Below are 54201 nucleotides of genomic sequence, written 5' to 3'. Positions count from 1 at the left end.
GCCGGGTCGCCAGGGCCTGCCCGCTCCCGGTGAGATGCAGCAGACGGCGGCGACCATCCTCGACGGAGGGCGAAGAGGCGATGAAGCCGGCCTTCTCCATGGACCGACTGGCTTCGCTGACCGAGGCGTGGGTGATGCGCAGGATGGCGGCGATCTCGCCCACCGCCATGGGGCGGCCATGTTCGACCAGCTGACGAAGGATGCCGTACCAGCGCTGCTCGAACCGGATGTCCTGGGCCGCATAGACGCGGGTCCCGTCGCGATCCAGCCGCTCGGACGCCCGGCGCAGGCGGGCGCCCAGGGCCGCGCCGCCGAAGCTGCGGCTGTAGTCATGAGGATCGGACATGGCGAAATCCGGCAAGCGAGAGGGCGACCGCTCCTTCTGAGCCCATTCGTCCGGACTTCAAAACCGGGCGGCGACGATCGGCGGGGCGGACCGACGGACAGGCTTCACAGTCGCGTTAGACCCGCTAGGGTCCCCCGCACATTTCGTGGAGTCTGCCGATGCGTCGCCGCACCTTCCTGTCCTCCCTGCCCGCCGGGGCGTTGTTGGCGGGGAGCGGGATCGCCCACGCGCAGACGCCGCAAGCCCAGGCCGCCCCGGCCGCCGGCGCCCCGCCCCGGCCCGCGCCGCGCCCCGATCCCTACGCCGGCATCGGCATCGGCGACCGCATCACCGGACCCAAATTCGTCGGCCGCTCGACGGTCTGGGGGGCCAACGGCGCCGCCGCCACGGCCCATCCGCGCGCCACCCTGATCGGCATCGACACCCTGCGGCGCGGCGGCTCGGCCATCGACGCGGCCATCGCCATCAACGCGGCGCTCGGCTTCCTGGAACCCGTGGCCAACGGCATCGGCGGCGACGCCTTCTGCATGCTGTGGGACCCGGCCCAGCGCAAGGTCGTCGGCTTCAACAGCTCGGGGAACAGCCCCCGCGGCCTGTCGCTGGAGACCGCCCGCTCCAAGGCCAAGGCCGACGGCCACCTCCCCTCCTACGGCGCGGTGACGGTCAACGTCCCCGGCACGGTCGACGCCTGGTGGAGCGCCCACCAGCGCTACGGCAAGCTGCCGTGGAAGGACGTCCTGCTGCCCGTCGCCGAGCTGTGCGAGGAGGGCGTGCCGATGCCGCAGGTCATCGCCTACTACCTCGAGCGCAACATGGCCGGTTTCGACCGCTCGGCCTCGATCATCGAGGAGAACGACAACCGTAAGAAGGTCTACGCGCCCGGCGGCGCGACCCCCAAGGTCGGCCAGATGTTCGCCAATCCCGACCTCGGCCGCACCCTGCGCCTGATCGCCGAGCACGGCCGCGACGCCTTCTATGACGGCCCCATCGCCGATGCGATCGCCGCCTATTTCCGCCGCATCGGCGGCTGGATGACCCGCGCCGACCTGGCCGCCCACCGCACTGAATGGGTCGAACCGATCCGCACCGACTATCGCGGCGTCCAGGTCTACGGCCTGGGCCCCAACACCCAGGGCCTGTCGACCAACCAGATCCTCAATGTCTGCGAACAGTTCGACCTGCGGAGCATGGGCTTCCAGTCCGCCGCCTCGATCCACCACCAGGCGGAGGCCAAGCGCCTGGCCTTCGAGGACCGGGCCAAGTGGTTCGCCGACGACCGCTTCAGCCGCACGCCCGTCGAGTGGCTGAACTCCAAGGAGTACGCCCGCCAGCGCGCCGCCCTGATCCGGCCCGACCGGGTCATGGACCGCGTCTTCCCCGGCGATGCGCCGACCCAGGGCGACACCACCTATTTCAGCGTCGCCGACAAGGACGGCATGATGGTCAGCTGGATCCAGTCCAACTACCGCGGCATGGGCTCGGGCCTGGTGTCCGACGACGGCGCCGGAAACACCCTGGGCTTCATGTTCCAGGATCGGGGCGAACTGTTCGCCCTGACCGACGGCCATCCGAACGTCTACGCCCCGGGCAAGCGGCCCTTCCACACCATCATCCCCGGCTTCGCGGTCAAGGACGGCCAGCCGTGGATGGCCATGGGGGTCATGGGCGGCGGCATGCAGCCTCAGGGCCAGGCCCAGATCATCATCAACATGGTCGACTACGACCTCGACCCGCAGGAGGCAGGGGATGCTCCGCGGTGGCAACACGAGGGCTCGTCCGAACCCACCGGCGAACCGGCCGAGGGCGTGGGCCTGCTGTATCTGGAGACCGGCGTCCCGGCGGCGTCCAAGGCCCAACTGGAGGCCATGGGCTGGGTCCTGCGCGGCCCCAACGGCGGCTTCGGCGGTTATCAGAACGTGGTCATGCAGCAGAACCCCGGCGGTCGCTGGACCTATGGCGCGGCCACGGAGATGCGCAAGGACGGCATCGCCCTGGCCTACTGATGGCCGGGGTCGTCGACCTGACGGGCCGGTGGACGGGGGTCTATTTCTACCCCCACGACCCGGCCTGGAACGCCAATGACAACATGCCCGCGACGCCCTTCACGGCCGAGCTGACGGACGCGGCCGGGACGGTGATCGGCAAGACGGTCGAGCCTGATCTGCTGTTCGCCGACGGCCCGGACGTCCGGGCCGTGCTCGAGGGCCGCCATGACGGCCTGCGCCTGACCTTCACCAAGACGCCGGACGGCCGCGACCGCGACCATGTGATCCTCTACGACGGCGAGATCTCGGCGGACGGGAACGCGGTTTCGGGCCGCTGGACCATCCCCGGCAGCTGGTCCGGCGACTTCCGCATGCAGCGCCGCACCGTCTCCGAAGCCGTGTCCGAGGAAATGGGCGCGCAGGCCCGGTCCTGACCGGCGGCTGATCGCGATTTCACCTCCCCGCCTGCATCCATGGCGCGGCTTCGCAGCCTCCTGTCGGGAACAGGGACGGAGGGCGAGATGCCGGATGCGATCATGGCGTTGGCGGGATGGATCGGCGCGACGGCGGCCCTGGGGCTGGTCGCGGCCCTGTTCCTGCGCGGCAAGGTGAAGTGGGGCTGGTTCGCCGCCGCCCTGCTGCTGATGGCCGCCTATGACGCCCTGCTGACACGCGGCTACGGCCATATTCCCCTGCACTTCTGGCCATCCGACTGGAACTGGGAGGGCAAGGCGATGGCGCTGGCCCTGTCGCTAGCGGTCGCCCTGGCCCTCGGGCGTCTCCGGGTCGGCCTGACGCTGAAGCAGGACCGCAAGGGCCTGCCCGGCGCCCTCGCCCTCTCGGCGGCGCTGGTCGCCGTCTTCCTCGGCCTGGCCCTGTATTTCCCCGGGCAGGGGACCAACGCCGACACCCTCGCCTTCCAACTGACCATGCCCGGCCTGGACGAGGAGCTCTTCTATCGGGGCGTCCTGCTGCTGATGCTGAACGAGGCCTTCCGTGGTCCGATCCGCATCCTCGGCGCCCCCATGGGCTGGGGCGCGCTGATCTCCTCCGTCGCCTTCGGCCTGGCCCACGCCCTGGGTTACAGCGACGGCGGCTTCACCTTCGACGCCATGACCATGCTCCTGACCGGCGGCCCGGCCCTGTTGCTGGTCTGGCTACGCGAGAAGACGGGCAGCCTCCTGCTCCCCGTCGTCCTGCACAACTTCGCCAACAGCATTTCCCTGCTGGTCTGAGCCCTCGGGCCACAGCGTCGCCATATTGACTGACGAGCGTCGGGACACGCACCGGTCGGGGGTGCGTGTCACCGGGGGCTTCCATGATCTCGCTATTCGCCGCCGCCCTGCTGTCGGCCCAGCCCGCTTGCGCCGCGCCCGCCAATACGGCGGCCCTGCTGGCCCGCCCCGAACGCATCCTCGTCGTCGGCGACTGGCACGGCACGGTGGAGATACCGGCGGCCTTCCTCGGCATCGTCTGCGAGGCCGCGAAACAGGGCCCCGTGACCATCGCGCTGGAGATGCCCGAGACCGAGCGATCCCTGTTCAGGAACGCGCTTGCCGCGCCGACCGAGGAGGCCGCGCGCGAGACCTTCCTGTACGGCGACTTCGGCAATCCCCGCAGCACCGACGGCCGCAACAGCGTGGCGATGCTGGACATGATGGTGGGCTTCTGGCGGCTGAAGGCGGCCGGGTACGACGTGGCGATCCACCCCTTCATGGCGGTGGAGTCGAGGATCCCGGGCCGCGACCAGGCGTGGTGGGAACTTGAGATGGCCTACGGCATGAGCCGCGCCCTCGTGGCCCGTCCTGACGCCCGGGTCGTGGTCTTCGTCGGGGACCTTCACGCCCGCAAGAAGGGTTATTCCTTCGCGCCCGACATCGGCGTCCCCGCCGCCGGTCATCTGCACGCCTCGGACACCTTCACCTTGCACGTCGCCCAACAGGGCGGCGAGAGCTGGAGCTGTCAGCCGACCTGCGGCGTCCAGACCCGCAGTGGCCGCCACGACGCCGCCGCCGACGCGCGCGGGATCATCCTCGGCCCGGTCGAGGACGGGGCCTATGACGGCGTGCTGGCGGTGGGCCCGACCACCGCCTCGCCGCCGGCGGCTCAGTCGGCCGCCGCGATCTCTTCCGGCGCCAGTTCGTAGACCGTCGCGCAGTATTCGCACGTCACGCGGATCTTGCCGTCGTCCTCGACCATGTCGGCCCGCTCCTGCGGGCTGAACGAGGCCAGCACGGCGCCGATCCGGTCCTTCGAGCAGCGGCACTGCGCCGACAGCGCGCGGGCGTCCTCCAGCCGCACGCCGTCCTCGTGGAACAGGCGGAACAGCAGCACTTCCGGCGTGATGGTCGGATCGATCAGCTCGTCGTCGGCCAGGGTCTGGAACAGGGCCCGCGAACGGTCCCACGCCTCCTCGGTCGACCCGCGCGCGTCGTCCGCCGCGATCAGCTGGATCAGCGCCCCGCCGGCGCGCCATTGCGAGCCTTGGGCGGTTTCGACCGAGCCGACGGCCAGCCGGACCTTGGTCGGGATCTGCTCCGACTGCTGGAAATAGTGTTCGGCGGCCAGCGACAGGCTCTCCCCCTCGATCGGAGTGATGCCCTGCGTGCGCTCGAAATCGGGGCCACGGTCCAGCGTCATGACGAAGACGCCTTCGCCCAGCAGCGTCCGGGCGCCGGGACGGGCGAAGCCCTGCGACGCGGCCGCCACCTCGTCGGCGTCAAACCGGCAGTAGCCGCGCAGGTGGCCGTCGGTGCCATAGTCGGCCACGACGTAGCGCACCGGACCGTTGCCCTGCGCCTGCACGATCAGGCGGCCCTCGAACTTCAGGCTGGAGCCGATCAGGGCCGCCAGCGCGCACGCCTCGCCCAGCAGAGCCGCGACGGGCTCCGGATAGGCATGGGCCGACAGGATGGCGTCGATGGTCTCGCCAAGGCGCACCAGACGGCCGCGCACGGGCCAGCCCTCGATCTGGAAGGCGGCGGCCAGGTCGTCGGAAGGCGCGGTATGGGTGTGCGCGTGATCGGTCACGGGCGGTCCTCGGTCAGGAATGCGAAGGCGGCTAGATAGGGGGCCTGAAGGGCGATGATAAGGCCCCCTCCCCTCCCCGGCGTCAGGCGGTATAGTCCATGCTCAACCTCAGCCGGCGGTTTCATGACCAAAGCGCACCTCAAGCCCTTGAACAAGCAGGCGATCGTCATCACCGGCGCCACCTCGGGAATCGGGCTGGCGGTGGCGCGGCGGGCGGCGAAGGCGGGGGCCAACGTCTTCCTGATCGCGCGCGGTGAGAAGGATCTGCGCGCCCTGTGCGAAGAGCTTCAGGCCACCGGCGCCCGCGCCGCCTGGGCCATCGCCGACGTGGCCGATTTCGACGCCCTGTCCGAGGCCGCGGACAAGTGCCAGCGCCTGTTCGGCGGCTTCGACACCTGGGTGAACAATGCGGGCGTCTCCATCTTCGGCCCGATCCGCGAGACCACGCTGGAGGATCAGCGGCGGCTGTTCGAGACCAACTACTGGGGCGTGGTCAACGGATCGCTGGTGGCCGCTGAACGGCTGCGCACGCGGCCCTGGGGCGGGGCCATCATCAATGTCGGCTCCATCCTGTCCGACGCCCCCATGCCGGTGCAGGGCGTCTATTCGGCCTCCAAACATGCGGTGAAGGGCTTCACCAACGCCCTGCGCATGGAGATCATGCGCGACCAGTCCCCGATCAGCCTGTCGCTGGTCAAGCCGGCCGCGCTGGACACGCCCTACAGCCGGCATGCGCGGAACCTCACCGGCTACGCCGTCCACAATCCCCAGCCGGTCTATGCGACCCACGTCGCCGCCGACACGGTGCTGTACTGCGCCGTCCACCCGATCCGCGAGATCACCGTGGGCGGAGGCGGGCGTCTGATCGCCAGTCTTTACAACGCCTTGCCCGGCGTCGCGGAACCTCTTCTCGCCCGGTTCGCTCCTTCCTTCATGCGGGACAGGGGTTCCGCCTATGCGCCGGACGACGACGGGCTCTACGACCCGACCGAAGACGGCCTCGATGAAGAGGTTCACTATCCGATGGTTCGCCAGTTCTCCGCCCTCGCCGAAGTTCGCAAACATCCCGGCATCGCCGCCGGCGTCGTGGCGGTGCTGGCCGGCGTCGGCCTCGCCACCCTTTTGCTGAACCAGCGCACCGGCCCGACGCGGTACGAAAGCCTGCGCGGTCGTCTCAATCCACGCGGCTGGGTCGACGCTGACGGCCTGCGCGGCCGGTTCGAGGACCTGGCCGAAAGCGTGCGCCGCGGCGTGACCGAAGCCGGAGACCGCGCCCACGATCTCACCGACGACGCCCGCGACCGGGGCGGCCGTTGGCTCAAGCAGACGCAGAAGTCCTCGCGCAAGGCGCTCAAGAAGCACGGCCGCGCCGCCCGTCGCTACGCCGAGGATGCGGGCGACTACGCCAAGACCCACGCCAAGGAAGGCGGCGCCCTAATCGCCCTGGCCACCATCGCCGCCGCCATCGGCGCCGCCGCCCTGGACGCCCGCCGTCCCGACAGCCGCCTGCGCAACATCGGCAGGTTCTGACGGCGCCATCCATCTTCGGTTGTCGTTTCGGCTTGGCGCTCGCAATGCGTTCGGCCTAGGCTTTGCTCATGACCGACCAAGCCGAACGGATTGAAGCGTTGAAGGCCGAGCGCCGGACCCTCACCGAACAGTTTCAGGCCCTCATCCTGCGAGGCGCCTCGATCGGCGAGACGCACCCCCTGTCCGAGCGGGTGCGCCTGATCGACATGGAGCTGGATCATCTGGGGGCGCCCCGGTCCATGTTCGGCGGCTTCCTGCCCTGAGGGCTCGGCGGGCGGCGCGGCGGCGTCAAAACGGGCGGCCAGCCTGACAGAAGGCCCGTTGCTGCAACTGCGAAGGTGCGCCAAGGTCTCGGCATGGCTGACGCGACCTATGTTTTCGACTTCGATTCGACCCTCGTGCGCGTGGAGACGCTCGAGGTCCTGGCCGACATCGCGCTTGAAGGCGCGCCCGACGCCGCCGCCGTCCGCGCCGAGATCGCCCGCCTGACCGATCAGGCCATGGCGGGAGAGCTGCCCTTCGGCGAGGCCCTGCGCCGTCGCTTGGCCCTGCTGCCCCTGACCCGCGCCCATGTGCAGGCTCTGGCCGACCGGATTCTCGACGAGGGCACGCCCTCGGTGCGCAAGAACCTGGCCTTCTTCCGGGGCGCCGCCGAGCGCATCTTCATCCTGTCGGGCGGCTTCCGCGAGATCATCGCCCCCATCGCCGAACGGCTGGGCGTCGCACCGGAGCGGGTGCTGTGCAACGACCTGACCTATGACGCCGAAGGCCGCGTCATTGGCGTCGACGACGCCAATCCCCTGTCGCACGCGGGTGGAAAGCCCTTGGTGATCAACGCGCTGAACCTGCCCGCCCCCGTGGTCATGGTCGGCGACGGCTGGACCGACGCCGAGGTCAAACAGGCCGGCGCCGCCGACCGCTTCTACGCCTATACCGAGATCGTCCGCCGCCCGACCGTCGTGGCCGCCGCCGACGCCGAGGTCGCCTCGATGGATGAGCTGCTGCACGCCGAAGGCCTGACCGGCCGCTGGTCCTATCCGCGCAGCCGCATGCGCATCCTGCTGCTGGAGACCATCCACCCCGCCGCCGTCGCGCGGCTGGAGGACGCCGGCTACACCGTCGAGACGGTCAAGGGCGCTCTGGGCGAGGATGAGCTGATCGCGCGCATCAAGGGCGTCCATGTGCTCGGCATCCGCTCCAAGACCCAGGTCACGGAGCGGGTCCTGGCCGCCGCCGACCGGCTGATGGCCGTCGCCGCCTTCTGCATCGGCACCAACCAGATCGACCTGGCCGCCGCCTCGGATCACGGGGTGGCGGTGTTCAACGCTCCCTACTCCAACACCCGCTCGGTCGTGGAACTGGCCGTCGGCGTCATGATCACCCTGATGCGCGACGTGCCGGATAAGTCCGCCGCCATGCACCGGGGCGAATGGAACAAGTCCGCCACCGGCTCGCGCGAGTTGCGCGGCAAGACCCTGGGCATCGTCGGCTACGGCGCCATCGGCAGCCAGCTGTCGGTGCTGGCCGAAGGGCTGGGTATGCGGGTCATCTTCCACGACCTGACCGAACGGCTGGCGCTGGGCAACGCCCGGCGGATACCCTCGCTGGACGCCCTGCTGGCCGACAGCGACGTGGTCAGTCTTCACGTCGATGGGCGCGCCGACAACGCCGATGTCATGGGCCCGGCCCAGTTCGCGAAGATGAAGCCCGGCGCCCTGCTGCTGAACCTGTCGCGCGGCCACATCGTCGATGTCGGCGCCCTGGCCCAGGCGCTCGGCTCGGGCCGTGTCGGCGGCGCGGCCGTGGATGTCTTTCCGGAAGAACCCGCCACCAACGCGGATCCGTTCGACAGTCCCCTGCGCGGCCTGAAGAACGTCATCCTGACGCCCCACATCGGCGGCTCCACCGAAGAGGCCCAGGAGGCCATCGGCGAGTTCGCCGCCGAACGCCTGCTGGCCTATCTGAACCGGGGCGACACCACCTTCTGCGTCAACCTGCCGAACGTGCAGCTGGCCGAGGTCTCGGGCGCCCACCGCATCCTGCACATCCACCGCAACCAGCCCGGCGTCCTGGCCGAGCTTAACCGCGCCGTCGCCGAGGCCGGGCTGAACATCCTCGGACAACACCTGAAGACGGACGAACGCACCGGCTACGTCATCACCGATGTCGACCGCGACTACGATCCGGACGCGGTGCAAACCCTGCGGGGTGTGGCCGGGACGCTGCGCTTCAGAATGCTCTACTGAAAAGCTTCCCCAACGGCATCTTGCTTACCCGGAAAACGGGCGCAGAGTGCCGCATAACGACCGCGTACTGACGGTCGAGGGAGGAAAACCAATGTCTCGTTTCCTGCGTAGCGCGGCCGTGGCCGCGTTGGCGGTCGCCGCCATGGGTGCGGCCTCGGCGGCCAACGCCCAGACCTACAACCGCCTCGTCGTCTTCGGCGACAGCCTGAGCGACAACGGCAACCTGTACGCCGTAACCGGCGGGACTAACCCCCTGTCGCCGCCCTACTATCAGGGCCGGTTCTCGAACGGGCCGGTGTTCACCGAACTGCTGGGCTTCAACGCGGGGCGTTTCACCGCCGGAGCCCCTGTGACCGGCAGCGTCAACTACGCCTTCGGCGGCGCCCGCACCGATTCCGCCGCCTCGCCCCCGGGCATGCGCAACCAGCTGTTGGCCTACACCGGCGCCGGCGGCACCTTCGGGCGCAATGATCTGGTCAGCGTCCTGGGCGGCGCCAACAATATCTTCGACGCCTTCCCCGGCGCCGCCGTCTCGGCCAATCCGACCGGCGCCATGCAGGCCGTCGCCAACGCCGCCGCCACCGACATCAACTTCATCGTCAACAGCATCGCCACGGCGGGCGCCGGGACCATCCTGGTCACCAACCTGCCGCGCCTCGGCATCACGCCGCAGTTCTCAGCCTCCAACCCGCTGGTCGGGCCGGCCGGATCGGCGCTGGCCGACTATTCCGGGACCACGTTCAACAGCGCCCTGCTAAGCCGCCTGATGGCGACAGCCGCCGCGCAGCCGAACACCAACATCATCCTGATGGACCTCTACAAGATCAGCGATCCGCTGGCCGCCAACCCGGGCCTTTTCGGCCTGACGAACGTGACCGCCCGTTGCCTCAACGGCGTGACGGTGTGCGCCAATCCGAACGAGTACCTGTACTGGGACGGCGTCCACCCCACCGCCGCCGGCCACCGCCTGATCGCCCGGCTGGCGAACGACTACCTCTACTACGGCGACATCGGCGCCCAGGCCGCCGTGCAAGCCGAGACCGCCTTCCGTCAGCGGGAGGACCTGCTGGACCTGTCCACCGAGGCCTTCGCCGGCCGCGGCGCATGGGAGCCAGGCACACACATGTCCTTCGGCGTCGTCGCAGACAGCGTCGAGGCGGACGCCCGCGGCTCCGTGGCCTCGTCGAAAGCCACCGGCTGGGGCGGCCGCGTCGCCCTGGATCACGTGGCGTCCGACAGTCTGCGCTTCGGCCTCGCCGGAACCTTCCGGACCGCCGACGTCAAGGCCGGCGCGATGGCCTTCGATGTCGAGACCTACGCCTTCGACGTCTGGGCCGGCTGGCGATCGGGCAACATGTTCCTCGGCGCGGCCGCGGGCGGATCGATCGACAACTACGACGACATCACCCGCCAGACCTCGCTGGCGCCGATCGTCCATACGGGCGAGACCAACGGCGGCAGCGTGGGCGCCCGCCTGCAGGGCGGCCTGTGGTTCGACATGGGCGGCATCGCCCTGTCGCCCCGCGCGGCCGTCAGCTGGGGTTCGACCGATGTGAACGCCTATAACGAACAGGGCGTCGCGGCCCAGTACGCCTATCAGGACCGCACCGTTCAGGCCGCCGCGGCCGAGATCTCGCTGCGCGCCGAAGGCGGCGGCGAGGGCCTGGGCTTCTACATCGAGGGCGGCTACCGCGACTCGTTCGGCGACAACAGCGACGGCGTGCGCGTCGGCATCTTGGGCAACCCCGCCCAGATCCTGGAGCGTGAGGTCGAGGATCCCTTCGGCGGCTCGATGCTGGCTTCGGCCGGCGTCGAGGCCAACGTGGGTCCGGGCAAGCTGACCTTCGGCTACCGCGGCCGCTTCGGCGACCACGCTGACAGCCATGTGGGCGCGCTGACCTACCGCATCTCGCTGCAGTAGGCTCTCCACCGACCGACAGAAGGGCGCGCGGCGAAGGCTGCGCGCCCTTTTCGTTGCAAGCCTGCGACGACCTGCCGCCCCCCGGCGCCCCAAAGTCGCCCGCCGCCCTCCCTATCTGTCCGTCTTCCCGAGGCGCAGACGCCCGGCCGCGCCGCGGATGTGGCGCGCCGCTGCGCCCTTCTCCCCGCTCATCCGAGCCGAAGACGGAGCCGACGCCGCCCATGCGACGCCTGTTGCCGACCGCCCGGTCGTTCCTTCTCCATTCCGGTCAGGCCGCCGCCCTCGGCGCCGTGGCCGTCCTCGCCATGGCCGCCGCGCCCCTGACCCCGGCGCCGGCGTCGGACGAGACCTTCGCCGTGCCCGAGGCCCCGCCCGTCACCGCCGTGGCGAGCCCCGCCGGCCCGATCACCCGCGTCATCGCCTTCGACGAGCCCCTGCGCGGTTTCGCCGTCAACTCGGCCTTCGGCATGCGCCGTCTCCCAGGCCAGCAGGCCCGCCGCCATGAGGGCGTCGACATCGCCGCCCCGACCGGCACCGGCGTCAGCGTCGCCGCCGAGGGCCGCGTCCTGCGCACCGGCTATGACGCCGGCGGCTACGGCCGCTTCATCGAGGTCCAGCACCCCAACGGCATGAGCAGCCTGTACGGCCACCTGAGCCGGATCGACGTCGCCAGCGGCGACGTGGTGGCTCCAGGCCAGCGCATCGGCCTGGTCGGCTCGACCGGCCGCTCGACCGGCCCGCACCTGCATTTCGAGGTCCGCCGCGGCGACCGTCAGGTCAATCCGGTCAAGGTCATGGGCCAGACGTTCCAAATGACGGTGTCCGCCCCGACCTGAGGGTCGTTCAGCGTACATATGCCCACGCTTTCTTCACCCCTTTCCAGGATAGTCCCTGACCGAAAGGGAGCGTCTTGGACCGCATACTCTACTGCATCGCCTTCCAGCATGACTGGCGCTGGACGCTGGCCGCCGGTCTGATCTGCGTCTTCGGCGTGGGCACGGCGTATCAGCTGCTGGGCCGTGCCCGCGAAGCGGTCGGTCCACGCCGCCGCAACACAATGCTGCTGGCGGCGTTCACCGGCGGCCTGGCGGTCTTCTCGACCCACTTCCTGGCGATGCAGGGCTATGATGCGGGCGGCGAGGTTCGCTACGCCGTCTGGTCCACCATCAGCTCCTTCTTCATGGCTTTCGCCAGCATCGGCCTGGCCTGCACGGTCGCCCTGCACCGGCCCGGCCCCGTCTACCGGGCGCTCGGCGCCGCGCTCGCGATGTCCGGCGTCGCCGCCATGCACTTCCTCGGCGTCGCCGCGATGCAGCTGCCCGGCCTGATCCTATGGAGTCCGGACCTGGTGGGCGTCTCCATCGCCGCCGCCATCGCCCTGGCCGCCGGCAGCGCCGCCTTCCTGCCCGGGCGCTCCTCCTGGAGACGTTTCGCCGCCGGCCTCTGCGGCGCGATCTCGGTCGTCGTCCTGCATTTCGGCTCCATGAGCGCCATGACCCTGGAGCCGCTGCTCGCGGTCGAGAACGCCGCCTGGTCGCTGTCCGGCGGGGTCATGATCAGCGTCATCGCCGCCATGGTGCTGGGCATCGCGGCCATCGCCGGCGCCGCCGTCTGGATGTGGTGGCTGTCGCGGGCCAGCGCCCTGGGGCAACTGCGCCAGGCCATTGAAGCCATGCCCGACGGCCTGGCCTTCTATGACGCCCATGACCGGCTGGTGCTGTGGAACACCCGCTACGCCGAGGTGAACCCCGGCCTGTCGACGACGCTGCAAAAGGGGATGACCTTCCGCGAGATCGTCCAGATCGGCCTGGACGAAGGCCTCTATGCCAACGCTCTCGGCCGCGAGGACGAGTGGATCGCCGAACGGATGGCCACCCGCGCGGCCCTGTCGACGACGATGGAGCAGCACATCTCGGGCGACCATTGGCTGCGGGTCTCCGACCGCCGCACCGTGGCGGGCGGGACCGTCACCATCTGCACCGACATCACCGAGCTGAAGCGCGACGCCCGCGCCCTGTCGGACGCCCGCGACACGGCCGAACAGGCCAACGGCGCCAAGAGCCAGTTCCTGGCCAACATGAGCCACGAGATCCGCACGCCTCTGAACGGCGTCATCGGCGTGGCCCAGGCGCTGGCCAACACCGACCTGTCAGCCCAGCAGCGCGAGATGCTGGACCTGATCCAGTCGTCGGGCCAGACGCTGCAGGTCCTGTTGAGCGACATCCTTGACCTGGCCCGCGTGGAATCCGGCCGGTTGGAGCTGTCCGAGGAAGCCTTCGACCTGGGCCGCGCCGTGCGCGAAGCCGCCCAGCTGTACGAGACCTCGGCCCGCGAGAAGGGTCTGCAGTTCTTCGTCGAGATCGCCCCCGAGGTCGATTGCTGGGTCGCCGGCGACGTGGTGCGCCTCAAGCAGATCCTGACCAACCTGGTCTCCAACTCGGTCAAGTTCACGGGCGAGGGTTTCGTCTGCCTGACCGCCGCGCCCGGCCCCATGCGCGCCGGCCAACCGACGCTGCGGTTCTCGATCGAGGACACGGGCATCGGCTTCGACAGCGAGACCCGCACCCGCCTGTTCAGCCGCTTCGAGCAGGCCGACGGGGCCATCACCCGCAAATTCGGCGGTTCGGGTCTGGGCCTGGCCATCTCGCGCCAGCTGGCCGAAATGATGGGCGGCGAGCTGGACTGCGAGAGCGAGCCCGGCGGCGGATCGTCCTTCATGCTGACCATTCCAATGCGCAAGGCCGAAGCGCCCGCCACGGTCGCGACCCCGGGCTCGGCCCTGGCCGCCGGCGATGACCGCCGCCTGCGCGTGCTGCTGGCCGACGACCACCCGGTGAACCGCAAGGTCGTGGAGATGATCCTGGCCCAGGCCGAGATCGACCTGACTTCGGTCGAGGACGGCTCCCTGGCGCTTAACGCGGTGCGGGACGGCGACTACGACCTGATCCTGATGGACATGCAGATGCCGGTCATGGACGGGCTGACCGCGACCCGCGAGATCCGCCTGCACGAGGCCGCGATGGGTCTGCCGCGCACGCCGGTGATCATGCTGACCGCCAACGCCCTGCCCGAGCATATCGCCTCGGCGGAAGCCGCCGGCGCGGACCGGCACCTGGCCAAGCCCTTCGACGCCGGCGAGCTGATGGAGCTGGTCATCTCCCTGCCCCGCGCCGCCCAGGCCGCGATCGCCGCCTGATCCCAGACGGCGACCGCGCTTTCGCCCGAGGCTTATTCGTAGCCGTGAGCGGCTTCGTTGATCACCTGCGACGGCATCGTCGAGAAGTCGACGGCGACCGGCTGGGCGATCTTGGACCGGAACGTCTTGAGCACGTGCTCCAGTCGACGCCGAACCTCGCGCTCGGCCTCGCTCTGGGTGTCCAGAGTCAGCGGGGCCAGGCAGAAGTCGATGATGGCCGAGGTGGTTTTCAGCGGTTCCATGGGGTCTCTCCTGGTTATTCGGCCGCGACGAACTGCGCGGTTTCGGTGGAGTCCTTCAGCGCCGTGGTCGACGACTGGCCGTTCGAGATGACGGTGGCCACCTGGTCGAAGTAGCCGGTGCCGACCTCGCGCTGGTGGCGAGTGGCGGTGTAGCCGCGGGCTTCGTTGGCGAACTCGCGCTGCTGCAGCTCGGAATAGGCGGCCATGCCGCGGTCGCGGTAGCCGTCGGCCAGTTCGAACATGCCGTTGTTCAGGCTGTGGAAGCCCGCCAGGGTCACGAACTGGAACTTGTAGCCCATCGCTCCCAGCTCACGCTGGAACTTGGCGATGGTGGCGTCGTCCAGCTTGGCCTTCCAGTTGAAGGAGGGCGAGCAGTTGTAGGCCATCAGCTTGTTCGGATGCTCCTTCTGGATCGCCTCGGCGAAACGCTTGGCGTCATCCAGATCGGGGTGGGAGGTCTCCCACCACAGCACATCGGCGATCTTGGCGTAGCTGAGCCCGCGCGCGATGCAGTGATCCAGCCCCGTGCCCTCCTTCAGGCGGAAGAAGCCCTCGGGCGTGCGGTTGTCGCGGTCGATGAAGGGTTGGTCGCGCTCGTCGATGTCCGAGGTGATCAGCTGGGCGCTCTCGGCGTCGGTGCGGGCGACCGTGATCGTGGGCGTGCCCATGACGTCGGCGGCCAGGCGGGCGGCGACCAGGTTGCGCTCATGCGCCTGGGTCGGGATCAGGACCTTGCCGCCCAGGTGGCCGCACTTCTTCTCGGACGCCAGCTGGTCCTCAAAGTGGACGCCTGCGGCGCCCGCCTCGATGAAGGCCTTCATGATCTCGAAGCTGTTCAGCGGCCCGCCGAAGCCGGCCTCGGCGTCGGCGACGATCGGCACGAACCAGTCGCGCTTGGCGCCGCCCTCGGCGTGCTCGATCTGGTCGGCGCGCTGCAGGGTGCGGTTGATGCGGCGGCAGAGCTCCGGCGCGGCGTTGGCCGGGTACAGCGACTGGTCCGGATACATGGCCCCGGCGGTGTTGGCGTCAGCGGCGACCTGCCAGCCCGACAGATAGATGGCCTTCAGGCCCGCACGGACCATCTGCATCGCCTGGTTGCCGGTGACGGCGCCCAGGGCGTTGATGAAGGGCTCGGTGTGCAGCAGCTCCCACAGGCGATTGGCGCCGCGCTCGGCCAGGGTATGGGTGATCGGCACCGAGCCGCGCAGGCGCAGGACGTCCTCCGGCGTATAGGGGCGCTCGATGCCGTCGAAGCGGCCGGAGGGCGAAGGAACCAGATCGGCGAAGGTGGTCATGGTCGGTCTCTGTCCAGTGGGCCGTCGATGCGCGGCGGGTCACGGGCAAAGGAACACGCGCCAGTCACAAACGATACATCCAAAGGCAGACATATCGCGTCATTGAGTCACGATATGACACTTGTTCTTAAGTCATTTTGTGACATCGTACAGCCATGGACACCGCCGACCGCAAGCTGTTCCTGGGCGGCCGCCTCAAACGGCTGCGGCGGGATCTGGGCCTGACCCAGACGGCCATGGCCGGCGATCTGGGCGTGTCGCCCAGCTATCTGAACCATATCGAACGCAACCAGCGCCCCGTCTCCGCCCAACTGCTGCTGCGCCTGGCCGAGACCTATGACGTGGACCTGCGGGCGCTGGGCCAGTCCGGCGGCCCGGCGTCGGAGGCGACCCTGTCCGAGGCCTTCGCCGACCCGGTCTTCAACGGACTGGCCGTGCCCCGGCACGAGATCGTCCAGCTGGCCGAGGACCAGCCCGCCGTGGCCGACGCCGTGCTGCGCCTGTACCGCGCCTTCAGCGACCGCCGCGCCCGCGACCGGGCCGAGGCCGACATCGGCGGCGGCGACGAGACTCCCGCCGACCGGGTGCGCGACTATGTGCAGGCGCGCCAGAACCACTTCCCCGACCTGGATGCCCTGGGCGAGGCGCTGGCCGCCGCGCTGGAGGCCGACACCCCCGGCGAGACCTTCGAGACCCGCGCCCGCGCGCGGCTGATGACGCGCCATGGCCTGACCGTGCGCACCCTGCCCGACGATGTGATGGTGGAGTGGACACGCCGCTACGACCCGCACCGCAAGCGTCTGCACCTGTCCGAGACGCTGGGGCCGTCTTCACGCGCCTTCGCCGTCGCCTTCCAGCTGGCCCTGGCCGAGCACGACGCCGAGCTGACCGCGCTGGCGGCGTCCGCCGACATGCCCGACGAGGCCACGCGCCGGGTGCTGAAGGTCGCCCTGACCAGCACCCTGGCCGCCGCCATCCTGATGCCCTACGCGGCCTTCCACGCGGCGGCGGAGGCCAACGGCTACGATATCGCCCGACTGGAGGCGCGCTTCGGGGTCAGCTTCGAACAGGTGGCGCATCGGCTGACCACCCTGTCCCGCCCGTCCGCGCGGGGCGTGCCCTTCTTCCTGATGCGGGTCGATCAGGCGGGCAATATCTCCAAGCGCTTCGCCTCCGGCGCCTTCCCCTTCTCGCGCTTCGGCGGGGCCTGCCCGCGCTGGCGGCTGCATTCGGCCTTCCGCACGCCGGGCCGGATCGTCACCCAGATCATCGAGACGCCGGACGGCCAGCGCTGGTTCACCCTGGCCCGGACCGTCGAGCGCCAGGGCCGCGACGCCTTCACCGAGGGGCACGATCTGGCCATCGGCCTGGGCTGCGAGCTGAAGCACGCGCGGCGCCTGATCCATGCCCGTGGCCTGGACCTGGCGGCGCCGGAGGTGACGCCGATCGGCCCCGCCTGCCGCCTGTGCCACCGCCACCCCTGCGCCGAACGCGCCGCCCCGCCGGTCGACCGCGCGCCGGCGGTGGACGACTGGTCCAAGTCGGTCAGCCCGTGGCCGTTCGTGACGGCCTGACCGTCACCTCGTAGAAAATCTAACGCCAGACCACAGGAAATCCCGTTTGGCGCTGATCGTCGCATCGCTCAGCTTGCAGTTAATCTGCAGGACTGGGGATAGTCATGACCAAACAACGATTGCTGCGAACCGGCGCGCTGGCGCTCGTCCTCGGCTGCGGCGCCACCGCGGTCCATGCGGAGGACCCCGCCGGCGCGCCACAGACCCAGACCCCCAGCGTCGCCCAGCTCGGCGACCTCGTCGTCACGGCCCGCCGGCGCGAGGAACGCGCCCAGGAGGTTCCGATCGCCCTGACCGTCATCGGCGGCCAACAGCTGGACGACACCAACACCTACAACATCGGCCAACTGACCCAGCAGGCGCCCAGTGTTCAGCTGCTGTCGTCCAACCCGCGCAACACCGCCATCACCATCCGCGGCATCGGGGCCAGCTACGGCCTGGCCAATGACGGTCTGGAACAGGGCGTCGGCATCTATGTCGATCAGGTCTATTACGCCCGGCCGGCCACCGCGACGCTCGACTTCGTCGACCTGGAGCAGATCGAGATCCTGCGCGGCCCCCAGGGCACCTTGTTCGGCAAGAACACCACCGCGGGCGCCCTGAACATCACCACCCGCGACGCGTCCTTCACGCCCAGCGGCACGACCGAGCTCACGGTCGGAAACCTCGGCTTCGTCCAGGCCAAGGCCTCGATCACGGGCCCCATCATCGACGAGGTCCTGGCTGGACGCCTGTCGATCGTCTCGACCCAACGTGACGGCACGCTGCACAACGTCCGCACCGGCCGCGACCAGAACGACCAGCACAGTTTCGCCGTGCGCGGCCAGTTGCTGTGGCGGCCGACGCCGCAGCTGACCGTACGCGCCTACGGCGACTGGAACCGGCAGCTGCTGGAGTGCTGCACCCAGGTGTACGTCGGCGTCGGCACGACCCTGAAGCCCGCCGCGTCGCAGTATCCGGCGCTCGCCGGCGGCCGCGGCTACACGCCCCCCAGCACCAATCCCTACGACCGGCTGGTCGATATCGACGACGACATCCAGGCCGACCAGTGGCAGGCGGGCGGGTCCGTGATCGTCGACTACGATTTCGGCGATGTGCTGCTGACCTCGATCAGCGCCTATCGCGAGTGGGACTGGGAGCCCGCGAACGATCGCGACTACACCGGCCTCGACATCCTGAGGAAGTCAAACAACCCCTCTCATCAGGACCAGACCAGCCAGGAGTTCCGCCTGTCTTCGGTCGGCGAGAACACGATCGACTGGGTCGGGGGCCTCTACTATTTCAACCAGACCGTCACGACCAACGGCATCACCCAGTACGGCAGCGACGCCTCCTACTGGCTGCTGGCCGCCGGGACCCCGGCCGCCTTGCTGGACGGCTACACCGCGATCAACGTCTCCGCGATCGAGACCACCAGCTACGCCGCCTTCGGCCAGCTGACCTGGAACGTCAACGACCGGCTCAGGATCACGCCCGGCCTGCGCTACACCCGGGAAGACAAGTCCGGCGTCTATGATCTGTCGGTCTATGGCGGACTGGTGACGACCGACCCTACCCTGATCTCCCGGCGCCTCGGCATCCAGCGCCCGCAGAACTATTCGGCCGAGATTTCGGAAGGCAGCTGGTCGGGTCAGCTGGCGATCTCCTACGAGGTCACGCCCGACATCCTGCCCTATTTCAGCTACGCGAAAGGCTTCAAGTCGGGCGGCATCAACATGTCCGGCCTGCCGACCACGGCCGCCGGCCTGCCCGCCCTGACCGCCGCCGAGGTCCGGCCCGAGGAGGTCACCACCTGGGAGCTCGGCCTGAAGACCCAGGCCTTCGACCGCCGCCTGACCGCGAACCTCGCCGCCTACTACACCGACATCACGGACTTTCAGGCCAATGTCGTCGACGCCGGCCCCGGCGCACTGCGCGGCTATCTGGCCAATGTCGAGAAGGTCGAGATCCGGGGCGTGGAGTTGGACCTGACCGCCCATCCCAACGAATTCCTCGACCTCTACGCCAATGTGGCCTGGACCGACGGGGAGTACACGTCGTTCAAGAACGGGCCCTGCCCGCTGGAACTGATCGGGGCCTCCACCGCCGCCTGCGATCTCAGCGGCAAGGAACTGCCCGGCGTCTCGCCCTGGGCGCTGGCGTTCGGCGGCGAACTGCATGGACCCGGCTCGGTCCTGGGCCTGTCGGGCGAGGTCTTCGTCGGCGCCGACGCCAGCTATCGCTCGACCTACAACTCCGACGCCGCCGTATCCCGCTACACCGAGATCGAGGGCTACGGCCTGCTGAACCTGCGCGCCGGCTTCCGGTCCGACAACGGCTGGGAGGCGTCGGTCTTCGTCAAGAACGCCCTGGATGAGGAGTACCTCCAGTTCGTCAGCGTCCAGACCGGCAACTCGGGCCTCGTCATCGGCAATCCGGGCGATGAGCGCACGATCGGCGTCACCGTCAGGGCCCGCTACTAAAGCAGGACGATCCGCCCGGCCTCCATCCGGTAGGCCACGCCCGTCCGGTCGAACAGGCGGGCGATCAGGACCGAGGGGTCGGGCGCGCCGGTATCCAGCAGGGCGTCGATCTCGCGCCGGATGTCCGGGTCGCCGGAGACCTGCAGCAGGGCCTCCAGCCACTCTTCCCGCGTCAGGACGCCGTCCTCGCGGTTGGCGTCGATCAGGGGCTTGAGAAAGTCGAACCAGTCGCCGCCGGTCGCCCGCTTCTGCGCGCCCTCGGCGGCGATCGCGAACACGGCCCCGCAGGCGTAGTTGGCGCGATGCTCGCCCCGCTGGGCGGCCGAGACGACGGGCTCGTCGGCGAGACGGGCGCAGTCATCGACCTCCTTCTGAAGCTCTCGCATGGTGTCGAAGGTCGGATCGAGGGCGGCGGAGGCGCGAATGGCGCTCAGGTCCGCGCCGCCCTCCATGATCCAGGCGTCGCGCCGCGCCTCGTAGCGCACGGTCTGGCCCAGCCAGAAATGCGCGCTCTCATGGCCGATGAACCAGCGGGCGCGGTCGCTCATCAGCTTGGACGGCTCCACGACGCCCGTGCCCTGGAAGGCCATGATGATCAGGCCGGGCAGGACGCTGCCGCCCATGCTGGTCATGCCGGGCGTCGGGCCGTCCCAGCCGACCATGATGGTGGGCTTGTCCGTCTGACCCGGTCCCAGACGCCGGGCGTAGTATTCAGCCATGCGGGGCGCGAAGCCGGCGATCTCGGTGCTGATCCAGCCGGGGAGCTGCGGATCGATGACGGTGGCCAGGCGGGGGCTGTCGGCCAGCGCCATCTGGCCGAACAGGACATAGAGCCCCTGACCGCTGGAGGTCGCCTCGGCTCGCCGTTCGCCGTTGATCAGCACCGGCCCGGCCTTGTCGCGCCAGCGGATGACGGCGTCCTCGCTTTCGAACTCGGCCTCGTTGAGGTCCTCCGGCAGGGCGCGCGCCGCCTCGACCGAAGCCAGGGGGAAAACGTCGAAATGGCCGCTGTAGAGCGCCGCCGAGCCGTCGGTGAACACGATGGCGGGGTTGTAGTCGGCCTGCAGGTTCTGCGACGCCGGACGCATCGCGATCCGGATGCGGCGCGGCACGGGACCGCCGTTGGCGGCGCGCAGGATGTCGAGATGGCCCTGACGCTCCATGACCACGCCCGGGGTCTCGATGGTCCATTGGACGGGCCGCCAGGACCCGTGTCCGTCGATATCCAGCGCTGAGCGGATGAAGGCCCAGACCGGGGCGTCTGACGGAAGGACGTAGTCGGCGGTCCAGCGGTCGCCGTCGCGAGTCACGGTCACTTGTGGCGCGGCGGTCTCGGCGACAGCTGACCCGGGGGCGCCGCCGGCGGTTGCGCAAGCGGTCGAGCCGAGGGTCAGCGCCGCGATGGCGGCCATGGTGGTCAGACGCATTCCGTACTCCCCGTTCGAGCCCACCCTGCCCCGTCGCCGCGGCAAGCGTCAGCTTACGGTTTGGTCACGCTTGCGACCGTGAAAGGGCGCGCTGGGCCGAGGCCAGTTCCCCGGCCATCACCGCCTTCAGACGAGCGGGCTGGATGATCTCCACCTGCTCGCCCCAGGTGAACAGGTGCCAGGCCAGTTCGCGCATGCCCGAGGCGCGGAAGCGCACCACGACCGAGCCGTCCGGCTGGTCCTCGACGTCCTGGGTCGGGTGCCAGCGCCAACCTCGCGCCTCCACCGCCCCTTCCGGCGTGATCTTCAGCACCACGTCCTCGATCGCGTCCTGATAGATGCCGAAGGACTGGCCGGCGAAGACCTGCAGGTCGAAGTCGGCGGGGGGCGTTGCGACGCCCGGCTCGGCCTTGACCGCGCTCATCCGGTCCAGGCGGAAGGTCTTGATGGCGCCGCCGTCCGGCTCGGCGGCGACCAGATAGTTGGCGCGGCCGAACATCAGGCCGCAGGGGGTCATGACGCGGCGACGCGCCTCGGCGCCCGGGCGGCTGTAAATGAAGCCCAGGGGCTGGCCGGCCAGCACGGCCCGCCGCACCTCGGCCAGCACCACCTCGTCGGCCGAGGCCCGCGGCCCCGCCTGCACGGCTAGGGTTTCGGCCCGCACCAGCGCCTCGAGATCCGGGGCCAGCCGGTTCAGGGTGGTGGAGCGCACCGCCGACTTCAGCTTTCTTTCCAGCCCCTCCAGCGAGTTGGCCCGGGACGGTTCGCCGGTGGCGCGCAGCCCTTGCGCCGCCTTGCTCAGTTCGACCAGCTCCTCCGCCGTCGGGGCCTGTTCGAAGGCCGACAGGCCGCCGCGGATGCGCCAGCGCTTGTAGGGCGGGTCGGAGACCTCCTCGGTCTGCGGGAACAGGACCAGCACCGCGTCGCGAAGCCGCTCGGCGGTCCGCCGAGCGCTGTCGGTTTCGCGCATCATGTCCTCAAGCGTCAGGCCTTCGGCGCTGGCCGCCATCCGCCGCGCGAGGTCCAGAACGAGGGCCGCCTTGTCGAATCTCATGAGCGCCAGAAACCATACGTCCAAAAATGACGCAACGCTGTCTTACAACACAATCATCGACAGCGACACCGCTTCACGGAGTTTCCCAATGGCCCGCGCCTTCGCCCCCGCCGCCCAGATCGCAGCCAGCCGCTACCTCATCGTTCCGTGCGAGGCCGAAGCCGGCCTGGCCGTCATCTGGGATCGTCTGGAAGAACAGGTGATCGACGTGATCGACGCCCGCCTGTCGGCCCGCTACGCCGACGAGGACGCCCTGTGGGACGAAGCCCGCCCGGTTTTCGATCCCGCCGCCGACTTCCGCATGGCCGCCTGAGGACGGCTCAGGCCGCCTTCGGCTTGGTCCAGCGATCGATCAGCCGCTGGGCCGGCGCTTCCACGAGCCGGTGCGCCAGCACGGCCAGGGCTACGATCAGGGCGAACAGGGCGATGGCGAACAGGTCGTTCAGCCACGGCGAGCCGAAGTCGATGCGTCGTCCGCCCGGCTGCCAGTGCAGCTTGCGGCCGATGATCAGGGTCACCACCAGCACGAACATGTGCACCATGTAGATCGCGAAGGACCACCGCCCGAGGGTGACCAGCGGCTTCGCATCGAGCAGGCGCGACAGGGCGCCGTCCTCCCCCGCGAAGACCCAGACGCCGAATACGAACAACAGGGTCACCAGCACCGTCACCGGCCCCGTGGCGAAGCCGACGAAGGCGCAGATGGCCAGCACGGTCGCGATCTCCAGCGCCGTCGCCGCCGCGCCCTTCAGGCGCGGGATGCGGGTCCAGACGCCTTGCAGCAGGCACCCCAGGAAGAAGCCGTAGACCGCCCGCGGGAAGGCCAGGTCGTGGGTGGTGTTCATCCAGCGCGGGGCCAGGGTCAGCACCATGATCCCGCCGATCACCGCCAGCACCGCCCCGACCCAGCGCCAGCCGCGCGGGACGGCCAGCACCAGGGCGGCGAAGACGACATAGCAGCCGACCTCGACGCTCAGCGTCCAGGCCGGACCGTTCCAGGTCAGGAAGCCGTGCAGGTTGTAGGCCTGGATCAGCAGCAGGTTGGTGAAGATCGACTCCACCGAGCGGTCGCGCGCGAACGGGGTCACGCTGTCGAAATGGGTCCACAGTCGCAGCAGCTCCAGCCCGATGAAGGCCGCCAGCATCAGGACGTGCAGGGGCCAGACCCGGCCCAGCCGCCGCACCATGAACCGCCCGGCGTCCCGCGGCGTCTTCAGCCGCGCGGCATAGGCGTGGGCGATGACGAAGCCCGACAGGACGAAGAAGTAGTCGACGAACAGATAGCCGTGCTGGATCAGGCCCCAGTCGCGCCAATGGCTGGCCACCGGCATGTGGAACATGACGACCAGGATGGCGCAGACCCCGCGCAGGGAATCCAGCGCCTCAAAGCGGTGGTGGGCGACGTTGGCGGGTTGAGCAGGCGTGTTCACGGGCGCGTGTTAGCGCCGCCCGCAGGCGCGCGATAGAGGCTTGTCAGCAGCCCCCGGCGCCGGGCGGTTTCGCCCGCGTCCACGCCACCGACCGCTGCACCAGTTCGCGCAGCACCGCCGGGTCCAGATCATCCAGCCGGTTCACATACAGGCAACCCACGCTGGCCTTGTGCTTGCCCAGCCGCGCCAAGACGTCGTCCACCCCGTCGAAGTCGCGCGCGACATAGAGGACCAGGTTCGCCTTGCGCGGCGAGAAGCCGATGATCGGCCAGTCGCCGGTCGCCCCGCGATAGCTGCCGTAGCCGACGATCGACGGTCCCCACATCACGGCGGGCTCGCCCGACGCCTCGGCCATCAGCGCCTGCACCACCTCGGCGTCGGCCCGGCGGCGCGGGTTTTCGACGGCGGCGATGAAGTCGGCGACGGGGACGTCGGTGGGGCGGGTCTTGGGTTCAGACGCCATCGTTCGCTCCAAGGCTATCTGTTCGAGGTCAGCCGCCAGACGCCGTGCTCGAAGATCACCACTGCGCTTCCGCGCCGGCTGCCCGAAGCCTCGCCCCAGATCTGGTAGCGCACCCCCTCCTGCAGGGGAACGGCCTGCGTCGTGGTCCGCAGGCCCGCCGGAGCCCGACCGTAGGTCAGCTCACGCAAGCGCGTGCAGCGGTCCGGGTTTTCCACCGACCAGACCACCGGAGCTCCCGGCGTCAGGAAGAATGGATCGCCGGGTTCGGCGCGCGTGATCAGGAGCCGATAGACGCACGGATCGGATCGAAACACGCCGGCGGTCTGCTTCAGGGCCAGCCGAGGCCGTTCAAGCGGCCCCGAGACCTCGATGTCGAACGGCGAGCCGCTACAGGCCGAGAGGGTCAGCAGGAGAAGGAGTTGGGTCTTCTTCAACATGCGGCAGTTTTCATACCGGACGCCCCGCAGGCCAACTCACCGTTCCTGACGATGCGTCCCAGGCCTCACAGCGCCTTCACGATCCCCTCGACCATCTTCTTGGCGTCGGCGAACAGCATCATGGTGTTGTCGCGGAAGAACAGCTCGTTCTCGACGCCCGCATAGCCCGCCGCCATGCCGCGCTTGATGAACAGCACGGTGCCGGCCTTCTCCACGTCGAGGATCGGCATGCCGTAGATGGCGCTGGTCGGGTCGGTCTTGGCCGCCGGGTTGGTGACATCGTTGGCGCCGATGACGAAGGCGACGTCGCAGCTGCCGAACTCGGAGTTGATGTCCTCCAGCTCGAACACCTCGTCATAGGGGACGTTGGCCTCGGCCAGCAGGACGTTCATGTGGCCGGGCATGCGGCCAGCGACGGGGTGGATGGCGTATTTCACCTCGACCCCCTCCTCCTTCAGCTTGTCGGCCATCTCGCGCAGGGCGTGCTGGGCCTGGGCCACGGCCATGCCGTAGCCGGGCACGATGATCACCTTGGAGGCGTTCTTCATGATGAAGGCGGCGTCCTCGGCCGAGCCCTGCTTGACCGGCCGGGTCTCGACCGCGCCGCCCGGGCCCGCCGCCGCGTCCCCGCCGCCGAAGCCGCCCAGGATGACGCTGATGAAGCTGCGGTTCATGCCCTTGCACATGATGTAGCTGAGGATGGCGCCGGAGCTGCCGACCAGCGCCCCGGTGATGATCAGAGCGATGTTCTCCAGGGTGAAGCCCAGCGCCGCCGCGGCCCAGCCGGAGTAGGAGTTGAGCATCGACACCACCACCGGCATGTCGGCGCCGCCGATGGGGATGATCAGGGTCGCGCCCAGGATCAGGGCGATGGCGAACACGCCCCAGAAGGCCCAGGTCGCGGTGCCGCCCGAACCGATCATGACGCCGATCAGCAGGACCAGGCCCAGGGCCAGGGCGATGTTGATCAGGTGCCGGGCAGGCAGGATGATCGGCGCGCCGCTCATGTTGCCGTTCAGCTTGGCGAAGGCGATCACCGAGCCGGTGAAGGTGACGGCGCCGATGGCGACGCCGAGGCTCAGTTCGATGATCGACAGGGTCTTGATGCCGCCCGCCGCCGTGGCGATGCCGAAGCTGTCGGGGGCATAGACCGCGCCCACCGCGACCAGACAGGCGGCCATGCCGACCAGGCTGTGGAAGGCGGCCACCAGCTGCGGCATCTGGGTCATCTGCACCCGGCCCGCGATCAGGGCGCCCGCGCCGCCGCCGATGACCACGCCGCCCGCGATCAGGCCCAGGGTCAGCGGATCCATGGCCTTGCTGGCCCACAGCGTCAGCAGGGTCACGCCGACGGCCAGCGCCATGCCGATCATGCCGAAGGTGTTGCCGCGCCGGCTGGTCTCGGGACTCGAAAGCCCGCGCAGCGACAGGATGAACAGGACGCCGGAGACCAGATAGGCCAGGGCCGCGATGGATGCGTTCATTCCGTTCCCCCACTCGTCATCAGAACAGTCCCGCCGTCGCCGATTCACCGACGGCGCGCGCGACGGCGGTCTCGACCTTGCCCGGACGGCCGACGGCGATGGCCACCGGCCCTTCGCCGCCCGTCTTGGTCACCCGGCAATGCCCGGTGTCCAGCGGCATGCGGCCCCGGGACGGCCCGGAGCCTTCATCGGTCAGCTGGTTGATCCAGGCTTCCCGGTCATAGTTGTTGCGGTAATAGGTCACCGGCGGGAAGCGGCAGTTCAGCCGCCACGACGCGCCTCCGGGCGCGGAGACCGACCAGTGCAGTCCGCCCTCGATGTTCTCGCCGACATAGGTCTGCGCCGCCGCGGGCGCGGCCAGGGCGACGGCGGCGAGGGCGATCAGCGTCAGCGCCCTCATCGGCCCGCTCCCGACGGCGGGCAGGCCGTGCGCGACAACCGCCACAGCGCCGCCGCCACGAACAGGGGCGAGATCAGGGCCAGCGCCCATTCGATGATGCCCAGCGGCTTCGTCTGGCCGACGAAGCGCAGCAGGATGGACGAGAAGACCAGCACCGTGCCGCAGTCCACCTGACGCAGGCGGCGCAGCGGCGTCTTCTCGAAGATCGAACGCACCCACAGGCCCACGCCGACCGCCAGTCCGACCAGCGAGATTCCAAAGGCGAGCGTGTGGGCGTCGAAGGTCACGAGGCGGAGGGCTCCGCGGCCTTGGGCTTCTCCTTCTTGCGGTACATGGCCAGCATGCGCCGCGTGACCATGAACCCGCCGAAGATGTTGACGCTGGCCAGGGTCACGGCCGCCACGCCGGCGCCCTTTGCGATCCAGCCGTCGCCGCCCGAGGCCGCCGCCGCCGCGATCAGGCCGCCGACCACGATCACCGAGGAGATGGCGTTGGTCACGGCCATCAGCGGCGTGTGCAGCGCCGGCGTCACCGACCAGACGACATAGTAGCCGACGAAGATGGCCAGCACGAAGATGGCCAGCCGGAAGATGGTGGGATCGACGTGTTCCATCAGTTTCTGTCCTGCGCAGGGGCTTTCGACCGTACAATCCAGCCTAGGGTCCCGCCGATGATCATCAGCACCATTCCGCTGTCATGCAGTTCGTTCGGTACGGCCAGATCGGGTCCGCCCAAGGCCCTGATCGCCACAGCCCCCCAATTGAGGACCACCAGCAGGGCGCCGATGACGAAAGCGGCCAGCCCGAAGCCGTAGGCGAAGGCGGCGGGAGTCATCGTCCGCTTCATCCCTTCACCCCCTCATGCACCACGGCGCCGCCGCTGGTGACCACCGAGGCCTTGAGGATCTCATCCTCCAGATCGACCGTCAGGGCGCCGTCCTTGATCAGCAGGCCGACGAAGGCGACCAGGTTGCGGGCGTAGAGCGCCGAGGCGTCCGCCGCGATCCGGCCCGGCAGGTTCGACCAGCCGACGATCTGGACCCCGTTCGCGGTCGTGACGACCTCGCCCAGCTTGGCGCCCTCGACATTGCCGCCGTTGTCGATGGCCAGGTCGACGATGACCGAGCCCGGCTTCATCGAGGCCACGTGCGCTGCCGTGACCAGCCGGGGCGCCGGGCGACCGGGGATCAGGGCGGTGGTGATGACGATGTCCTGCTTGACGATGTGCGACGCCGTCAGCTCGGCCTGCTTGGCCTGATACTCGGGCGACATCGGCTTGGCGTAGCCGGCGGCGGTCTCGGCGGCCTTGAACTCCTCGTCCTCGACGGCGACGAACTTGGCCCCGAGGCTCTCGACCTGTTCCTTGGACGCCGGGCGCACGTCGGTGGCGGTGACCACCGCGCCCAGGCGCCGGGCGGTGGCGACGGCCTGCAGGCCCGCGACGCCGGCGCCCATGACGAAGACCTTGGCGGCGGCGACCGTGCCCGCCGCCGTCATCATCATCGGGAAGCCCTTGCCATAGGCGTAGGCCGCCTCGATCACGGCGCGATAGCCGGCCAGATTGGCCTGGGAGGACAGCACGTCCATCACCTGCGCCCGAGTGATGCGCGGCACGAACTCCATGGCGAAGGCCGTCACGCCCGCCTGGGCCAGCGCCTGCACCGTGTCCTTCTCGCGATAGGCGTCGAGCATGGCGGCGACGACCGCGCCGGACTTCAGGGCGCTGGTCTCCTGCGCCGTCGGACCGCGCACCTTCAGCACCAGATCGGCGCCGGACAGCACGGCCTTGGTGTCCTTGGCCACGACGGCGCCGGCGGCTTCGTAGTCCGCGTCGGGAATGGAGGAGCCGGCGCCCGTGCCGGCCTCGACCGTCACGGTCGCGCCCAGGGCGATCAGCTTCTTCACGGTCTCGGGAGTGACGGCGCAACGCGTCTCGCCTTCACGGCGCTCGCGGGTCACGGCGATGGCGACAGCCAAGCGAATCCCTCCCTCACTGGTTTGTACAGCGACGTTAGGCTCTTCCGGAGCGACGCGTCAAAAGCGCGCCTGTCATGGACAGAGGCCTCGCCCTCGACCATAGACGCCCGCGTGTCAGACAGCCCCTCCCCGAGCATGCGCCGCAACGACCTGGACTGGATCCGGGTCAGCGCCTTCGGCCTGCTGATCCTGTACCATGTGGCCCTGGTCTATGCGCCGTACGACTGGCACATCCACAGCGCCCACACCTTCCCCTGGCTGCATGAAGCCCTGCTGCTGACCAATCCGTGGCGGCTGACGCTGCTGTTCCTGGTGTCCGGCGCGGCGCTGCGGTTCATGACCGCGCGGCGGACGGCGGCCCAGACCCTGAAGGCCCGCGCCGAGCGGCTGATTCCGCCGTTGCTGTTCGGCGCCCTGGTGCTGGTGCCGATCCAGTCGTGGGTCGAGGCCCTCGACAAGGGCGGCTTCACCGGAAACTTCGCCGACTGGCTGTGGCACGAGTTCGGTCCGGCCGGCCTGGCCGACGGCGTGCCGGTCAACCACCTGTGGTTCATCGTCTATATCGCGGTCTACAGCCTGGTCGCCGTGGCCCTGATGACCCGCCCCGCGCTGATGGCCCGGGCCGAGGCCTGGCTGGTGCGCAACACAGCCGGGTGGCGCGTGCTGGTCGTGCCGCTGGTCTATCTGATCATCATCCGCATCGTCCTGTTCCCGTACTTCGGCATCACGAACAAGCTGACGTGGGACTTCTACAATCACTTCCTGTCGCTGGGGGCCTTCCTGTTCGGCTTCCTGATCGTCGGGCATCAGGGCGTGTGGGCCGAGCTGGAGCGTCGCCGCCACCTGTCGCTGATCGTCGCCGTGATCGCCCTGCCGATCATGATGTGGCAGGCGGCCCACCCGGGCGGCGGGACCTGGTTCGGCATACCGCGCGCCGTCGTCTTCGCCATCGACCAGTGGGCGGTGATCACCGCCATCCTGGGCTACGGCAGCCGCTACCTGCGCAAGACGCCGGGGCCCGCCCTGCCCTATCTGGTGGACGCCACCTTCCCCCTCTACCTCGCGCACCAGACGGTGCTGGTGGTGGCCGTCTGGTTCCTCCGCCCCGCGAACCTGCCCGCCCCGCTTGAGGCCGCCTGCCTGGTCGGCGTCACCTTCGGCGTCAGCCTGCTGATCTATGAGATCGTGCGCCGCATCCCCCTGATCCGTCCGCTGTGGGGGCTCAAGCCCTTCCCCGCTCCCGCCGGACGGCCCCGCTACCATCGCCGCCGCCGGCTGCTGATGATCGGCATGGGCGCGCCGGTGCTGGCCCTCACCGCGGTGCTGATCGGCGTGGCGACCTGGCCGGGTTTCGATCACGCACGCCAGTATCTCAGCGAGCTGGGCGGAGCCTCGGCCCCCATGCCCCTGATCTTCAACGGCGGTGTCTTCATCGCCGGCGGGATGTGCATCGCCGCGGGCGTCGGCTTCGGCCTGGCCATCCACGCCCTGACCGGGCGCTGGTTCGTCGCGGGCCTGACCGCCGTGGTCTTCACCCTGGCCGGGATCGGACTGGCCGCCTCCAGCCTCTATCCGTGGCCTGACCCCCGGCACATGGCCATCAACCTGGGCCTCGGCATCCAGCTGGCGCCCCTGCTGCTGCTCTGGGGGCTATGGAGTCACGTCGACATGAAGCGGCTGAAGATCTTCCTGGCCGCGGTCTTCGTGGCCATGGCCGTCCTGACCGCCTTCACCTACCATCTGGTGCTGCCCGGAACGGTCAACGACGCCAATGTCGGCTGGTGGGAGCGGGGCTATGCGATTATCCTCGTGGGCTGGGTCGGAATCGCGGCTTTCGTGATCGAACGCCGCCTGAAGGCCCACGCAGGCCGCGACTGAAGGCCCGGGCCGGGCCGCCGACGTCCCGGAAAACGGGCCTCTTTCAATTTTTCTTCGCCATTCACCATTCCGTGATTGAAAATCGCGCGGAAGTGATCGACATTGCAGGTGTGTTGCAATGCAGCAAATTCCACCCGGCGCCCCGGCCGGTTGCGGGATCAAAGGCCTGGACTGACTTATGAGCAACCAAGCGATCCGGATCGACGCCGCAAACGCTGCGTCGACCCAGACTGACCGCCCGGCTTGGACCTGGCTGCCGGACGAAGCGCCGATGGCCATGCCGCGTCAGTCCCTGAACAGCTGGGACGCGACGCCGGACGTCCCCACGCCCGCCACCTCGCCGGTGAATGTCGGCGGTCGTCGTTTGGCGCTCGCCGTTCTGACCGCGATTGTTACAGCCCTGGCCCTGATCGCGCCGGTGGCGCTGTTCGCCCGTCACGGCTTCGACGCTCTGGAAGTGGCCTCCCTGGTGATCTTCGGGGTGCTGATCACCGCCATCGGCTGCTGGTTCTCCAGCGCCGCCATCGGCTTCTGGGTGCTGCTGACCGGCCGCGAGCAGGATGACCTCGCCTTCGCCCCGCATCCGGCCGAGCCGACCCAGCGCACCGCCCTGCTGATGCCGCTGTACAATGAGGACGCCCGCGCCGCCTTCGCGCGTCTGGCCGTGATCGACAATTCGCTGGCCCGCCTCGGCGTCTCGGACGCCTTCGACATCTTCGTTCTGAGCGACTCCACCAAGCCGGAAGCGGCCGATCAGGAGCATCAGGCCTATCTGGGCTTCCGCGCCCACGCCCACAGCCGTGTCTTCTATCGCCGTCGCGAGAAGAACATCGAGCGCAAGTGCGGCAACCTGTCGGAATGGACCCAGCGCTTCGGCGGGGCCTATCCGTTCATGCTGGTGCTGGACGCCGACTCGACCATGGCCGGCGAGACCATCCTGCGCATGGTCGACGCCATGGAGCGCAACCCGGGCATCGGCCTGCTGCAGACCACCCCGACCATCATCAAGGGTCAGACCCTGTTCGCGCGCGTGTCGCAGTTCAGCGTCCGCCTGTACGGCCGCGTCGCCGCCGCCGGCCTGGCCTGGTGGGCCGGTTCGGAAGCCAGCTACTGGGGCCACAACGCCATCCTGCGCACCGAGGCCTTCGCCTCCACCGCCCACCTGCCGATCCTGGCGGGCCGCGAGCCCTTCGGCGGCGCGATCCTGAGCCACGACACGGTCGAGGCCGCCCTGCTGCGCCGCGCCGGCTGGGCCGTGCACGTCACCGCCGCCCTGGACGGCAGCTGTGAAGAGACCCCGGCCACCATGCTGGACTTCATCCGCCGCGATCACCGCTGGTGCCAGGGCAATATGCAGCACCTGGGCCTGCTCAAGACCCGCAGCATGACCGTGATGAACCGTGTCCAGATGGCCATGGGCTTCATGGCTTATTTCTCGTCGCCCCTGTGGCTGGCCTCGCTGCTCGCCGGCATGGCGATCCAACTGCAGTACCCGACCGACTGGGCGTCGTTCGGCTATCTGCTGAAGCCCGAGTTCTCGCCCTTCATGCTGGCCACCCTGCTCTCGGGCGTGCTGCTGATCGGTCCCAAGGTCATGGGCGGCCTGCTGGTCATGAGCCGTCCGCGCGAACGTCGCGCCTTCGGCGGCGGCAAGCGCATCTTCAAGGGCATGGCCATGGAGATCTTCCTGTCGGCCCTGATCGCCCCGATCATGATGGTCGCCAACACCAAGGCCATCATCCAGATCGCCGCCGGTCATGACGCCGGCTGGCACTCCCAGGACCGCGACGCCGACGGCGTCAGCTGGAAGGACGCCTTCCGCTCGATGCGCTGGCAGATGATCACCGGCCTGCTGTTCTGCGTCGGCCTGGGCTTCCGTCCCGACCTGATCACCTGGTTCGCCCCGGTGGTCCTGCCGCTGCTGTTCGCCGCCCCGCTGGTGGTCCTGACCTCGCGCCGCCGTCTGGGCGACGCGGCGGCCAAGGCCGGCTATCTGGCGGTTCCGGACGAGGCGGGCGTCAGCGTCAGCACCATCCCCAGCACGCAGCAGGTTTCGGCGCTGCGGGCCGTCGCCGGGGCCTGATCGTTCCGGCGGCCCCGCCGCCATGGTGCATCCGCGCAACACTGTTCCGCATTATGCTGCGCCGCAGCATAAATTCGATCCCGTCCTCTGGCGCACACCCTCGCCGCTGATAGGCTGATCGGGCTTTCAGAAGGCGGGAAACGGCCCAACGGCCTCGATTTCATCCTCGGATGGGTCAGAGAGTTGGGCCGTGGACCCGCTTCGCAGCCGCTCCCCACATTACGCAGACGCGAAAAGGCCGGACTGCCTGAACAGCCCGGCCCTTCCTCAATCTCGTATATCTAAGACCGCCGCGCCGTTCGCGCGGCCGGGCCTCAGTGCGCCGAAGGCGACCGCAGGAACCACACGCCCGCGACCATCATCACGACCGCCACGCCGGCGCCGGCGAAGAAGTTGCCGTTCGGCATGAACCAGATCGTCAGGAAGGCCAGCAGGGCCGCGATCGCCAGCGAGCCGTACTTGGCCATGCCCATGAACAGGTGGAACGTCGACGTCTGCTCGCTGATTTCCATCGAGCCTTTAACGTAGTCGTCGTGGGCGTGGGGGTCGGCCATGGGTCGGGTCCGGATTCGGGAAAAGAAAGTTCGCCGCCCTTATACCGGGGCCGCGCTCAGGCTCAAGCGGGACGCGCCATTTCGGCTCAGTCCAGCGCCGCCAGAACGTCGCGGGTGAAGGCGATGGGATCGAAGCGCTTGCCGGTCGGGTCCTCGCCACGGCGGACGATGACGATGTTCCGGCTGGGCACGATGATGACGTACTGGCCCCGATTGCCGTTCGCCGAGATCGTATCGGCGGGAACGCCCTCGGACGTGTTCATCAGCCAGAAGGTCGCGCCATAGCCCTGCTCGCCCATGGGCTGGGGGCCGGACGGGGTGGAGACATACGCCAGCCAGTTCTCCGGCAGGACGCGCTGACCGTTCACGACGCCATCGTGGGCGTACAGCTGGCCGAAACGGGCGAGGTCGCGCGCCGTCGACCAGACCTGGCTGGAGAGGACGTAGTTGCCTCGCCAATCCGTCTCGGCCCAGGTCCGGTGCATCCCCAGTGTCTGGAAAAGCTCCGCCGGCGGATGAGCTTGGAACGTCGGTGCAATCGCCAGCGTGGCCAGCAGGCTGTCGTTGTTCGCGTAGCGGAACCGCATTCCCGGCCGCGCGATCAGCGGCCAGGTCGTGACCTGCTCGTCCACGCCCACACCACCGAAATATAGCGCGTCGGTGCGGTTCCCCGCCGTGTCGCTGTTCAGGCCCGAAGCCATCCGCATCAGTTGGTCCAGGGTGATGGCCGCGCGCGGATCACCGGGCCGGTTCCAATCCGGGATAGCGGCGGGCGCATTGACGTCGATCTCTCCGCGGTGGGCCGCCGCACCGATCAGCGTGCCTGCGATGGACTTGGCCACCGACCACGTGCGCTGGGGCGTCTCAGGCCCGAAGCCCGGCGCATATCGTTCGCCGACGATCCGGTCGTTCTGGAGCACTACGATCGCCGTCGTGTTCACCCCCTCGCCGTAACCGCTGCCGAACGCCTTGCCGACGACAGCCTCGAACGCCTCGACGTCGCCTGGTCGGCCGGTCCGGAAACCCCGATCGGGTGTCCGGGTGGACCACACCCACAGGTCGCCGGCCTCACCCTGCCAACCCGTCGGCAGGATCGTGCAGCCCGCGTTCGGCCTCCAGACGGCCATCCGGGGCGGCAGGGTCTCGTCCCAGGCCACCGACACGGAATAGTCGTCTATCTGAGCCGGCATCTCGCGCACCAGCGCGTCCAGCTCGGGATAGACGCCGACCAGTTCGTTCCTCTCGACACTCTCAAGCGTGCGCGAGGCGCCCGCCATCGCGCCGTTCTTGACCGCGCTGCACACGGTCAGGGCCTTGTACCCCGCCGCCATGGCGCGGACGCTCGCCGAAGGTCCGGACGGCGGCGTCTGGACGGGCGTCTGTGCCCCGGCGGGCAGGGCGAAGGCGGCGGCGGCCGCGAGGATCAGGATGCGCATGGCCGGGACGGTCGCCCGCCCCCGCCGGGGCGTCAACTCAGACCATGGTCTCGAACTGGTCGATCAGCCGCTCCAGCCGCTTGGTCCCGATGGTCCAGAAGGCCGGATCGCGGGGGTTCAGGCCGAACGGCGCCAACGCCTCGACGTAGCCCCTGGACCCGCCGCCCGCGAGCAGGTCGCGGTACAGGGGGGTGAAGGCCGCCGGGTCCTTGGCCCGCGTCTCCATCAGCGCCGCCACCAGCAGGTCGCCGAAGGCGTAGGCGTAGACGTAGAAGGGCGAGTGCACGAAGTGGCTGACGTAGCTCCACCAGTGCTCATAGCCGGGATTTAGCGTCACCGCCGGGCCCAGGGACGCCCCCATCTCCTCCAGCCAGATCTCGCCAATGCGCTCGACCGGGACTTCGCCCGCCGCCCGCTCGTCGTGGAACCGGGTTTCGAACCGGTGGAAGGCGATCTGGCGCACCACAGTGTTCAGCCCGTCCTCGATGCGCCCGGCCAGCAGACCGCGCTGCTCGGTCTTGGGCGCGGTCTTCAGCAGGCGATCGAAGGTCAGCCCCTCGGCGAAGATGGAGGCCGTCTCGGCCAGGGTCAGGGGCGTGTCGGCGAGCAGGGACCCCTGCCCCGCCGCCAGCGTCTGGTGCACCCCATGCCCCAGTTCATGCGCCAGGGTCAGCACGTCGCGCCGCTCGCCCATCCAGTTCAGGAAGACATAGGGGTGCTTGTCCGAGGTCACCGGGTGGGCGTAGGCGCCGGACTGCTTGCCCGCCCGCGCCTTGCCGTCGATCCACGGCTTTTCGAAGAAGCCCTGCGCCCGCTCGGCGAAATCCCCGCCTAGGTCGCCGAAGCTCTCCAGCACCAGCGCCTTGCCCGCCTGCCAGTCATAGCCGCGCGGGGCCGTGGTCTCGAGCGGGGCGTTGCGGTCCCATTGATCCAGCTTCGACTTGCCCAGCACCTTCGCCTTCAGGGCGTAGTAGCGGTGCGACAGGCGCGGATAGGCGGCGGCCACGGCTTCGGCCATGGCGTCCACGGACTCGCCGTCCACCTCATTGGACAGGTGGCGCCCGTCGGCGGGGCGTTTGAAGCCGCGCCACCTGTCCTCCAGCGCCTTGTCGGCGGCGACGGTGTTCAACACCAGCGCCATGGTCGCGGCGCGCGCGCCCAGCGCCTCGTCCAGCCCCTCGGCCGCCGCCTTGCGCTTGGCGCCCTTGGGATCGGACAGGCGATTCAGCGCCTCGGCCAGGGTCAGCTCGTCCTTGCCCGTCTTCACCTTCATCGCCGCCAGGGTCTCGTCAAACAGGCGCGGCCACTGGGCGCTGATGGGGCCGCGTTCGGCCAGGAAGGTCTCCAGCTCCTGGGACAGCTCATGCGGCTTCATCGCCCGCGTCCGGCGCAGCCACGGCGTCCAGCGAGCCGCGGCGGGATGGGCCTTCAGCGCGGCCTCCACGGCGGCGTCATCCAGCTGGTTGATCTCCAGCGTGACCCAGATGGTCGGGGTGGCGATGGCGGTCAGCTTCTCGCGAACCGTCGCCTCGAAACCCTGCGCGCCCGCGTCGTTGCGGTTGGTTGAGGCGGCGAGGAAGGCATAGGCCCCCAGCGCCCCCAGCACGTCCGAGGCCTGCTCGTACAGCGTGACGGCGCGGTCCAGCCGCTGTCCCAGCGTCGCCGGATCGTCCTTGGCCGCGATCAGCTGCCCCTGCAGATCGTTCAGTTCGCCGACCAGGGCGCGGGTGCGCTCCAGATCGGCCTCGATGCGGGCGTCCTGGCGCGAGGCGTAGAGGTCGGACAGGTCCCAGACGGGGGCGTCCAGCGGATCGGCGGGGGTCGTGAAGGGGGCGTTCATGCCCTCCGTTGTGGGGATGCGCGCGGCCCGGCGCAACAGCCGAAAGACGCCAGACGCCGGGTCAGGACAGCGCGATCATCCACCCCATGAGCTTCCTGATCCACCCCCTGCCGCTCGCCCCCTTCCGTCCGCTGTTCGCGCTGGATGACGCCGGGCTGGAGGCCATGGGCGCGCGCCGAATGATCGCCGATGCGCCGAACAGCGCCCCCTGCCGGGTCAGCCTCACCGACGCCGCGCCAGGCGAGGCGCTGATCCTGCTCACCCACCGCCACCTCGACGCGCCGGCCAGTCCCTACCGCTCCGACGGACCGATCTTCGTGCGCGAGACCGCCTCGGAAGCGGCGCTGGGGCCGGACGAGGTTCCCGACATGCTGGGCCGTCGCCTGCTGTCGGTTCGGGCCTATGACTCCGGAGACATGATGATCGACGCCGATGTGGTCGAGGGCGCCGATCTGGCGGTCCGGCTGAACCTCTGGTTCTCCGACCCGACGATCGACCGGATCCAGATGCACACCGCCCGACGCGGCTGCTTCATGGCCGAGGCCCGGCGCGCCTGAGGATCTGTTTCCGGGGCGCCCTCTGATCCACGCCGGCGCCTTCGCGTCAGCGGAAGCCGCGAATTAGCTCCGCCAGGTCCGGTTCGCCGACACAGGCCGCCGCCTGTTCGACCGACATCCACAACCGGTCGCGCTCCCCCTGCTCCTTCCACGCCGGATGCACGGTGAACACCTCCAGCGGATAGACGGAGACCACGCACCAACGCGGCGCGCGCCGGCGCAGCATCTTCAGATAGCGGAACGTCCCCAACGGCTCGTCTCCGACCCGCCCTTCGACCCCGGCCTCCTCCAGCGCCTCGATGGCGGCGGCCTCGGCGTCCGTCAGGCCGGGCATGCGGCCGCCCTTGGGCGTGACCCAGCGGCGCGTCTCGCGCGAAGTGACCAGCAGAATTTCCAGGCCGTCCAGGCCACGCCGCCAGGGCAGCGCCGCCACCTGGCGCCGCTCGGCCCGTTCGGTGCGGATCACGTCAACGGCCATCAGGTTAGGAAGAATCCGCCGACCCAGAAGAAGGCCGCGCCGATGGCCGCCGCCGCGGGCATGGTGATGAACCAGGCCGTGACGATGCTGCGGGCCACGCCCCAGCGCACCGCGCTGGCCCGCCGCGCCGCGCCGACACCGACGATGGCGCCGGTGATGGTGTGGGTGGTCGAAACCGGAATGCCCAGGCCGGTGGCCATGAACAGGGTGATAGCCCCGCCCGTCTCGGCGCAGAAGCCCTGCTGCGGGCTCAGACGGGTGATCCGCGAGCCCATGGTGTGCACGATACGCCAGCCCCCGAACAGCGTACCCAGGGCGATCGCCGCCTGGCAGGTGATCACCACCCAGAACGGCACATGGAACTCGGTCCCCGCCGGCGCGCGCGACAGCAGCAGCACCGCGATGATGCCCATGGTCTTCTGCGCGTCATTGCCCCCATGGCCCAGCGAATAGGCCGAGGCCGAGACGAACTGGAGCTTGCGGAAGATCTTGTCGGCGGACGACGGATTGGCCTTCACGAAGATCCACGACACCAGGAAGACCAGCAGCAACGCCAGGGCGAAGCCGACCGCGGGCGACAGGAAGATGGCCGCGACCGTCTTGGTCACCCCGGCGACGACGACGGCTCCGGTCCCGGCCTTGGCCACGCCCGCCCCCAGCAGGCCGCCGATCAGGGCGTGCGAACTGGACGACGGAATGCCCGCCAGCCAGGTGATGACGTTCCAGCTGATGGCCCCCATCAGGGCGCCGAAGATGACCTGATCCGAGATGACGGACGGATCGATGATCCCCTTCCCGATCGTATTGGCCACGTGCAGGCCGAAGAACAGGAAGGCGATGAAGTTGAAGAAGGCCGCCCAGCCGACCGCGTAGACCGGCGGCAGGACGCGCGTGGCCACGATGGTGGCGATCGAGTTGGCCGCGTCGTGCAGGCCGTTCAGGAAGTCGAACAGCAGGGCGACGGCGATCAGGAAGACGAGGATCAGCAGAGCGTGGTCCATCCGGGCCGCTCCTAAAGGTGTTCGACCAGAACGCCGTTGATCCGGTTGGCCACATCCTCGAACCGGTCGATCACCTTCTCCAGGTGATCATAGACCTCGGCCCCGGTGATGAAGGCCATGGCGTCGCCGGTCTTGTGCGCCTCATACAGCGCCTTCATGCCGTGATCGTACAGGGTGTCGGAGTCGCTCTCCAGCCGGGCGATCTTCTCGGTCAGCTCGTTCAGGCGGCCGTGGTTCTTGCGCATGGCCGGCAACAGGGACACCGCCTCCACCGTCAGCGTCGCCGCCTCCACCGCGATGTCCCCCAGCTGGCGCATGTGCGGGGCGAACTCGCGCATCTCGTACAGGGTGATGACCTTGGCGGTCTTCTGCATCTGGTCGATCGAGTCATCGAGCGAGTTGGTCAGGCCGCGGATGTCCGAGCGATCGAACGGAGTGACGAAGCTGCGGCGCACCGCGAACAGCACCTCACGCGCCACGGCGTCGGCCTCATGCTCGTGGTCGATGATCCGCTGGCACCAGCGCGGCGTCTCGTCGCCGCCCTCCAGCACCTTGCGCAGGGCGTCGGCGCCCTTGATCAGGGTCGCCGCATGGGCGTCGAACAGCCGGAAGAAATTGTCTTCCTTGGGCAGCAGCGCCTGAAACCAGCCCAGCATCGACGAATCTCCCGGCAATCGCGGTCGCGATCATGCGCGCTCACTCCCGCGCGGCGGGCCTTGCGTCAACCCTCCGGTATCGGACGGTTCTTCATAAACGCCGAAATCCCCGGCGGACCGCAGGCCGCCCCGCGAGATGGGTCAGACCAGGCGCGCGTCATAGGCGCGGCGCGCCGCCTCGACCTGGTCCATCCGGGTCTCGGCCCAGTCGATCATCGGCCGAAGCGCCTCGACCAGGGTCCGGCCCAGAGGCGTGATCTCATAGGTGACGCTGACCGGCACGGTCGCCTCGACATGGCGCAGCACAAGGCCGTCGCGCTCCATCTGTCTCAGGCTCTGGCTGAGCATCTTCTGGGACACCCCGCCGATATGCCGCTTGAGCGCGTTGAAGCGCATGGGCCCGTCATCAAGCGTGGTCAGCAGCAGGGTCGTCCACTTGTCGGCGATCCGGTCCAACAGCAGCCGGGTCGGACAGTCCGGCGCGGACACGTCGCCCCGGGCGGTTTCCCGCGGGTGACCAGATGAGGTTTCGGTGCCTTCTTGCATGGTCGATTTCTTTATCTCACTTGGTACCCATTGGAAACCACCAAGGACATCCTGCCATGAAAATCGTCGTACTGGGCGCCAGCGGCCATATCGGTTCGGAAATCACCGAGGAACTCGCCGGGCGGGGCCATGCGGTCACCGCTGTGGCCCGCAAGCCGGAGGCGATCCCGGCCGCCGACCGCATCACCCCGGTCGCCGGCGACGCCTCTGACGCGCACGCCCTCGCCGGCTTGCTGCAGGGCGCCGACGCGGTGATCAGCGCCCTTCACTTCGATGTGCCGGCCGAGACCCTGCTGTCCGCGGTGCGCGAGGCCGGCGTGCCGCGCCTGCTGATCACCGGCGGCGCCGCCAGCCTGGAGGTCGCGCCCGGCGTCCGCCTGATCGACACGCCGGCCTTCCCCGAGGACTGGAAGCCATTCGCCACCGGCGGCATCACCTTCCTGGATCATCTGCGCGGCGTCAGCGACGTGGACTGGACCTTCTTCTCTCCCGCCGCCCTGATCGAGGAAGGCCCGCGCCTGGGCCGCTATCGCACCGGCGGCGATCAACTGGTCACCGATGACAAGGGCAAGAGCCGCATCAGCTTCGCCGACTACGCCATCGCCATGGTCGATGAACTGGAGCAACCGAAGCACAGCCGCGCCCGTTTCACGGCGGCGTACTGAGGAGCCTGTGATGAGACAGATGATCACCGCCGGCATCGTGGCCGTCGCCCTGGCGGCGGGGACGATCCCGGCGATCGCCGCCCCGGTCCAGACCGCCGCCGACAGCCGCACGGCGACCGAGGCCGAGAATGCCCGGATCGTCGTCGCCTTCTACGAGCTGGCGTTCAACCAGCACCGGCCGACGGAGGCGGCGCGCCTCTACATCGGCGACCGCTACATCCAGCACAATCCGAACGTCCCGAACGGGGCCGAGGCCTTCTACGGCTATTTCGAGGGCTTCTTCCGCGAGCACCCGCAGTCGCGCGTGACCATCCACCGGGTCATCGCCGACGGCGATCTGGTCGCCCTGCATCTGCATTCGCAGGAGACGCCGGACGATCCCGGCCGCGCCATCGTGGACATCTTCCGGGTCGAGAATGGCAAGATCGTCGAGCATTTCGACGTCATCCAGCCCGTCCCGGCCACGACCGCCAACGGCAACACCATGTTCCAGGGCGACAAGGCCGACTGACCGCCGACAACCGGCGCCCCCGCCCGGCCTCGTTCGCCCCAAAGACGGTAGGCCAAGCATCCAGGCCTCAAGCAGCCGATAGGCGATAGGCCAAAGAAAAGGCCCCGGAGATCGCTCTCCGGGGCCTTCGTTCATCAGGTCGCCGGAGCTGAAACCGGCAGACCCTGCAGCACCGCGGCGTTGAACTCCGTGGCGCAGGCGCCGGACAGTTCGACCAGGGTCGAGTTCATCAGCTTGGACCGGTCGGCCAGCAGCTCGTCCAGTGACGGCGCGGTCCCTGCGTCCGGATGAGACCACTTGTTGCAGACGTACTGGCCCACGACGGTGTTCGTGGCCCCGTCCACCAGATGGTAGACGCCGGCGTAATGAACCCGGAACCGGGCCCAGTTGGTCGGGAAGTAGCTGTAGCCCCAATCCGAGGTCTTCACGTCGACGTACAGGGTTCCGGCGGCGGTCGGATAGGCCGCGCCGGCCGCGGCGCCCGCCATGTCCAGGCGCTCACCGACGCGATAGCCGAACTGGCGCTGCATCTCGCCGGTCAGACGGGCTTCGATCGACGTGGCGGGATCGACGATGCCGTTCACGGCCGCGTAGGTCTTGCCCTCCTCGATCATGGCCAGGGCGCCGAGCGCGCCGAAACCGGCGCGGCTGGCGCGCATGGGCATGAAGCCCGGAGGTTGCTGGGTGACCGACACCAGAGTGCGGCTCTGGGCCGGACCGGCGGCGGCGGCGTCGAACACGATGGTCTTGGGCGTGCTCGCGCAGGCGGCGAGCGTCGCGGCGCAGGCCGCCACGATAATGAATCGCTGGATCAATTTATTCCCCCCTTACTCAGAACGCGGGTCACTAAGGCGCGGGGGCGCTTACGGCAAGGCTTGCGCCAAACAAAAACGGCGGGGATCGCTCCCCGCCGTTTCGCAGCTTTCGCTTGTCTTTGAGCTTAGGCGCCCAGCGAGGCCGGGTCGATCTTGAAGCCCGGGCCCATCGTCGACGACAGGCTGATCTTCTTGACGTAGGTGCCCTTGGCGCCCGACGGCTTCGAACGGACCAGAGCGTCCACGAAAGCCTTCACGTTGGCTTCCAGGGCTTCCTGGGTGAACGAGGCCTTGCCGATGCCGCCGTGGGCGATACCGGCCTTCTCGACGCGGAACTCGACGGCGCCGCCCTTGGCGTCCTTGACGGCTTGGGCGACGTTCGGGGTCACGGTGCCGACCTTCGGGTTCGGCATCAGGCCGCGCGGGCCCAGCACCTTACCCAGACGGCCGACCAGGGCCATCATGTCCGGCGAGGCGATGACGCGATCGAAGTCCATCAGGCCGCCGTTGATCTGCTCGTACAGATCCTCGGCGCCGACGTATTCGGCGCCGGCCGCGCGGGCTTCGTCAGCCTTGGCGTCCTTGGCGAAGACGGCGACGCGAACGTCACGGCCCGTGCCCGACGGCAGGTTGACCACGCCGCGGACCTGCTGGTCAGCGTGACGGGGGTCGACGCCCAGGTTGACGGCGATCTCGATCGACTCGTCGAACTTGGCCTTGGCGTTGTCCTTGACGGCCTTGATGGCGTCGGCGAACGCCATCGGCGTTTCGCGGTCGCCCGACCAGGCTTGAATGCGCTTGGCTTGCTTTGCCATGGTCTTAGCCCTCCACCACGTTGAGGCCCATCGCGCGAGCGGAGCCTTCGATGATCTTGGCGGCCTGATCGAGATCGTTGGCGTTCAGATCTTTCATCTTCTTTTCGGCGATCTCGCGCAGTTGGGTGCGCGTGACCTTGCCGACCGTTTCGCGGCCCGTGAGCTTGGCGCCCGACTTCAGGCCAGTGGCCTGCTTCAGGTACCAGGTCGCCGGCGGCGTCTTGGTGATGAAGGTGAACGACTTGTCCTGGTAGACAGTGATCACGGTCGGAAGCGGGGTGCCCTTGGCTTCCTTCTCGGTGCGCGCGTTGAACTCCTTGCAGAAGCCCATGATGTTGACGCCGCGCTGGCCGAGCGCCGGCCCGATCGGGGGCGAAGGCGTGGCGGAGCCCGCGGGCACCTGCAGCTTGATGTAGCCGAGAATCTTCTTGGCCATTGGTCTCTCCTATTCGGTAGCCCCGAACTCAATCGGGACCGGTGAGCCGTGGTCCGGCATGGCTGCCTCCCACGGATTTATGCGGGCAAGCCCGCACCGCCCTGTTCAGAGCGAGGCGCGCGTATAGCGGAAGGGAGGCTGAAAGGCAAACCGCGACGGCGGCTCGCGTTAGTCCTGTCGCGTCCGGCGAAGCTCGTCAGCCAAGGCCTCCGCCTGCTCGCTTGGGTCGAGCCTTTCCGATTCACCGGAGTAGAGCGCCCGAAGGTAGGCCCGGTCCCATTCGGTCAGCCCCGTCGCCCGGCTGGGATCGTTCAGGACATTCAGGACCGTATCGAAGTCGGAGTAGTCCGTTTCAGGCTCCACCTGCGCGAGGACGATCATCGAAAGGTAGTCGCCGAATTGCTGGAAGCTCAGCTTCGGCAGGGCCTCAAGGTCCACGATGATCCAGGCTCGCACGATGCGGTCGTTGACCTGGTTGCAATGACGGGCGCCCCCGTTGCGCTGAAGACAGGGAATCGAGACCGGCCCCCGTCCCGGCAGACGAATGGCGATTGTGTCCGTTCCGGCGATGTACATCAGACTGATGTGCCACCAGCGGATCGCGGCATCCGACGTGCGAAAAGTCTCCAGCGCCCGCGATCCCCGGTTGGACCGCGTGTAGCCGTAGCGGAAGGCTCGTCGCTGACGGTCGACCATGGCCGAGGCCAACGCGCGCCCATTGGATGTCCCCATGATCATGACGTTCGGCGCGCAGCCGGGCTCTCTCAGGGCAACGCCAAGATCGCCGGCGACCCGAGAGATGTGGTCGAGCAACTGATGCGCCGTTTCCGGGGGGAAATTCTCCACACCCAGGCAGACCCTGCTCTCCCAGCGCGCCAGTCCCCGCCCCCGCGCCGGCGCGGCGAGGCTTTCGACGTATTCCCGGGCCAGCTCTTCCAGCCGATCGCCCGCTACAACCACATCATCGAGGGTTGTGGCCGGCGGCTCCTGGGGAGAGGAAGGGATCGAGGGATCGCTCTGGGCGACCGCCTGCCCGCCGAGCGAAACCGAAAACGCCGCGATGGCGAGTATCTTGCGCACAGGCCACCTCCCCTCAGGGAGACTTAGGCCGAACACCGATAGCGGACAATCCCCGGGCGAATGGGTCGCGCCTTAGGCCGCGACCTTCTCCACCTGATTGTACTCCAGGTCCACCGGGGTCGGGCGGCCGAAGATAGACACGGCGACGCGCAGGCGGGCGTGTTCCTCGTCGACGCTCTCGACCTGGCCGTCGAAGCTGGCGAACGGGCCGTCGATGACCTTGACGGTCTCGCCGATGTCGAAGCGGATGGTGGGCTTGGGACGCTCGACGCCCTCTTCCACCTGGCCGACGATCTGCTGGACCTCACGCTCCGAGACCGGCAGCGGCTTGGTGCCGCCCGCGGCGCCCAGGAAGCCGGTGACCTTCGGGGTGTTCTTGACCAGGTGGTAGGCCTGGTCCGTCATCTCCATCTTCACCAGCACATAGCCGGGGAAGAATTTGCGTTCCGAGTTGACCTTGCGGCCGCGACGGATCTCGACGACTTCCTCGGTCGGAACCAGGATTTCGGAGAAATTGTCCTCCAGGCCCTGCTGCTTGGCCTGATCGCGCAGTTGCTCGGCCACCTTCTTCTCGAAGTTCGAGTAGGCGTGGACGATGTACCACTTGTGGCGCGGATTGGCGGGCTTGGCGACGTCGGTCATTTGGGGGGCGGTCTCTCTTACTGGCCGAGCGCGAGGACGAACTGGGACAGTCGGGTCAGGCCAAAGTCTACAATAGCGAAGAAGACGGTCGCGATCAGGACCATCAGGAAGACCATCACCGAGGTGATCCAGGTCTCCTTGCGGCTCGGCCACACGATCTTGCGGCCCTCGGCGCGAACCTGGCTGGCGAACTGCGGGATCGACGTGCGCTTCTTCGGAGCCGGGGCGTCAGCCGCGACGGCGCTGCCGGCGATGGCCGGTTGAGCGGTCTGGGGGCGGCGTCCCGAAGGAGTCTTGGCCTTGGCCATGCGGCGTCTCTTCAAACAATCAAACCTGTCGCCACCAGATGGGGTGTCCCATCCAGCGGCGACAGGGGGAAAATGGCAGGAGTTGGGGGACTCGAACCCACGACCCCCGGTTTTGGAGACCGGTGCTCTACCAGCTGAGCTAAACTCCTGGAGCTAAAAGCCGTACGCGGCGGGTATTCCCGAGACGCACGCTTTCGCCAGACGCGGGGCTATGCCCGACCACGGCGGGGTTTTCAAGCGTCGTTACGGCCTTGCGGCCATATCGGCGCCAGAACGGCCCCTGGTCAGTCGTCCAGATGCGCCGCGACGGCCTGGGCCTCGTCTTCCTTGGCCACCACCTGACGGAACAGCAGCTTGTCGATCCGGCGGTCGTCCATGTCGATGACCTCGACCTCGAAACGGCCCAGCTGCAGGATCTCGCCCTCGGCCGGCACGCGCGACAGCTGGTGCAGGACCAGGCCCGCGACGGTGTGGAAGCCTTCCGCCTCGCCGAAATCCTCGCCCAGCTCGTCGGACAGCTCCTCCAGATCCGTCTGGCCGTCGACCAGCCAGCTGCCGTCCTCGCGCTGACGGATCCAGGCCTCGGCCTCGTCGTGGCTCTCGTCGAAATCGCCGGCGATCATCTCCAGCAGGTCGGTGGCGGTCACCACGCCCTCGAAGGCGCCGAACTCGTCGACCAGGAAGGCCATGTGGACCTTGGACGTCTTGAGGATCTCCAGCGCCTTCAACACCGAGGTCGACTGCGGGATGAAGGCCGGGGTCTGCACCAGGGATTCGACGTCGAACTTGCCGTCGGTCAGCAGGCTGTCCAGCAGGTCCTTCTTGTGGACCACGCCCAGCGGGTTATCGACGTCGTTCTCGCGGGCCACCACGATCCGGGAATAGGGACAGGTGCGGATTTCCTCGCGCAGCTGTTCGTCGGTGTCGTCCAGCGCGATCCAGAAGACCTCGTGGCGCGGCGTCATCGCCACCCGGATGGGGCGGTCGCCGAGCGTCAGGATCTCCTCGATCATCGTCTGCTCTTCAGGCTCGATCAGACCGGCCGAGGTGCCCTCGGCGATCATGGTCTCGACCTCTTCCTGGGTGACGTCCGAGCCGTCGCGGTCCTTGACCCCCATCACCTTCAGGATGGCCGAGGTCGAGGCCGTCAGCAGCACCACGAAGGGTTTCAGCACGATGGCCAGTGTCGAGATCGGCGCCGCCATCTGGGACGCGATCGCCTCGGGGAAGATCAGCGCCAGACGCTTGGGCACCAGTTCGCCGACAATCACGGAGATATAGGTGATCAGCACGACCACGACGCCGGTCGAGATCGCCGACGACCAGTGGGCCAGCATCGGGATGCCGGTCTCGATCATGCGGTTCAGCTCACCGCCGATGGCGGCCTGACCGTAGGCGCCCGCCAGAATGCCGATCAGGGTGATGCCGACCTGGACCGCCGACAGGAAATGCGTGGGCTCCTCCGCCAGCTTCAGGGCCGCACGAGCCCCCCGGTCTCCCCGCTCGGCCCGGCTCTGGAGCTTGGACTTGCGCGAAGAGACGACCGCCAGTTCGGTCATGGCGAATACGCCGTTGAGCACCACAAGGAGCAGAACGACGACGATGGCGATGGCTAACATCTAGGGGGGAAGAACCGGCGCGGCGCGACAAACGGCGTCCGCGGGGACGATGATAGGGGCGTTTCGCCCGAACCGCCACGGATTTCCGGAAGGCTCAGCCCTGCGGGCCCGTTGCGACCGTCCCGTGGACGCCCTGCCCGGCGGCGTGATCGACCGGCGCGGCCGCGCAGGCGCACATCCCGATCAGGGTGCCGATGAACAGGCCGATGTGGATCGCGCGACGCATGTGGTTACCGGAACCTTAACAACCTTCGCCGCACAAGGGCGCTGGATTCGGGTTCCCGGCAAGGCCGCGCCCCCGCCGGTTGCGGGCTTAACCACGCCACGCGTCCTCACAGGCGAGTCACGGCGTCGCGCAAAAGAAAACGGCCCCCGGATCGCTCCGGGGGCCGCTCGCTTCAGTTCAGATCGTCAGACCGTCGATTACTCGATGATCTTGGCGACGACGCCGGCGCCGACGGTGCGGCCGCCTTCACGGATGGCGAAGCGCAGGCCTTGGTCCATGGCGATCGGGGTGATCAGCTCGACGTTCAGCTCGGCGTTGTCGCCCGGCATGATCATTTCCACGCCTTCCTTCAGGTGCACGATGCCGGTCACGTCGGTCGTGCGGAAGTAGAACTGCGGACGGTAGTTGGTGAAGAACGGCGTGTGACGGCCGCCCTCTTCCTTGGTCAGGATGTAGGCCTCGGCCAGGAACTTGGTGTGCGGGGTGATCGAACCCGGCTTGCACAGCACCTGACCGCGCTCGACGTCTTCACGCTTGGTGCCGCGCAGCAGCACGCCGACGTTGTCGCCCGCTTGACCTTGATCCAGCAGCTTGCGGAACATTTCCACGCCCGTGCAGGTCGTCTTCTGGACCGGACGGATGCCGACGATCTCGACTTCCTCACCGACCTTGACGATGCCCTTCTCGACGCGGCCCGTGACCACGGTGCCGCGGCCCGAGATCGAGAACACGTCTTCGACCGGCATCAGGAACGGCAGGTCGACCGGACGCTCCGGTTGCGGGATGTAGCTGTCGACCGTTTCCATCAGCGCCAGGACCTGGTTCTCGCCGATTTCCGGGTTCACGCCGTCGGTCGCGGCCTTGGCCGAGCCCATGGTGATCGGAATGTCGTCGCCCGGGAACTGGTACGACGAGAGCAGCTCGCGCACTTCCATCTCGACCAGCTCGAGCAGTTCCTTGTCGTCGACCAGGTCGACCTTGTTCATGAACACGACCAGGGCCGGCACGCCGACCTGACGGGCCAGCAGGATGTGCTCGCGGGTCTGCGGCATCGGGCCGTCGGCGGCCGAAACCACCAGGATCGCGCCGTCCATCTGGGCGGCGCCGGTGATCATGTTCTTCACATAGTCGGCGTGGCCCGGGCAGTCGACGTGGGCGTAGTGACGGTTGGCCGTCTCATATTCCACGTGCGCCGTGTTGATCGTGATGCCGCGCGCTTTTTCTTCCGGCGCCGCGTCGATGTCGGCGTAGTTCATCGCCTTGGCGCCGCCGGCCTTGGCCAGCGTCATCGTGATCGCCGCCGTCAGCGTCGTCTTGCCGTGGTCAACGTGACCAATCGTGCCGATGTTGCAGTGCGGCTTGGTGCGTTCGAACTTTTCCTTGGCCATTCTCTTCTCTCCGTCCCCTGAACAGGGGGCTTTGTCCTAGTTTTCAGGGGTCCGGCGGACCCTTGCGGATCCGCCGGGATTGGTTGGGGTTTAGGCGCTGTACTTCTTGATGACTTCGTCGGCGACGTGTTGCGGCACCGGCTCATAGTGGTCGTACTGCATGGTGAAGGCCGCGCGGCCCTGCGACATGCCGCGAAGCGTGTTCACATAGCCGAACATGTTGGCCAGCGGCACGAAGGCGTTCACGACGGTGGCGTTGCCGCGCATGTCCTGACCCTGGATCATGCCGCGACGGCCGTTCAGGTCGCCGATGACCGAACCGAGGTAGTCCTCGGGGGTCACGACCTCGACCGCCATGATCGGCTCGAGCAGCTTCGGCGCGCCCTTTTCCTTCAGTTCGCGGAACGCGGCGCGGGCCGCGATCTCGAACGCCAGGACCGAGGAGTCGACGTCGTGGAACTTGCCGTCCGTCAGGGTCGCCTTGAAGTCGATCAGCGGGAAGCCGGCCAGCAGGCCGCCGTCCTTGATGGACTCCAGGCCCTTCTCGACGCCCGGGATATATTCCTTGGGCACCGCGCCGCCGACGATGGCGGATTCGAACACGAAGCCCGAACCCGGTTCGCCCGGCTCGAAGGTGATCATGACGCGGGCGAACTGGCCCGTACCGCCGGTCTGCTTCTTGTGCGTGTAGTCGATGTCGACCTTGCGGCCCAGCGATTCACGGTAGGCGACCTGCGGGGCGCCGATCGTCGCGTCGACCTTGTAGGTGCGGCGCAGGATGTCGATCTTGATGTCCAGGTGAAGCTCGCCCATCCCCTTCAGGATGGTCTGGCCCGACTCGTGGTCGGTCGAGACGGTGAACGAGGGATCTTCCGAGGCCAGCTTGGCCAGGGCGATGCCCAGCTTCTCCTGGTCGGCCTTGGTCTTGGGCTCGACCGAGATCTCGATGACCGGCGCCGGGAATTCCATCTTCTCGAGGATGACGGGCGACTTGATCGGGTCGCACAGGGTGTCCCCGGTGCGGGTGTCCTTCAGGCCGGCCAGGGCGACGATGTCGCCGGCGTAGGCTTCCTTGATGTCCTCGCGGTTGTTCGAGTGCATCTGCAGCATGCGGCCGACGCGTTCCTTGCGGTCACGGCTGGAGTTCAGCAGCGACATGCCGGTTTCCATCTTGCCCGAGTACAGGCGGCAGAAGGTCAGCGAGCCGACGAAGGGGTCGTCCATGATCTTGAACGCCAGAACCGACAGGGGCTCTTCGTCCGAGGCGTGACGCACGACCGGCTCTTCGGTGCGGAAGTCGATGCCCGGGGTCGGCGGGATGTCCAGCGGCGACGGCAGGTAGTCGACGACGGCGTCCAGCAGCGTTTGCACGCCCTTGTTCTTGAACGCCGAGCCGCACAGGATCGGATAGAAGGCGCCGGTCAGCACAGCCTTGCGGATGCACTTCTTCAGCGTCTCGACCGAGGGCTCCTGCCCGTCGAGGTAGGCTTCCATCGCCTCGTCGTCGAGCTCGACGGCGTTGTCGATCAGGTACTGACGGGCGGCCACGGCCTTGTCCATCAGGTCAGCCGGGATCTCGCCGACGGTGAAGTTGGCGCCCAGGGCGTCGTTGTCCCAGACGACCGAACGCATCTCGACGACGTCGACCAGGCCCGACAGCGAGCTTTCAGCGCCGATCGGGAATTGGATCGGCACGGCCTTGGCGCCCAGGCGGTCGCGGATCGACTGGACCGAGGCGTCGAAGTCGGCGCCGATCTTGTCCATCTTGTTGACGAAGACGATCCGCGGCACCGAGTACTTGTCGGCCTGACGCCAGACGGTTTCGGTCTGCGGCTCGACGCCGGCGTTGCCGTCCAGCACCGTCACAGCGCCGTCGAGGACGCGCAGCGAGCGCTCGACTTCAATGGTGAAGTCCACGTGCCCGGGGGTGTCGATGATGTTGAGGCGCTTTTCTTTCCAGTAAGCGGTCGTCGCGGCCGACGTGATCGTGATGCCGCGTTCCTGCTCCTGGTCCATCCAGTCCATGGTGGCGGCGCCGTCGTGGACTTCGCCGATCTTGTGGGACTTGCCGGTGTAATACAGGATCCGCTCGGTCGTCGTCGTCTTGCCGGCGTCGATGTGCGCCATGATGCCGAAGTTGCGGTAGTCTTCGATTTTATGCGTGCGGGGCATGGGAGCGTGCCTTGCGGTCAATGCGGCGCCGCTGCGGGCGCCTCGGGAATGTTCGGATAAGCGAGCGCGGGCGATTTAGCTCAAACCGCCCGCGCCGGATAGTCGGTAGATAGGAAGCCCCGGCCTTATCTTGAAGACCGGCGGCGTCCTGAAGGCGTTACCAGCGGTAGTGGCTGAAGGCGCGGTTGGCTTCGGCCATCTTGTGGGTGTCTTCGCGCTTCTTCACGGCGGTGCCGCGGTTGTTCGAAGCGTCCAGCAGCTCGGCGGCCAGCTTTTCCGTCATGGTGTTCTCACCACGCTTGCGCGCGGCGTTGACCAGCCAACGGATGGCCAGAGCCTTGCGGCGGTCCGGACGAACTTCGACCGGCACCTGGTAGGTGGCGCCGCCGACGCGACGCGAGCGGACTTCGACGGCCGGGGCGACGTTTTCCAGCGCGGTGTGGAAGGTCGCGACGGGCTCCTGGTCCTTCTTCTTGTCGGCCAGGATGTCGAAGGCGCCGTACACGATGTTCTCGGCGACGGCCTTCTTACCTTCGTACATGACGTAGTTCATGAACTTGGTGACGGTCAGATCCTTGAACTTGGGATCCGGCAGAACTTCGCGCTTCTGTGCGCGGTGACGACGGGACATGGGCTTGGCCTTCTAAATCGGTATCGGACGGCCGGCCCGGACCCCGAAGGTCCCGGCCGGCGAATGGAATGAAGCGATCGCTTACTTCGGACGCTTGGCGCCGTAGTGCGAACGGCGCTGCTTGCGGTCCTTGACGCCTTGCGTGTCGAGCACGCCGCGCAGGATGTGGTAGCGAACGCCGGGAAGGTCCTTCACGCGGCCGCCGCGGATCAGCACAACCGAGTGCTCCTGCAGGTTGTGGCCTTCGCCCGGGATGTAGCACACGGCTTCGATGCCGGTGGTCAGACGGACCTTGGCGACCTTACGAAGCGCCGAGTTCGGCTTCTTCGGGGTCGTGGTGTAGACGCGGGTGCAGACGCCGCGGCGTTGCGGGCAACCCTTCAGGGCCGGGACCTTGTTACGGACCGGCTTGGGGGCGCGCGGCTTGCGGATCAGCTGGTTGATAGTCGGCATTCGAAACTCGTTCTCTTCGATCGATGGAAGCGTGTGCCTTTCGGCCGGAGCGCCTCGGTGAACCTTCTTTTGGACGACCGTCTCTCAACGAGGGGCCGCCCGGGTGTTGTCGATGATGCGCAACACGCGCAACACCGGGGTCAAACGCAAAAACCGGAACGCGCGCTTCGGGCGTTCCGGCGGGCACAGCCCGTCGCGTTCGATTGTCACGATCTGGATGGAGGTCCGGGGACATCCCTCGCGAAAGTGGGCGGCTTCTACGCGCGGGGAGGCTTCAGGTCAAGGGTTGGGGAGCCGCCGGCCAGGGTTGACACCCCCTGCCCCCGAGCCTAGGTCCGCCACGCCTCATTCCCGAGGCGCTGAACGAACCCGAACCCATGGACCCCTATCCTAGTCGCATCGGGGGCGCGGTCACCACCGCCGCCTCCTCGCGCAAGACATCGAAGGTCGCCGCCGACCTCGGTCGGACGGGCGTGATCCGGAGTCTCGGCTAGGGGCTCTGGCCTCCGCTCGTCCCGCCGGCGTCCGCGCCGGCCGCAAGGAGACGAGCGATGAACATCCGCCGCCAAACCACCCCCGCCGTCCGTGTCTGGACCCTGGACACGCGTCCTCGCACGCCCCTGGTGCGCCTGGTCGCCGACGCCCCGCGCGGTCGCGCGCCCCGGCTGATCGCCGCCTGGAGCCTGTCCGGCTCGGGCCGCCTGATCCGCGCCTGGACCCCGGCCGACGAACCGTCCGGGCGTCGGCCGGCCCGCGTGCGCGCTCCGGCCCTGGCCGCCCTGACCCGTCTCTTCCGCCGCGCCGCATAGGAAGGAACCGTCATGGCCACGCCCCGCAAAACCCCCGCCGCCTCCAGCCTGGAGCGCGAAGTCATCACCGCCGTGGTGGTTCTGTACCTGGTGCTCTCGGGCGCCATGCTGATCGTCCACTTCGCCCTGGGCGGAGACGACGAGACCCATCCGACGGTCACCTCCTCGACCTCCCCCAGCCACGCGGACGCCTCCGTCCGGCAGGAGGGCGCGCAATGACCGACCTGCTCACGACCCACGCCGCGAAGGTCTCGCCGACCAGCTGGCTCCGCCTGCGCCGGGGCGACGGCGCCGCCCTGGCCCACGCCGCGGCCGTGCACGGCTGCCGCTTCCCCGCCGCCGACGATGTCTTCGAGGAGGACGCCCGGTTCCTGTACCTGCCCGTCGCCAGCCTGGTGCGGGACGGTTCCGAGGTGCGCCAGCAGACCGTGATCTTCGCCCTGGGCGACGACATCCTGATCACCCTGGAGCCCGCCGACGGCTTCCCGGCCTTCGACCGCGCGCCCGCCATGCTGGCGCGGCGGCCCGACCTCGGCTCGGGCCGGGCGGCGGTGATGTATGTGCTGCTGCTGGCGCTCAACGCCAACACGGACCATGTGCTCGGCCTCGCCAGCGGGGCGCTCGAGGGCGTCAACGACCGGATTCGCATGATCGCGGATGGGGTCGATGAGACCGGCCAGAGCATCGATTCCAGCGACATCCACGACGCGATGGCCGACCTGAACGACAAGGAGGAGCTGATCTCGCGCATCCAGGAGAGCCAGCTCCTGCTGGAACGCGCCGCCCGCTATCTCCGCCTGGAGATCGGCGGCGAGACCCGGGACCTGCGCCAGTACGTCGAGACGCTGATCTCGGACATCGCCAGCGTGAAGGAGCACGCCGGCTTCGAGCACGACAAGGTCCGCTACCTGCAGAACTCGGTGATGACCTCGCTCAGCGTCAAACAGAACGAGATCGTCAAGGTGTTCACCATCATCACGGCGGTCTTCCTGCCGCCCACGCTGGTGGCGACCTTCTACGGCATGAATTTCGCCGTCATGCCGGAGCTGGCGTGGAAGCACGGCTTCAGCTTCACCATCGTCCTGACGCTGCTCGCGGCCCTCCTGCCGCTGATCTACATCAAGAAGAAGGGCTGGCTGCGCTAACGGCGCCGGCCCGGAGTTCCCAACATGAACAAGAACCTGATCGCGGCCGCTTCGGCGGCCGCGGCCTTCCTCGCGTGCGCGTCCAGCGCCCACGCGGGCGGGCCCTATATGGTCGATGACGCGGGAACCACCCCCGCCGGCCGCTGCCAGCTCGAAGCCTGGGTTTCGAGAGGACGGAGCGGCCCGGCCTGGGTCGCGGCCCCGGCCTGCGCCACGCGCGGAAACCGCTCGGTCGAACTGACACTGAGCCTGCGCGGCCAGGACGGCGAGACATGGCTGTCTCCGGCCGCCAAACGAACCTTCGGCGCGTTCGCGGACGGCCGCATCGTCGTCGCGGGCAGCCTCGCCGTGGAGGCGGACCTGAAGGGCGGGCCCGTCACGCTGGCGCTGAATCTCCCGGTCACCACACAGGTGTCCGACGACCTGCTGATCCACGTGAACCTGGGCTGGACCCAGATAGCCGACCAGGGACACGCGACCTGGGGAATCAACGCCGAGCACCGCCTGACGTCGCGGCTGGCGGCGATCACCGAGACCTTCGGCGACGACCGGGGCGGTCAGGGCTGGCAGGCCGGCGTTCGATACACGGTCGCGCCGGAACGCCTGGATCTGGATCTCACCGTCGGCGAGCCGGATATCGACCGGGGCGGTTCGCGTTGGACGCTGGCCCTGGCCGCCGCCTTCTGAGGTCGCCGGGAACGAGGACCCCCGCAGGGGCGGATTACCGCCCCAATAAGGCCACGCTCGCCCGCTCCCCTGAACGCTGGATCGGGAGGACGAATGGCGGCGCCGACGCGGACAAGGTCTTCCGACAGGAACCGCTGGCGCAAGCCGGTGCTGGTCGGCGCCTCCGTGGTCGCTCACGTCCTTGTTCTGGGCGCGCTGGCCGTGACGGTGCTGGACGAGCACACCCGTGAGCTTCCGCCCCAGCCGACCATTCTCTACGTCGAGATCGAGCC

57 protein-coding genes and 1 tRNA gene (2 of these 58 cut by a window edge) are annotated in these 54201 nt (G+C 68.5%); 23 read left to right on the top strand and 35 right to left on the bottom strand.

Translation table 11 applies throughout. The annotated features are described in order from the left end of the window. Nucleotides 1–346, bottom strand: partial view of a MarR family winged helix-turn-helix transcriptional regulator gene (locus AC1RRF_RS03215; protein WP_492832749.1) — the 5' portion only. Its footprint begins 161 nt before the window's first position; 346 of the gene's 507 nt are visible here — the first part of the coding sequence; its start codon is at nucleotides 344–346; its stop codon lies beyond the left edge, outside the window. A gap of 158 nt (nucleotides 347–504) precedes the next feature. Between AC1RRF_RS03215 and AC1RRF_RS03210 the strand changes: the two genes are divergently transcribed. The 4 genes from AC1RRF_RS03210 to AC1RRF_RS03195 all read left to right on the top strand — a co-directional run bounded on the left by AC1RRF_RS03210 (nucleotide 505) and on the right by AC1RRF_RS03195 (nucleotide 4477). After that, nucleotides 505–2349 carry a gamma-glutamyltransferase family protein gene (locus tag AC1RRF_RS03210; protein ID WP_492832747.1) on the top strand — a complete coding sequence of 615 codons (1845 nt, stop codon included), beginning with the start codon at nucleotides 505–507 and terminating at the stop codon, nucleotides 2347–2349. After that, nucleotides 2349–2765 (top strand): hypothetical protein, encoded by a 417-nt coding sequence (locus AC1RRF_RS03205; protein ID WP_492832745.1) that lies wholly within the window; start codon nucleotides 2349–2351, stop codon nucleotides 2763–2765. The genes AC1RRF_RS03210 and AC1RRF_RS03205 overlap by 1 nt, the downstream gene beginning before the upstream one ends. Nucleotides 2766–2852: 87 nt before the next feature. After that, nucleotides 2853–3566 carry a CPBP family intramembrane glutamic endopeptidase, BDIM_20840 family gene (locus AC1RRF_RS03200; protein ID WP_492832743.1) on the top strand — a complete coding sequence of 238 codons (714 nt, stop codon included), beginning with the start codon at nucleotides 2853–2855 and terminating at the stop codon, nucleotides 3564–3566. 83 nt (nucleotides 3567–3649) lie between these two features. Further along, complete coding sequence (locus AC1RRF_RS03195; protein WP_492832741.1) at nucleotides 3650–4477, top strand: hypothetical protein; 828 nt, start codon at nucleotides 3650–3652, stop codon at nucleotides 4475–4477. Here AC1RRF_RS03195 and AC1RRF_RS03190 read toward each other — a convergent pair. After that, the gene (locus tag AC1RRF_RS03190; RefSeq protein ID WP_492832739.1) at nucleotides 4438–5361 is read right to left on the bottom strand and encodes an Hsp33 family molecular chaperone; all 924 of its coding nucleotides are present in this window, start codon (nucleotides 5359–5361) and stop codon (nucleotides 4438–4440) included. The two genes, AC1RRF_RS03195 and AC1RRF_RS03190, sit on opposite strands and share 40 nt — an antisense overlap. 123 nt (nucleotides 5362–5484) lie before the next feature. Here AC1RRF_RS03190 and AC1RRF_RS03185 point away from each other — a divergent pair, with 123 nt between their 5' ends. The 6 genes from AC1RRF_RS03185 (at nucleotide 5485) to AC1RRF_RS03160 (ending at nucleotide 14254) form a co-directional block, all read left to right on the top strand. Further along, nucleotides 5485–6891 (top strand): SDR family oxidoreductase, encoded by a 1407-nt coding sequence (locus tag AC1RRF_RS03185; RefSeq protein WP_492832737.1) that lies wholly within the window; start codon nucleotides 5485–5487, stop codon nucleotides 6889–6891. A 68-nt stretch (nucleotides 6892–6959) separates the two neighbouring features. Next, entirely contained in the window at nucleotides 6960–7154 is a 195-nt protein-coding gene (locus AC1RRF_RS03180) for a hypothetical protein (RefSeq protein WP_492832735.1), read from the top strand. 93 nt (nucleotides 7155–7247) lie between these two features. Then, nucleotides 7248–9137 carry a phosphoglycerate dehydrogenase gene (gene serA / locus AC1RRF_RS03175; protein WP_492832733.1) on the top strand — a complete coding sequence of 630 codons (1890 nt, stop codon included), beginning with the start codon at nucleotides 7248–7250 and terminating at the stop codon, nucleotides 9135–9137. 91 nt (nucleotides 9138–9228) lie between these two features. Continuing rightward, the gene (locus tag AC1RRF_RS03170) at nucleotides 9229–11058 is read left to right on the top strand and encodes an autotransporter domain-containing protein (protein WP_492832731.1); all 1830 of its coding nucleotides are present in this window, start codon (nucleotides 9229–9231) and stop codon (nucleotides 11056–11058) included. 221 nt (nucleotides 11059–11279) lie between these two features. Beyond that, nucleotides 11280–11894 carry a M23 family metallopeptidase gene (locus tag AC1RRF_RS03165; RefSeq protein WP_492832729.1) on the top strand — a complete coding sequence of 205 codons (615 nt, stop codon included), beginning with the start codon at nucleotides 11280–11282 and terminating at the stop codon, nucleotides 11892–11894. A 74-nt stretch (nucleotides 11895–11968) separates the two neighbouring features. Continuing rightward, nucleotides 11969–14254 carry an ATP-binding protein gene (locus AC1RRF_RS03160; protein WP_492832727.1) on the top strand — a complete coding sequence of 762 codons (2286 nt, stop codon included), beginning with the start codon at nucleotides 11969–11971 and terminating at the stop codon, nucleotides 14252–14254. Between the two features lie 32 nt (nucleotides 14255–14286). On the opposite strand, the gene AC1RRF_RS03155 is transcribed toward AC1RRF_RS03160, so the two are convergent. After that, nucleotides 14287–14496 carry a hypothetical protein gene (locus tag AC1RRF_RS03155; protein ID WP_492832725.1) on the bottom strand — a complete coding sequence of 70 codons (210 nt, stop codon included), beginning with the start codon at nucleotides 14494–14496 and terminating at the stop codon, nucleotides 14287–14289. Nucleotides 14497–14510: 14 nt separating this feature from the next. Then, nucleotides 14511–15791 (bottom strand): isocitrate lyase, encoded by a 1281-nt coding sequence (aceA, locus tag AC1RRF_RS03150; protein ID WP_492832723.1) that lies wholly within the window; start codon nucleotides 15789–15791, stop codon nucleotides 14511–14513. Between the two features lie 155 nt (nucleotides 15792–15946). Here aceA and AC1RRF_RS03145 point away from each other — a divergent pair, with 155 nt between their 5' ends. Both AC1RRF_RS03145 and AC1RRF_RS03140 read left to right on the top strand, forming a co-directional pair. Beyond that, entirely contained in the window at nucleotides 15947–17365 is a 1419-nt protein-coding gene (locus tag AC1RRF_RS03145) for a helix-turn-helix domain-containing protein (RefSeq protein WP_492832721.1), read from the top strand. 104 nt (nucleotides 17366–17469) lie between these two features. Beyond that, on the top strand, nucleotides 17470–19827 hold the full coding sequence (locus AC1RRF_RS03140) for a TonB-dependent receptor (protein ID WP_492832719.1): 2358 nt from the start codon (nucleotides 17470–17472) through the stop codon (nucleotides 19825–19827). Here the strand turns inward: AC1RRF_RS03140 and AC1RRF_RS03135 are convergent. Both AC1RRF_RS03135 and AC1RRF_RS03130 read right to left on the bottom strand, forming a co-directional pair. After that, on the bottom strand, nucleotides 19824–21254 hold the full coding sequence (locus AC1RRF_RS03135) for a hypothetical protein (protein WP_492832717.1): 1431 nt from the start codon (nucleotides 21252–21254) through the stop codon (nucleotides 19824–19826). The two genes, AC1RRF_RS03140 and AC1RRF_RS03135, sit on opposite strands and share 4 nt — an antisense overlap. Before the next feature lie 64 nt (nucleotides 21255–21318). Further along, nucleotides 21319–22308, bottom strand: a complete 990-nt coding sequence (locus AC1RRF_RS03130; protein WP_492832715.1) for a helix-turn-helix transcriptional regulator — start codon at nucleotides 22306–22308, stop codon at nucleotides 21319–21321. A gap of 88 nt (nucleotides 22309–22396) precedes the next feature. Between AC1RRF_RS03130 and AC1RRF_RS03125 the strand changes: the two genes are divergently transcribed. After that, entirely contained in the window at nucleotides 22397–22621 is a 225-nt protein-coding gene (locus AC1RRF_RS03125; RefSeq protein ID WP_492832713.1) for a hypothetical protein, read from the top strand. A gap of 7 nt (nucleotides 22622–22628) precedes the next feature. On the opposite strand, the gene AC1RRF_RS03120 is transcribed toward AC1RRF_RS03125, so the two are convergent. The 9 genes from AC1RRF_RS03120 to AC1RRF_RS03080 form a co-directional block, all read right to left on the bottom strand. After that, complete coding sequence (locus AC1RRF_RS03120; RefSeq protein WP_492832711.1) at nucleotides 22629–23738, bottom strand: acyltransferase family protein; 1110 nt, start codon at nucleotides 23736–23738, stop codon at nucleotides 22629–22631. 43 nt (nucleotides 23739–23781) lie between these two features. Continuing rightward, nucleotides 23782–24201 carry a DUF1801 domain-containing protein gene (locus AC1RRF_RS03115; protein ID WP_492832709.1) on the bottom strand — a complete coding sequence of 140 codons (420 nt, stop codon included), beginning with the start codon at nucleotides 24199–24201 and terminating at the stop codon, nucleotides 23782–23784. A 14-nt stretch (nucleotides 24202–24215) separates the two neighbouring features. Further along, nucleotides 24216–24638: a hypothetical protein gene (locus AC1RRF_RS03110; RefSeq protein ID WP_492832707.1), complete on the bottom strand. Its 423-nt coding sequence runs from the start codon at nucleotides 24636–24638 to the stop codon at nucleotides 24216–24218. A 65-nt stretch (nucleotides 24639–24703) separates the two neighbouring features. Continuing rightward, nucleotides 24704–26122 carry an NAD(P)(+) transhydrogenase (Re/Si-specific) subunit beta gene (locus tag AC1RRF_RS03105; RefSeq protein ID WP_492832705.1) on the bottom strand — a complete coding sequence of 473 codons (1419 nt, stop codon included), beginning with the start codon at nucleotides 26120–26122 and terminating at the stop codon, nucleotides 24704–24706. Nucleotides 26123–26141: 19 nt separating this feature from the next. Further along, nucleotides 26142–26522: a hypothetical protein gene (locus AC1RRF_RS03100; protein WP_492832703.1), complete on the bottom strand. Its 381-nt coding sequence runs from the start codon at nucleotides 26520–26522 to the stop codon at nucleotides 26142–26144. Further along, nucleotides 26519–26809 (bottom strand): hypothetical protein, encoded by a 291-nt coding sequence (locus tag AC1RRF_RS03095; RefSeq protein WP_492313574.1) that lies wholly within the window; start codon nucleotides 26807–26809, stop codon nucleotides 26519–26521. Before AC1RRF_RS03095 ends, AC1RRF_RS03100 begins: the two co-directional genes overlap by 4 nt. After that, nucleotides 26806–27135: an NAD(P) transhydrogenase subunit alpha part 2 gene (locus AC1RRF_RS03090; RefSeq protein ID WP_492832701.1), complete on the bottom strand. Its 330-nt coding sequence runs from the start codon at nucleotides 27133–27135 to the stop codon at nucleotides 26806–26808. The genes AC1RRF_RS03095 and AC1RRF_RS03090 overlap by 4 nt, the downstream gene beginning before the upstream one ends. Then, nucleotides 27135–27356, bottom strand: coding sequence for a hypothetical protein (locus AC1RRF_RS03085; RefSeq protein WP_492832699.1), 222 nt, complete (start codon nucleotides 27354–27356; stop codon nucleotides 27135–27137). The genes AC1RRF_RS03090 and AC1RRF_RS03085 overlap by 1 nt, the downstream gene beginning before the upstream one ends. 8 nt (nucleotides 27357–27364) lie before the next feature. Then, nucleotides 27365–28498, bottom strand: coding sequence for a Re/Si-specific NAD(P)(+) transhydrogenase subunit alpha (locus tag AC1RRF_RS03080; RefSeq protein ID WP_492832697.1), 1134 nt, complete (start codon nucleotides 28496–28498; stop codon nucleotides 27365–27367). Between the two features lie 135 nt (nucleotides 28499–28633). Here AC1RRF_RS03080 and AC1RRF_RS03075 point away from each other — a divergent pair, with 135 nt between their 5' ends. Both AC1RRF_RS03075 and mdoH read left to right on the top strand, forming a co-directional pair. Beyond that, complete coding sequence (locus AC1RRF_RS03075; RefSeq protein ID WP_492832695.1) at nucleotides 28634–30376, top strand: acyltransferase family protein; 1743 nt, start codon at nucleotides 28634–28636, stop codon at nucleotides 30374–30376. A gap of 178 nt (nucleotides 30377–30554) precedes the next feature. Then, on the top strand, nucleotides 30555–32459 hold the full coding sequence (gene mdoH, locus AC1RRF_RS03070; RefSeq protein WP_492832693.1) for a glucans biosynthesis glucosyltransferase MdoH: 1905 nt from the start codon (nucleotides 30555–30557) through the stop codon (nucleotides 32457–32459). A gap of 314 nt (nucleotides 32460–32773) precedes the next feature. On the opposite strand, the gene AC1RRF_RS03065 is transcribed toward mdoH, so the two are convergent. The 3 genes from AC1RRF_RS03065 to AC1RRF_RS03055 form a co-directional block, all read right to left on the bottom strand. Next, the gene (locus AC1RRF_RS03065) at nucleotides 32774–33013 is read right to left on the bottom strand and encodes an aa3-type cytochrome c oxidase subunit IV (RefSeq protein WP_492832691.1); all 240 of its coding nucleotides are present in this window, start codon (nucleotides 33011–33013) and stop codon (nucleotides 32774–32776) included. Nucleotides 33014–33099: 86 nt separating this feature from the next. Beyond that, a complete protein-coding gene (locus AC1RRF_RS03060) occupies nucleotides 33100–34449 on the bottom strand; it encodes a serine hydrolase domain-containing protein (RefSeq protein ID WP_492832689.1) in 1350 nt (449 codons plus the stop codon). 37 nt (nucleotides 34450–34486) lie between these two features. Then, entirely contained in the window at nucleotides 34487–36289 is a 1803-nt protein-coding gene (locus AC1RRF_RS03055) for a M3 family oligoendopeptidase (RefSeq protein ID WP_492832687.1), read from the bottom strand. 86 nt (nucleotides 36290–36375) lie between these two features. Here AC1RRF_RS03055 and AC1RRF_RS03050 point away from each other — a divergent pair, with 86 nt between their 5' ends. Continuing rightward, complete coding sequence (locus AC1RRF_RS03050) at nucleotides 36376–36846, top strand: DUF1203 domain-containing protein (protein ID WP_492832686.1); 471 nt, start codon at nucleotides 36376–36378, stop codon at nucleotides 36844–36846. A 46-nt stretch (nucleotides 36847–36892) separates the two neighbouring features. Here the strand turns inward: AC1RRF_RS03050 and AC1RRF_RS03045 are convergent, their stop codons facing one another. The 4 genes from AC1RRF_RS03045 to AC1RRF_RS03030 all read right to left on the bottom strand — a co-directional run bounded on the left by AC1RRF_RS03045 (nucleotide 36893) and on the right by AC1RRF_RS03030 (nucleotide 39527). Further along, nucleotides 36893–37324, bottom strand: coding sequence for an NUDIX hydrolase (locus AC1RRF_RS03045; RefSeq protein ID WP_492832684.1), 432 nt, complete (start codon nucleotides 37322–37324; stop codon nucleotides 36893–36895). Beyond that, on the bottom strand, nucleotides 37324–38325 hold the full coding sequence (locus AC1RRF_RS03040; protein WP_492832682.1) for an inorganic phosphate transporter: 1002 nt from the start codon (nucleotides 38323–38325) through the stop codon (nucleotides 37324–37326). Before AC1RRF_RS03040 ends, AC1RRF_RS03045 begins: the two co-directional genes overlap by 1 nt. 11 nt (nucleotides 38326–38336) lie before the next feature. Then, a complete protein-coding gene (locus tag AC1RRF_RS03035; protein WP_492832681.1) occupies nucleotides 38337–38981 on the bottom strand; it encodes a DUF47 domain-containing protein in 645 nt (214 codons plus the stop codon). Between the two features lie 141 nt (nucleotides 38982–39122). Next, complete coding sequence (locus tag AC1RRF_RS03030) at nucleotides 39123–39527, bottom strand: winged helix-turn-helix transcriptional regulator (RefSeq protein ID WP_492832679.1); 405 nt, start codon at nucleotides 39525–39527, stop codon at nucleotides 39123–39125. Nucleotides 39528–39583: 56 nt separating this feature from the next. Here AC1RRF_RS03030 and AC1RRF_RS03025 point away from each other — a divergent pair, with 56 nt between their 5' ends. Together AC1RRF_RS03025 and AC1RRF_RS03020 are read left to right on the top strand one after the other, a co-directional pair. Beyond that, entirely contained in the window at nucleotides 39584–40192 is a 609-nt protein-coding gene (locus tag AC1RRF_RS03025; protein WP_492832677.1) for an NAD(P)-dependent oxidoreductase, read from the top strand. Between the two features lie 10 nt (nucleotides 40193–40202). Continuing rightward, nucleotides 40203–40703, top strand: a complete 501-nt coding sequence (locus AC1RRF_RS03020) for a nuclear transport factor 2 family protein (RefSeq protein WP_492832675.1) — start codon at nucleotides 40203–40205, stop codon at nucleotides 40701–40703. Between the two features lie 134 nt (nucleotides 40704–40837). Here the strand turns inward: AC1RRF_RS03020 and AC1RRF_RS03015 are convergent, their stop codons facing one another. From AC1RRF_RS03015 to rpsL, 13 genes are all read right to left on the bottom strand, one after another. Then, on the bottom strand, nucleotides 40838–41518 hold the full coding sequence (locus AC1RRF_RS03015; RefSeq protein WP_492832673.1) for a hypothetical protein: 681 nt from the start codon (nucleotides 41516–41518) through the stop codon (nucleotides 40838–40840). A gap of 125 nt (nucleotides 41519–41643) precedes the next feature. Continuing rightward, nucleotides 41644–42333, bottom strand: a complete 690-nt coding sequence (gene rplA / locus AC1RRF_RS03010) for a 50S ribosomal protein L1 (RefSeq protein ID WP_492313586.1) — start codon at nucleotides 42331–42333, stop codon at nucleotides 41644–41646. A 4-nt stretch (nucleotides 42334–42337) separates the two neighbouring features. Next, a complete protein-coding gene (gene rplK, locus AC1RRF_RS03005; protein WP_492832671.1) occupies nucleotides 42338–42769 on the bottom strand; it encodes a 50S ribosomal protein L11 in 432 nt (143 codons plus the stop codon). Between the two features lie 168 nt (nucleotides 42770–42937). Then, nucleotides 42938–43849, bottom strand: a complete 912-nt coding sequence (locus AC1RRF_RS03000) for a hypothetical protein (protein ID WP_492832669.1) — start codon at nucleotides 43847–43849, stop codon at nucleotides 42938–42940. 72 nt (nucleotides 43850–43921) lie between these two features. Next, nucleotides 43922–44491 (bottom strand): transcription termination/antitermination protein NusG, encoded by a 570-nt coding sequence (gene nusG, locus AC1RRF_RS02995; protein WP_291840182.1) that lies wholly within the window; start codon nucleotides 44489–44491, stop codon nucleotides 43922–43924. A 17-nt stretch (nucleotides 44492–44508) separates the two neighbouring features. Beyond that, nucleotides 44509–44799 (bottom strand): preprotein translocase subunit SecE, encoded by a 291-nt coding sequence (gene secE, locus AC1RRF_RS02990; RefSeq protein WP_291840179.1) that lies wholly within the window; start codon nucleotides 44797–44799, stop codon nucleotides 44509–44511. Between the two features lie 73 nt (nucleotides 44800–44872). Next, nucleotides 44873–44948 (bottom strand) — tRNA-Trp (locus AC1RRF_RS02985). A gap of 135 nt (nucleotides 44949–45083) precedes the next feature. Then, nucleotides 45084–46418 carry a hemolysin family protein gene (locus AC1RRF_RS02980; RefSeq protein ID WP_492832667.1) on the bottom strand — a complete coding sequence of 445 codons (1335 nt, stop codon included), beginning with the start codon at nucleotides 46416–46418 and terminating at the stop codon, nucleotides 45084–45086. A gap of 94 nt (nucleotides 46419–46512) precedes the next feature. Next, nucleotides 46513–46644 carry a hypothetical protein gene (locus tag AC1RRF_RS02975; RefSeq protein WP_492832665.1) on the bottom strand — a complete coding sequence of 44 codons (132 nt, stop codon included), beginning with the start codon at nucleotides 46642–46644 and terminating at the stop codon, nucleotides 46513–46515. Nucleotides 46645–46841: 197 nt separating this feature from the next. Continuing rightward, nucleotides 46842–48032, bottom strand: coding sequence for an elongation factor Tu (tuf, locus tag AC1RRF_RS02970; protein ID WP_492832663.1), 1191 nt, complete (start codon nucleotides 48030–48032; stop codon nucleotides 46842–46844). 90 nt (nucleotides 48033–48122) lie between these two features. Further along, on the bottom strand, nucleotides 48123–50204 hold the full coding sequence (fusA, locus tag AC1RRF_RS02965; protein WP_492832661.1) for an elongation factor G: 2082 nt from the start codon (nucleotides 50202–50204) through the stop codon (nucleotides 48123–48125). A 157-nt stretch (nucleotides 50205–50361) separates the two neighbouring features. Beyond that, nucleotides 50362–50835, bottom strand: coding sequence for a 30S ribosomal protein S7 (gene rpsG / locus AC1RRF_RS02960; protein WP_168044696.1), 474 nt, complete (start codon nucleotides 50833–50835; stop codon nucleotides 50362–50364). An 81-nt stretch (nucleotides 50836–50916) separates the two neighbouring features. Beyond that, the gene (rpsL, locus tag AC1RRF_RS02955; RefSeq protein WP_056453566.1) at nucleotides 50917–51288 is read right to left on the bottom strand and encodes a 30S ribosomal protein S12; all 372 of its coding nucleotides are present in this window, start codon (nucleotides 51286–51288) and stop codon (nucleotides 50917–50919) included. 551 nt (nucleotides 51289–51839) lie between these two features. Here rpsL and AC1RRF_RS02950 point away from each other — a divergent pair. The 5 genes from AC1RRF_RS02950 to AC1RRF_RS02930 form a co-directional block, all read left to right on the top strand. Further along, nucleotides 51840–52097, top strand: coding sequence for a hypothetical protein (locus tag AC1RRF_RS02950; protein WP_492832658.1), 258 nt, complete (start codon nucleotides 51840–51842; stop codon nucleotides 52095–52097). Nucleotides 52098–52109: 12 nt separating this feature from the next. Continuing rightward, nucleotides 52110–52316, top strand: coding sequence for a hypothetical protein (locus AC1RRF_RS02945; protein WP_492832656.1), 207 nt, complete (start codon nucleotides 52110–52112; stop codon nucleotides 52314–52316). Next, the gene (locus tag AC1RRF_RS02940; protein ID WP_492832654.1) at nucleotides 52313–53242 is read left to right on the top strand and encodes a CorA family divalent cation transporter; all 930 of its coding nucleotides are present in this window, start codon (nucleotides 52313–52315) and stop codon (nucleotides 53240–53242) included. Before AC1RRF_RS02945 ends, AC1RRF_RS02940 begins: the two co-directional genes overlap by 4 nt. Nucleotides 53243–53266: 24 nt before the next feature. Beyond that, a complete protein-coding gene (locus tag AC1RRF_RS02935; protein ID WP_492832652.1) occupies nucleotides 53267–53929 on the top strand; it encodes a PA4824 family protein in 663 nt (220 codons plus the stop codon). Nucleotides 53930–54022: 93 nt separating this feature from the next. Next, nucleotides 54023–54201, top strand: partial view of a hypothetical protein gene (locus AC1RRF_RS02930; protein WP_492832650.1) — the start only. Its footprint extends 658 nt past the window's final position; 179 of the gene's 837 nt are visible here — the first part of the coding sequence; the start codon lies at nucleotides 54023–54025; its stop codon lies off the right edge, out of view.

Source organism: Brevundimonas sp. GW821-FHT12C05 (genome assembly GCF_058807475.1).
The sequence above is the reverse complement of the archived record's forward strand: the minus strand, read 5'-3'. Positions and strand labels throughout refer to the sequence as shown.

What these genes read in the sequence shown, in the direction of transcription:
- AC1RRF_RS03045 (WP_492832684.1), bottom strand. Translation starts at nt 37,324, where the DNA reads ATGGCCGTTGACGTGATCCGCACCGAACGGGCCGAGCGGCGCCAGGTG.
- AC1RRF_RS03100 (WP_492832703.1), bottom strand. Translation starts at nt 26,522, where the DNA reads ATGAGGGCGCTGACGCTGATCGCCCTCGCCGCCGTCGCCCTGGCCGCG.
- AC1RRF_RS03165 (WP_492832729.1), top strand. Translation starts at nt 11,280, where the DNA reads ATGCGACGCCTGTTGCCGACCGCCCGGTCGTTCCTTCTCCATTCCGGT.
- rpsL (WP_056453566.1), bottom strand. Translation starts at nt 51,288, where the DNA reads ATGCCGACTATCAACCAGCTGATCCGCAAGCCGCGCGCCCCCAAGCCG.
- AC1RRF_RS03040 (WP_492832682.1), bottom strand. Translation starts at nt 38,325, where the DNA reads ATGGACCACGCTCTGCTGATCCTCGTCTTCCTGATCGCCGTCGCCCTG.
- AC1RRF_RS03075 (WP_492832695.1), top strand. Translation starts at nt 28,634, where the DNA reads ATGCGCCGCAACGACCTGGACTGGATCCGGGTCAGCGCCTTCGGCCTG.
- AC1RRF_RS02945 (WP_492832656.1), top strand. Translation starts at nt 52,110, where the DNA reads ATGGCCACGCCCCGCAAAACCCCCGCCGCCTCCAGCCTGGAGCGCGAA.
- AC1RRF_RS03185 (WP_492832737.1), top strand. Translation starts at nt 5,485, where the DNA reads ATGACCAAAGCGCACCTCAAGCCCTTGAACAAGCAGGCGATCGTCATC.
- AC1RRF_RS03050 (WP_492832686.1), top strand. Translation starts at nt 36,376, where the DNA reads ATGAGCTTCCTGATCCACCCCCTGCCGCTCGCCCCCTTCCGTCCGCTG.
- AC1RRF_RS03195 (WP_492832741.1), top strand. Translation starts at nt 3,650, where the DNA reads ATGATCTCGCTATTCGCCGCCGCCCTGCTGTCGGCCCAGCCCGCTTGC.
- fusA (WP_492832661.1), bottom strand. Translation starts at nt 50,204, where the DNA reads ATGCCCCGCACGCATAAAATCGAAGACTACCGCAACTTCGGCATCATG.
- rplA (WP_492313586.1), bottom strand. Translation starts at nt 42,333, where the DNA reads ATGGCAAAGCAAGCCAAGCGCATTCAAGCCTGGTCGGGCGACCGCGAA.
- rpsG (WP_168044696.1), bottom strand. Translation starts at nt 50,835, where the DNA reads ATGTCCCGTCGTCACCGCGCACAGAAGCGCGAAGTTCTGCCGGATCCC.
- AC1RRF_RS03105 (WP_492832705.1), bottom strand. Translation starts at nt 26,122, where the DNA reads ATGAACGCATCCATCGCGGCCCTGGCCTATCTGGTCTCCGGCGTCCTG.
- AC1RRF_RS03055 (WP_492832687.1), bottom strand. Translation starts at nt 36,289, where the DNA reads ATGAACGCCCCCTTCACGACCCCCGCCGATCCGCTGGACGCCCCCGTC.
- mdoH (WP_492832693.1), top strand. Translation starts at nt 30,555, where the DNA reads ATGAGCAACCAAGCGATCCGGATCGACGCCGCAAACGCTGCGTCGACC.
- AC1RRF_RS02940 (WP_492832654.1), top strand. Translation starts at nt 52,313, where the DNA reads ATGACCGACCTGCTCACGACCCACGCCGCGAAGGTCTCGCCGACCAGC.
- AC1RRF_RS03205 (WP_492832745.1), top strand. Translation starts at nt 2,349, where the DNA reads ATGGCCGGGGTCGTCGACCTGACGGGCCGGTGGACGGGGGTCTATTTC.
- AC1RRF_RS03085 (WP_492832699.1), bottom strand. Translation starts at nt 27,356, where the DNA reads ATGACTCCCGCCGCCTTCGCCTACGGCTTCGGGCTGGCCGCTTTCGTC.
- AC1RRF_RS03145 (WP_492832721.1), top strand. Translation starts at nt 15,947, where the DNA reads ATGGACACCGCCGACCGCAAGCTGTTCCTGGGCGGCCGCCTCAAACGG.
- nusG (WP_291840182.1), bottom strand. Translation starts at nt 44,491, where the DNA reads ATGACCGACGTCGCCAAGCCCGCCAATCCGCGCCACAAGTGGTACATC.
- AC1RRF_RS03155 (WP_492832725.1), bottom strand. Translation starts at nt 14,496, where the DNA reads ATGGAACCGCTGAAAACCACCTCGGCCATCATCGACTTCTGCCTGGCC.
- AC1RRF_RS03060 (WP_492832689.1), bottom strand. Translation starts at nt 34,449, where the DNA reads ATGCGCATCCTGATCCTCGCGGCCGCCGCCGCCTTCGCCCTGCCCGCC.
- AC1RRF_RS03210 (WP_492832747.1), top strand. Translation starts at nt 505, where the DNA reads ATGCGTCGCCGCACCTTCCTGTCCTCCCTGCCCGCCGGGGCGTTGTTG.
- AC1RRF_RS02950 (WP_492832658.1), top strand. Translation starts at nt 51,840, where the DNA reads ATGAACATCCGCCGCCAAACCACCCCCGCCGTCCGTGTCTGGACCCTG.
- AC1RRF_RS03180 (WP_492832735.1), top strand. Translation starts at nt 6,960, where the DNA reads ATGACCGACCAAGCCGAACGGATTGAAGCGTTGAAGGCCGAGCGCCGG.
- AC1RRF_RS03130 (WP_492832715.1), bottom strand. Translation starts at nt 22,308, where the DNA reads ATGAGATTCGACAAGGCGGCCCTCGTTCTGGACCTCGCGCGGCGGATG.
- AC1RRF_RS02975 (WP_492832665.1), bottom strand. Translation starts at nt 46,644, where the DNA reads ATGCGTCGCGCGATCCACATCGGCCTGTTCATCGGCACCCTGATCGGG.
- rplK (WP_492832671.1), bottom strand. Translation starts at nt 42,769, where the DNA reads ATGGCCAAGAAGATTCTCGGCTACATCAAGCTGCAGGTGCCCGCGGGC.
- AC1RRF_RS03025 (WP_492832677.1), top strand. Translation starts at nt 39,584, where the DNA reads ATGAAAATCGTCGTACTGGGCGCCAGCGGCCATATCGGTTCGGAAATC.
- AC1RRF_RS03090 (WP_492832701.1), bottom strand. Translation starts at nt 27,135, where the DNA reads ATGGAACACGTCGATCCCACCATCTTCCGGCTGGCCATCTTCGTGCTG.
- AC1RRF_RS03200 (WP_492832743.1), top strand. Translation starts at nt 2,853, where the DNA reads ATGCCGGATGCGATCATGGCGTTGGCGGGATGGATCGGCGCGACGGCG.
- AC1RRF_RS03110 (WP_492832707.1), bottom strand. Translation starts at nt 24,638, where the DNA reads ATGTTGAAGAAGACCCAACTCCTTCTCCTGCTGACCCTCTCGGCCTGT.
- AC1RRF_RS03115 (WP_492832709.1), bottom strand. Translation starts at nt 24,201, where the DNA reads ATGGCGTCTGAACCCAAGACCCGCCCCACCGACGTCCCCGTCGCCGAC.
- AC1RRF_RS03125 (WP_492832713.1), top strand. Translation starts at nt 22,397, where the DNA reads ATGGCCCGCGCCTTCGCCCCCGCCGCCCAGATCGCAGCCAGCCGCTAC.
- AC1RRF_RS03065 (WP_492832691.1), bottom strand. Translation starts at nt 33,013, where the DNA reads ATGGCCGACCCCCACGCCCACGACGACTACGTTAAAGGCTCGATGGAA.
- serA (WP_492832733.1), top strand. Translation starts at nt 7,248, where the DNA reads ATGGCTGACGCGACCTATGTTTTCGACTTCGATTCGACCCTCGTGCGC.
- AC1RRF_RS03020 (WP_492832675.1), top strand. Translation starts at nt 40,203, where the DNA reads ATGAGACAGATGATCACCGCCGGCATCGTGGCCGTCGCCCTGGCGGCG.
- AC1RRF_RS02935 (WP_492832652.1), top strand. Translation starts at nt 53,267, where the DNA reads ATGAACAAGAACCTGATCGCGGCCGCTTCGGCGGCCGCGGCCTTCCTC.
- AC1RRF_RS03170 (WP_492832731.1), top strand. Translation starts at nt 9,229, where the DNA reads ATGTCTCGTTTCCTGCGTAGCGCGGCCGTGGCCGCGTTGGCGGTCGCC.
- aceA (WP_492832723.1), bottom strand. Translation starts at nt 15,791, where the DNA reads ATGACCACCTTCGCCGATCTGGTTCCTTCGCCCTCCGGCCGCTTCGAC.
- secE (WP_291840179.1), bottom strand. Translation starts at nt 44,799, where the DNA reads ATGGCCAAGGCCAAGACTCCTTCGGGACGCCGCCCCCAGACCGCTCAA.
- tuf (WP_492832663.1), bottom strand. Translation starts at nt 48,032, where the DNA reads ATGGCCAAGGAAAAGTTCGAACGCACCAAGCCGCACTGCAACATCGGC.
- AC1RRF_RS03030 (WP_492832679.1), bottom strand. Translation starts at nt 39,527, where the DNA reads ATGCAAGAAGGCACCGAAACCTCATCTGGTCACCCGCGGGAAACCGCC.
- AC1RRF_RS03135 (WP_492832717.1), bottom strand. Translation starts at nt 21,254, where the DNA reads ATGCGTCTGACCACCATGGCCGCCATCGCGGCGCTGACCCTCGGCTCG.
- AC1RRF_RS03140 (WP_492832719.1), top strand. Translation starts at nt 17,470, where the DNA reads ATGACCAAACAACGATTGCTGCGAACCGGCGCGCTGGCGCTCGTCCTC.
- AC1RRF_RS02980 (WP_492832667.1), bottom strand. Translation starts at nt 46,418, where the DNA reads ATGTTAGCCATCGCCATCGTCGTCGTTCTGCTCCTTGTGGTGCTCAAC.
- AC1RRF_RS03035 (WP_492832681.1), bottom strand. Translation starts at nt 38,981, where the DNA reads ATGCTGGGCTGGTTTCAGGCGCTGCTGCCCAAGGAAGACAATTTCTTC.